Origin of the sequence: Bradyrhizobium sp. 199 (genome assembly GCF_023073355.1) — a bacterium.
In the GTDB taxonomy this organism is placed as follows: Bacteria; Pseudomonadota; Alphaproteobacteria; order Rhizobiales; family Xanthobacteraceae; genus Bradyrhizobium.
Genome location: NZ_JADPJI010000005.1, coordinates 1,520,248 through 1,577,918 on the forward strand (window position 1 = coordinate 1,520,248; position 57,671 = coordinate 1,577,918).

Consider the following 57,671-nt stretch of genomic DNA (forward strand, 5'->3'; position numbering starts at 1 on the left):
GATACCGACCATGTACAGGCTCTCGAAAGTCGCCTGGATGATCAGGTTGATGAGTTCAGGCGACATAGCCGAGATGCTCCGCAGGGAATTGATGTTGAGACAGAAAGGCCAGCGTCCGCGTCACCGCGTCCTCGCCGCTGGAAATACCGAGGGGAATGCCGAGAACGAGCGAGCCCACATGCTGGCCACCGATCTCGTCGATGCGGGCCGACAGCAGCGCCACGTCGAGACCGAGCTCGCGGGCGAGCCGCGCCACCAGGGTGTCACCGGCCCCTGCCCCGCGCACTTGAAGGCGGATCACGGCCTGCCCGCCGGCCGGCGGCGCCGCCACGATCCGGCTCGCCAGCGACACCGGCAGGCTGTCGCCGATCACTTCGGTCAGGAAGGACTGCGTGATCGGATGCTTAGGCTGGGTGAAGATGTCGGCGACATCGCCGCTTTCGACCACATGGCCGGCATCGAGCACGACCACTTCCTTGGCAAGCTGGCGCACCACGGACATTTCGTGGGTGATCAGCACGATGGTCACCCCAAGCTCGCGATTGATGTTCGCCAGCAGATCGAGGATCGCGCGCGTGGTCTGCGGATCGAGTGCGGAAGTCGCCTCATCCGACAGCAACACGCTCGGCCGTGTCGCCAGCGCGCGGGCGATGCCGACCCGCTGCTTCTGGCCGCCGGAGAGTTCGGACGGATAGCGGTCGTGCTTGTCCGCGATGCCGACGAGCGCGAGCAGCTCGGAGACTCGGGAGTTGATATCGGCCTTGGCCCAGCCGGCGATCTCCAGCGGCAGCGCGATGTTGTCGGCCGCCGTGCGCGACGACAGCAGGTTGAAATGCTGGAAGATCATGCCGATCGAGCGCTGCGCCAACCGCAAGTCGCGGCCTGCCAGAGCCGAGATGTTGCGGCCGTCGACCACGACTTGTCCGGTGGTCGGCTTCTCCAGGCCGTTGATCAGCCGCACCAGGCTCGACTTGCCGGCGCCGGAGCGGCCGATCACTCCGGTGATGGAACCACGGGGTATCGCGAAGTCGATGTCTTGCAGCGCGTTGACGCCGGGCTTGCCGCGGTAGGCCGGATAGGTCTTCGAGATCCCGGCGAAACGGACCATGGCGTCCGGTTCAGTCGCGAGCAGTGACATCGCTTCAGGCGGCGCGATGGGCTGTCCGACGGCGAGCGATTGGTGAGCGTTCATGGAGGCGGCCTTCATACACGATAGTTCTCCCGTCCTCCCGAAAAGGCAAACGAGAGCCGGGTCGCATCAGCGACTGGAGGTGGAACAGCGACAAACGCCTCAAGGGGCACGCGCTGCATCGCAGCACGCACCATCGCCTTTTCCAGTCTTTCTTGCAATGTCAGATATTTGCGGGGAGAGGGACGAAGATTCCCTGATCCCTCCCCTGAGAAGAATATTCCTTCGCAGGGTATGCCCCGCGCCCCGCTCATCCCATCCGCAACCAGGGCAACACGATCAGCAGGAGCCCGGCGAAATAGAGCAGCCCGAAGATCAGGCCAAAACCCCAGAACTGCGCCTTTCCGATATAGCCGCTGCCGAAATACATCGGTGCGGGGCCGGTCGCGTAAGGCGAGATCACGCCCATCAGCCCGAGCGAGTACATGCAGAGCATGGCGAGTGTCGTGACCGGCAAATCGGGGATGCCCGATCCGACCGCGAGCACGACCGGCAGCACGGCGGCCGCGTGCGAGGTGATGCTCGAGAAGAAATAGTGGATCCAGAAGAACAGCGCGACCAGCAGCAGCATCGCGGTCGACGGCGACAGCCCGGCGAGCGGTTTTGCGTATTCGGTTGCAAACCATTTGATGAAGCCGATCTCGTTGAGGCCAGATAGGCCAGCGTCAGCAGCGACGTGAAATAGAAGAACACCTCCCAGGCGCCCTTCTCGCTGACGATGTCGGCAAACTCGATCACGCCGGTCACCAGCATCAAGGAGATCACGATGAACACGACCGTGGTCGCGTTGACGAAGTTCGAGCCGAGCACGGGCACATGGATGTCCGGACTCGAGCCCGCGATCCACAGGAACATCGCGAGCACGATCAGGCCGAGCATGATCCACTCGTTGCGCGACATCGGGCCCATCTCGGCGAGTTCCTTCGTCGCCCATTCGGCGATCTCCGGGCTGCGTTTCACCTCGGGGCGGCAGACGGCGTAGCTGAGCAGCGGAACGAGCACCATCAGCAGAATGCCGAGCGGCGCGAAGCCGAGAAACCACTGGCCCCAGCTGACCTCGACCCCGACGGTCTTCTTGGCGATCGCCAGTGCCGCCGCGTTGGGCGCAAGCGCCGTGAAGAACAGCGAACTGGTGACGGCGGTCGCGGCAAACGCCGTCCACATCACATAGGTGCCGATCCTGCCGGCGGTCGGCCCCGGCTCGGAGCCATAGATGCGCGGGATGTTGCTGATGATGGGATAGACGATGCCACCACTGCGCGCGGTATTGGACGGCGTCGCGGGCGCGAGCAGGAAGTCGGACATCGCGACCGCATAGCCAAGGCCGAGCGTGTTGCTGCCGAGCCGCTGCACCAGCACCAGGGCAATGCGCCGGCCGAGCTGGCTCTTGCGATAGCCGATCGAGAACACGAAGGCGCCGACGATCAACCAGACCGTGCTCTCGGCAAAACCTGCCAGCATCCAGCGCAGCGACTTGGTCGGATCGGGATCGATATAGCCGCTGATGCCGGCGACGGTGAGCCCGATCAGGCCGACCGCGCCGACCGGCATCGATTCCAGAATGAGCCCGGTGATGACGGCCGCGAACACGGCGAAATAGTGCCACTGGTTGACGTTGAGCCCCGAGGGCACCGGCCACAGATAGATCACCAGCCACACCGCGAGCGGCGCGACCAACCTCCACCGAAATCCCTTTGCCTCCGGCGCCTGCGTGCTAACCGTCATGGGCTCTCCCCCTCGATCGTCGTCGCCGCTGCGGCCCGTGGGCCGAGCCCGCTCTTGTCCCATGCCGCGTATACGGACTGTCCACGACGCGATCAATGGTCGGACATCAATCTACCGTCCCTTGAAGCGCGGCTTGCGGCGGGCCAGGAACGCCTCGACGCCCTCCTTGTGATCCTCGCTGAAGCCTGCGAGCGCGAACTGGTCGATGTCCATGTGACTGGCGAGATCGTCCAGCGCATGCGCCAGCCGGTTGACGGTCAGTTTCGTCATGGCCACGGAGAGCGGCGGCTGCACAGCGACCTTTCGGGCGAGATCCATGGCGGCATCGAACGCATGGCCGGGATCGACGACGTGCTCCACCAGACCCCATTCATAGGCTTCCTCCGCAGAGATGCGCTGATCCGCCAGGATCACGGCCTGCTTGGTGCGGGCGGGACCGATCAGATGCAGCATGCGCGGGATGCTCTGCCAACTCATGTTCATGCCGAGCCCGATCTCGGGCACGCGCAGATGGGCATCGCTGCCCATGACACGGAAGTCGAGCGCAACGGCCAGCGCCACGCCACCGCCGACGCAGAAGCCCTCGATCGCAGCGATGGTGATCTGCTCCATCTCCTGCCAGGCGTGGGTGAGGCGTGGCCCGAGCTTGAGGTGCCGCCGCAGCGTGCCGAGATCCATGTCCTTGCGTGCGCGTCCCTCGGCATCCTTCAGATCGAAGCCGGCGCTGAATGCGCTCGCGCTGCCTGTCAGCACCACGACGGAGGTCGCAGCATCATCCTCGAAGCTGCGCGCCGTTGCGGTGAGCTGGCGCAGCGCCTCCGGCGACAGCGCATTGATGCCGTCGCCGCGGTCGAAACGCACCACCGCGATCCGGCCCTCGGGCCCGAGGCCCTTTTCGATCTTCACGTAGTCCGTCAATGCAAACCTCCCTGTTCTTGGTCTTGGTCCTAGTCTTGGGCGACTCACAAATGCCCGGTGCGCCGGTGCTCCGGCTCGCTGCCCTTGACCGGGAACCTGATCGTGGTCCCGATCGTGATCCAGTTGGCGTTCTCGCCGCTGATGTTGCGGCCGTAGATCACATCGACGGAGAATATCTCGTTCGGCCGGTAGCGGACACCCGTCTGCAACCGCGGTTGTACGACGCTCGCGATCTCGGACGAGCCGGCCTGGCCATACGCCTCGATCGTCCACTGCAAGGTGTCGGTGAACTTCCAGTCAAAGCCGATGCCATAGGTTAGGTAGTGGCGCTCGACGCTGCGATCCCAGAGCCAGCCGCCATTCACGTTGATGCGCATTGTCTCCGATAGGCGAAAGGTCGCGGGGATGACCGCAAAGGCGGATAGCGACTCCCCGGTCGCCACATCGAATGAGCCACCGCCATAGGCCGACAGTCCCCATTGCCCCACCCCGGTCGGGATGAAGTTCGTTTTGGCTTTGGGAGCTATCGTCGTGCTCCAGTCGCCATCGCTGCGGGCGCGGATCGTCTGAAGGCTCAGCTCTATCGGTCTGAAGGGGTCGACAACGCAGGATGGATTGGCGACCGCCGAAAAATCGGTGTTGAACGCAGTCGACATCCAGCTCTCGACCTTGCAGGAGCCGGTCTCGGAGATGTCGGCGGCATCGACCGCATAGGCGCCATTCGCAGCGCGCGCAGCATGCGCCGCGAATGTCACAAGAGCCGCGATTGCGGCGGTTATTCCGGTTCGTGCAGGCCAGCCCATGCCGGATGTTAGCAGAGTCTTCGCCTCGACAAGGCCCGGATTCTGGGACTATCCTCGCGCCATGAGCGAGCATCATCACGACCACGATCACGATCATTCCGAGCTGTCGGAGACCGAGCTGCGCGTGCGCGCCCTTGAGACTATCCTGACGGAAAAAGGCTATGTCGAGCCGGCTGCGCTCGACGCGATCATTCAGGCCTATGAGACCAAGATCGGCCCGCACAACGGCGCGCGCGTCGTCGCCAAGGCCTGGACCGATCCGGCCTTCAAGAAGGCCCTGCTGGAGGATGGCTCCAAGGCGATTGGCACGCTCGGTCATGTCAGCCGCGTCGGCGACCATCTCGTCGTGGTCGAGAACACGCCAGAGCGGCACAACATGGTCGTGTGCACGCTGTGCTCCTGCTACCCCTGGGAGATGCTCGGGCTGCCGCCGGTCTGGTACAAGGCCGCACCCTATCGCTCGCGGGCCGTGAAGGACCCGCGCGGCGTCCTCGCCGATTTCGACGTCACCTTGCCGAAGGACATGGAGATCCGGGTCTGGGACTCGACGGCAGAGACCCGCTTCCTGGTGCTGCCGATGCGCCCCGAAGGCACCGAAGGCTGGAGCGAAGAGCAACTCGCCGAGCTCGTCACCCGCGACTCCATGATCGGGACCGGCTTTCCCAGGACACCGGGAGGGCCCTCGTGAACGGCGTGCACGACATGGGCGGCATGGACGGGTTCGGCAAGGTCGAGCCCGAGCCGAACGAGCCGATGTTTCACGAGGAATGGGAATCCCGCGTGCTGGCGATGGTGCGCGCGATGGGCGCGGCCGGCGCTTTCAACATCGACACCTCGCGCTTTTATCGCGAAACGCTGCCGCCGCACGTGTACCTATCGAGCTCCTATTACAAGAAATGGTTTCTTGGGCTTGAGGAGATGCTGATCGAGAAGGGCTACCTCACGAGGGAGGAGGTCGCCGCCGGACATGCGATGCAGCCCGCCAAGGCGCTCAAGCATGGCAAATTCGATCTCGGCCAAGTCGAGCGCATCCTGGTGCGCGGCAAGTTCGCCCGCCCTGCCCCGGCTCCGGCGAAGTTCAACATTGGCAACCGCGTGCGCGCCAGGAACATCCACCCCACCACGCACACCCGCCTGCCGCGCTATGTGCGCGGCCATGTCGGTGTCGTCGAGCTGAACCACGGCTGCCACGTGTTTCCTGACACGGCGGCGATCGAACTCGGCGAGAGCCCGCAATGGCTTTACACCGTCGTGTTCGAGGGCCGCGATCTCTGGGGCGAGGATGGCGACCCTACGCTCAAGGTCTCGATCGACGCCTTCGAGCCCTATCTGGATCCTGCGTGATGAGCGCTAGCGCAGCTGCCGCCGCGACAGCGGCGATCCCGAGCATTCCGCGCGACGACGATGGCCCGGTGTTCCGCGCGCCCTGGGAAGCGCATGCCTTTGCGATGGCGTTGACGCTGCACGAGCGCGGCGTGTTCACCTGGCCCGAATGGGCAGCGAGCCTCGCCGCCGAGATCAAGCGCGCGCAGGCGGCTGGCGATCCCGACACGGGCGAAACTTATTACTTGCACTGGCTCGCCACGCTCGAAGGCCTGGTTGCGCGCAAAGGCGTTGCGTCGGCGGAGACGTTGCACCGCTATCGCGACGCCTGGGACCATGCGGCAGACAGGACGCCGCACGGTAAGCCGATTGAGCTGCGGCCGGAGGATTTTCGGTGACTTGCGCCACAAGCTCGTCATAGCGCAGCAAGGTGATGCCTTGCATTTCATTCTCGTGTCCCGGACACGCTGCAACGCGCAAGCGTTGCGGCGCAGAGCCGGGACGCAGATGGCGAACACGATACGTTACGGAAGCATGGGCCCCGGCTCTGCAGCGCACCGCTGAAAAAGCGCTGCGCTGCGTCCGGGGCACGAGTACGGCGAGGCCCTACCTCCCCGCCACGAACTCCCGCCACCCCTTCGCGCGCAGGCTGCACGCCGGGCACTCGCCACAGCCATAGCCCCAGTCATGCTGCGCGCCGCGTTCGCCGAGATAGCAGGTGTGCGACTGCTCGCGGATGAGATCGACCAGCCCCTCGCCGCCGAGGTCATGCGCGAGCTGCCAGGTCGCGGCCTTGTCGATCCACATCAGTGGTGTATGCAGTTCGAAGGATCTCGCCATGCCGAGCGAGAGCGCAGCCTGCATGGCGCGGATGGTGTCGTCGCGGCAGTCGGGATAGCCGGAATAGTCGGTCTCGCACATGCCGCCGACGATATGGGTGATGCCGCGCCGGTAGGCCAGCGCCGCGGCGAAGGTCAGGAACACCAGATTGCGGCCGGGTACGAAGGTGTTCGGCAGGCCGTCGGCGTCCATGGCGATTTCGACCTCGCGGGTCAGCGCTGTCTCGGAGACGTCGGCCAATGTGGGGATCGACAGCGTATGGCTCTCGCCGAGCCGCGCGGCCCAATCCGCATTCAGCGCTTTCAGTCCGGACAACAGCCGCGCGCGGCAGTCGAGCTCGATGGCGTGGCGCTGGCCGTAGTCGAAACCCAGCATCTCCACGCGCGCAAACCGGCTGAGTGCCCAGGCCAGGCAAGTGGCGGAATCCTGCCCGCCGGAGAACAGCACGAGGGCGGTTTCAGATCGAAGGTTGTCGTTCATGGGCTTGACCTAGTCCACTTCGGCGTCGCTATCAATCCAGCGGTCCGGTCCCCCTCGTTCGCGTGGGCGTCATCCTTTGCCGTCCACCGCTCGCTTTGGTAGTATCCGGATGTCGCCACAGGACATTCCAGGGTCATTTCTCGTGGGCTATTTTGAAGATCTGGCCAGCCGCAGTTTCAAGACCACGGAAGACGGGCGCCGATTGTTCTTTCCATGGGGCGTGTTTGGCCGCGGCTACGTCATTGCCTCGGAGGACGATTATCAACTCCTCCGAACGCAGATGAAGGCCTACACGGTGATTGCCAACGTGTGCGTGTGCGGGCTCGTGTTGTGTCAGACCTACACCGTTGCGGGTGCGGTAGTGGCGGCCGCGGTAATGATCGTCTTGATTGGATGGTACTGCGTCTGGATGTGGTTCGTGCTGCGCCGACTAGATGTTACCGATGAACAACTTGAACGACTGTCCTTGCGAAAAAGCCTAGATGCGCTCAAGCCGATCGGTCCGTGGACCGTACAAGACCCAGCGGACACGAGTTCGAGAAAGACCTGCGATTAGGCCGGTCGGCCGTTTGCGCCGAAACGCTCGCCAGGATAGCCTGCCGCTTGGTTGCAGCCAGGAATCTCGGCAGGATCCGGCATGGGGCGCGGGTATTTCAACCACGCAAGATGGGAGGAAGCTGTTCTTCCCGTGGGCTGCGGCTGCTGGTTACGTCATTGCCTCTGAGCATGACTATCAGCGGCTGCAGCAGCAGATCAAACTCTACAACAGAGTCTATCTTACCGTCGCGATTGCCTTGGCTATCGGCGTTGAATGGTTCACCACGATCAGCTCGATCATTGCGGCGTTTCTCAGCGACATGGTCTACAAGGCCTGGATGCGGCGCCTGCTGCCTCGCCTGAAGGTTTCCGACGAAAAGCTCACGCACCGGGAATGGTGGTCCGGCACGCTCAAGGCGCTCAAGCCGATAGGCCCCTGGACCGTACAAGACCCATCGGTCACGAGCCCGAGAACGGTCGCCGAATAGAGCCCAGGGCAATCGGTGGAAATCAACACGGTTGTCCCGCGTAACACTGGGATCGACGCGGTGCTTTTGGCATAAAGCCAAGGCCTCGAACATCCCGGTGCCCGCAATGCCCCCCTCCCGCGACATTTCCCGCCTGATCGAGATCATGGCGGCATTGCGCACGCCGGTGACCGGCTGCCCCTGGGACCTCGAGCAGAACTTTGCAACGATCGCGCCCTATACGATCGAGGAAGCCTACGAGGTGGTCGATGCGATCACCCGCGGCGATCTCGACGATCTCTGCGAGGAACTCGGCGATCTCCTGCTCCAGGTGGTGTTCCACGCCCAGATGGCCTCGGAGCAGAACGCCTTTTCGTTTGGTGACGTCGTCGAGGCGATCACCCGCAAGATGATCCGGCGCCATCCCCATGTCTTTGCCGACAAGGACGGCAATCTCGCCTCCTCCCACGTCAAGGAAGTCTGGGACCGCATCAAGGCCGAGGAGAAAGCCGAGCGCGCCGCACGTCGGCCGCGGGAGGATGTGCCGAGGCACAAATCGCTGCTGTCAGGCGTGAAGGCTGGCCAGCCCGCACTGACGCGCGCCATGGAGCTGCAGCGCAAGGCCTCCACCGTCGGCTTCGACTGGAACGACCCGCGCGCGGTGCTGGCAAAGATCCGCGAGGAAGCCGACGAGATCGAGGCCGCGCTCGACCGCAACGACAAGCAGGAGCTCGCAGAGGAGACTGGCGACCTCATGTTCGCTCTCGTCAACCTCGCCCGCCACGTCGACGCCGATCCGGAAGCTGCACTGCGTGCAACGAATGCAAAATTCGAACGGCGCTTTGCCTATATCGAGCGCGCGCTGCAAGCGCAGGGCCGCACGCTCGAGCAGGCGTCGCTGGCGGAAATGGATGCGCTTTGGAATGCCGCGAAGACGGCTACGTGATGCAGCGGCACGAAGTAAATATCAGCCGCTTTTCGGCTCAACTGCAATCAGTTGGTGGAGCCAATCGGCGAACGAGTTGGCGATGGGTTCAGGAGCCTGATCTGGACCTGCTTCGTGGTTCCAGAGAACAATGCGTTGCTCTCCTTCAACAACGGCACTGCTGTCGAGACAGTGCTGGTTGCCGAAGCCGTCATTGTAAAAAGTCACGAGGTGGGGCGGCAGCGGCGGATACATTTCGGTGCGCTCGCTCAGCGTCATTTCTTTGAGCCGGCGCCACAGCTCGATGTTTGAGCCCAGGCCATAAACCTCGTTCGCGCCAACGCTTAGCCAACCGTAGGTTTGCAGATAATCGGCAAAGCTTCCAATAAAGCGGACGCCCAGTTCGCGCTCGCAGTCAGAAATCTGTTCAGCTGTTGCCCCTGGACCGTGCTCGATCTCACACCGGAAGTCCTGCAAGATGTTGCGGATCACGCTGGCGGACATCCGATACTCCGCATTGTTAGATGTCCGCGGCCTACGCCGACAGACGCGGCACAGCATCAAACCTGGACACCACGATATCCCGCTTGGTCTCGTCCACCCGCACGGTCATGTCGAAGCGACCGTCGTGCAGCTCTTTGGCCAGCACCTCGGCATTGCGATGCAACCAGCTGATGCCGGCGCCGTCGGCGGCGTCGATGGAGAGATCCAGCGTGATGCGTTTTGCGGCGAGTCGCTCCTCGATCGCGGCCAGAAGTGCATCGACGCCCTCACCCGATACGGCCGAGACCAGCATTGCCGGATGATCCTCCGGCCTGCGCGCGGCAATGTTCAAGAGCTCTTCGCGCTGCTCGGCATCGTAGCGGTCGATCTTGTTCCAGACCTCTATGATGCGGCCGGAATCGTCGGGGTTGATGCCGAGCTGGCGCAGCACGGCATCGACGTCGCTCTGCTGCGCTTCGGCATCCTCGTGCGAGATGTCTCGCACATGCAGGATGACGTCGGCCTCCAGCACCTCTTCCAGCGTGGCACGGAAGGCGGCGACGAGCTGGGTCGGCAGGTTGGAGATGAAGCCGACGGTGTCCGACAGCATCGCCTTGCCACCATGCGGCAGGTCGAGCGCGCGCAGGGTTGGATCGAGCGTGGCGAACAGCATGTCGGCGGCCTGCACGTCGGCGCGCGTCAGACGGTTGAACAGCGTCGACTTGCCCGCATTGGTGTAACCGACCAGCGCGACCACGCGATACGGGACGCGCTGGCGACCCGCACGATGCAGACGCCGCGTCGCCTGCACCTTCTTCAGCTCGCCCTCGAGCTTGGAGATGCGCTCCTGGATCAGGCGGCGGTCGGCTTCGATCTGCGTTTCGCCCGGACCGCCCATGAATCCGAAACCGCCGCGCTGGCGCTCCAGATGGGTCCATGAGCGCACCAGGCGCGAACGCTGATAGTTGAGATGCGCGAGTTCGACCTGGAGCGAGCCCTCCTTGGTCTTGGCGCGGCGGCCGAAGATTTCGAGGATCAGCCCGGTACGGTCGAGCACCTTGGCCTGCAACTCCTTCTCCAGGTTGCGCTGCTGGACCGGCGCCAGCGCGCAGTCCATGACCACGAGCTCGACGTCGAGGCTCTTCGCCAGCGCGGTAATCTCTTCGACCTTGCCTTTGCCGATATAGGTCGCAGGACGGATCTGGCTGATCGGCGCTATGATCGCGTCGGCAACGACAAGGTCGATCGCGCGCGCGAGGCCCGCGGCTTCATCAAGCCGGGCCTCTGCGTCACGCAAGACGTGAGTTTCCGATTGCGCGTCGGCACCACCCGCGCGCACCCGCAAATAGGGACCGATGACAAGCACCCGCCCCGTCTGCTTAGCCCCTGCCGACCGCGGACGGTCGGCATCCCCGTCGAAATTCCGAGGTTCCAATCAGATCACTCTCAAGCCGGCTGATCCTCGCCGCCTTCGAACAACTGAATCGGTGCGCCCGGCATGATGGTCGAGATCGCGTGCTTGTAGACAAGCTGCGAATGACCGTCCCGCCGAAGCAGCAAACAGAAATTGTCGAACCAGGTCACGATGCCCTGGAGCTTCACTCCGTTGACCAGAAAGATCGTCAGTGGCGTCTTTGTTTTGCGAACGTGATTAAGGAAGGTGTCCTGAAGGTTTTGTGCGCGGTCTGCCGCCATTGTTTTTTTCTCGCTTTGAGTTTCTTTTTATTGCGCCGGTTGCGGCCCTCTTTGTGACACGGGGCCTCTCCCGGTTGCCGTTCCTCATGAGATCCCCCTCGGAAGGAACAGCCGTGCGATTAGAGGACAGGTGGACCTATTAGGCAAGCCGCTTCGCGGGGCAGGTCAGGCCGTATTGCCCCGAAAAACTACGGAAACCGATGACTTTCCTGGCCTATCCCCGAGGGGTAACCGCAGCCCGGCGGCGTTAGATTCTTGTTTGGACGCGTTTTCTTACGCGAACCGGTATCCACTTCGTTCGAAAACGCTCTAGCCGACGCCGAGCGCCTTCAGCTTCCGGTGCAGCGCGGAACGTTCCATGCCAACGAACTCGGCCGTTCGAGAAATATTTCCTGAAAAACGGCTGATCTGTGCAATCAAATAGTCGCGCTCGAACACCTCGCGCGCTTCGCGCAGCGGCAGGCCCATGATGTGCTCGCCATTGTTGCTGGTCGGCATCGCCGGCACCATGGAGCCGACGTCCTGCGGCAGCATGTCGGCCGTAATGATGACCTCGGGGCCGCCCCCAGCCAGAATCATGACTCTCTCAACGTTGTTGCGGAGCTGGCGCACATTGCCCGGCCAGACGTGCGATTGCAGCACCGCCATCGCGTCCTGCCCAATCTGCCGCTTGGGCAGACCGCTGCCGGCCGAAATCTGCTCCATGAAATAGTCGATCAGCTCCGGAATGTCCTCGCGCCGTTCCGACAGCGCCGGCACGCGGATCGGCACCACCGAGAGCCGATGATAGAGATCCTCGCGGAAATGGCCGGCCGCGATCTCCTCTTCGAGATTGCGCGCGGTCGACGAGATGATGCGCACATCGACCTGCACCCTGGCGGTGCCGCCGACGCGCTGGAACGACTGCTCCACCAGCACGCGCAAGATCTTGTTCTGGGTCTCGCGCGGCATGTCCGCGATCTCGTCGATGAACAGCGTGCCGCCATGGGCTTCCTCGAGCGCGCCGGGCTTGCGCGCCTGTTCGCCGTTGGACTGCTCGATGCCGAACAGCTCGTGCTCCATTCGCTCGGGCGTGATCGCCGCGGCGTTGATGACGACGAAGGGACCGTCGGCACGGCCCGAGGCCGTGTGCAGCGTGCGGGCGGCCAATTCCTTGCCGGCGCCGGCGGGGCCGACGATCAGGATGCGGCTGTTGGCCTTGGCCGCGCGCTCGATGGTCTGGCGCAGCTGGTTCATGCTGGGCGAACGGCCGACGAGTTGGCTGGCGCTCGGCGCGAGCTGCTTGAGCTCCTTGACCTCGCGCTTCAGCCGCGAGTTCTCCAGCGCTCTGGTCGCGACCAGGATCAGTCGATCGGCCTTGAACGGCTTCTCGATGAAGTCATAGGCCCCGCGCTTGATCGCCGCGACCGCAGTCTCGATGTTGCCGTGGCCGGAGATCATCACCACCGGCAGGTCGGCATTGTCCTTCTTGACCTGCTCCAGCAGTTGCAAGCCGTCGAGCTTGGAGCCCTGCAGCCAGATGTCGAGGAACACCAGATGCGGCCTGCGGTTGGCGATCTCGGCGAGTGCCGTATCGCTATCGCGTGCGGTCCGGGTCACGAAGCCCTCGTCCTCGAGAATGCCCGCAACGAGATCCCGAATATCGGCCTCATCATCGACAATCAGAATTTCACTTGCCATGGGTCGCGCCTGCCTTCTCAGCTACCTGTTGAGGCTTCGAATTTCGTTGATTCATTGGTCTTTTCAGCCGGGTCTTTGGTTTCGGCCGCCGGCTGTTTTGTTTCCTGCGCCTGATCCTTGACCGCAGCGCCGGCCTGCTCGGCTCCCTCGGCTTTGGCGGGTTGCCCGGTGACCGCAAAGCGCATCCGCATCCAGGCGCCGCGCTGGCCCTCGCGGAAGTCGGAAGCATCCTTCAGCTCGATGCGCCCGCCATGGTCTTCCAGGACGCGGCCGACGATGGCAAGACCGAGCCCGGTGCCTTTGGCGCGCGTGGTAACATACGGCTCGAGCAGACGCGAGCGCGCGACCTTGGGCAGGCCGATGCCGTTGTCGACCACGTCGATCAGCACGTCCTCGTCCTCGCGCGACACCACGACGTCGATGCGGCCTTTTCCGAGCTCCTCCGGCGGAACCTGCTCGATCGCCTCGGTGGCGTTCTTGACGATGTTCGTGACCGCCTGGGAGATCAGCCGCCGGTCGAACTGGGCCCGCAGCGGATCCTGCTTGAACTCGGCCTCGATATCGATCTCGGGATGGGCGACCTTCATCAGGAACACCGCCTGCCGCACGGTGTCGGCGACGTCCTCGCCTTCCATCACCGGCTTCGGCATCCGCGCGAAGCGCGAGAACTCGTCGACCATGCGGCGGATATCGTCGACCTGGCGCACGATGGTATCGGTGCACTGCTCGAAGATCTGCTTGTCCTTGGCCTCGGTGATGTCCTTGCCGAACTTGCGGCGGATGCGCTCGGCGGAGAGCTGGATCGGCGTCAGGGGGTTCTTGATCTCGTGGGCGATGCGGCGCGCCACGTCGCCCCAGGCCGAGGTGCGCTGTGCCGAGACCAGCTCGGTGATGTCGTCCAGCGTGATGATGTAGCTGTCGTGCGGCTGGTTCTTCTCAGCGCTGACGCGGACTGACAGATTGCGTTCCTGCCCGTCGCGCGTGATCGTGATCTGGCCCTGCACCAGACGCTGGGCCCCTTCCCGCGCCGCCTTCATCATCTCGTCGAGCTCGGGCAGCACGTCGGACAGCGGGTGGCCGAGTGTCTCCGCTTCGGAGTGCCCGATCAGCTTCTCGGCGGAGCGGTTGAGGATGCCGACACTGCCGGAGGCATCGACGCCGATGATGCCGGCGCTCGCCGAGGACAGCACGGCCTCGATGAAGCGGCGGCGGCTGTCGATCAGATCGCTGGCGTTGACGAGCTCGTCGCGCTGGCTGCGCAATTCCTGCGTCATCTTGTTGAAGGTCTCGCCTAGCTGGGCGAGATCGCCTTCCGACTGGTGCACCGGCACCTGGACATGGAGATCGCCGGTCGAGACCGTGTGGGCCGCATTCATCAGCCGCCGGATCGGCGAGACTAGCGAATTGGCGAAGTTGAGACCGATCAGCACCGAGGCCATCAGGATGGTCAGCGCGATCACCGCGAACATCAGCGCGAAGGCGACCTGGATGCCGAGGCGGCGCGACTCGATCTGGGCGTATTCGGCGACACTGACCTCGGTCTGCTTGAGCTGGTTAACAACGTTCGGATCAAGGGGGCGGGCGACGTAGAGGAAGGTGTCGCTGAAGGCGCGGAGGCGGATCACCGCGGCAACGTAGCTCGCGTCCGGCAGCACCGCGATCTCGGGTTCGTTCTCCTTGACGTTGCTGAGGAAGTCGGGCGCCGGCGGCGAATAAGCCAGTCGCATGCCGGTGTCGGCGGATTCCAGGATGTTGGTGTTCTTGTCGATGATCATCGCGCCCGGCAGATTGCGCGAGCCGGCGCTGCCGGTGAGCAACTCGCGGAACGAGCGGCGATCCTGGTCGTACAGCGGCCGGGCGTGCGCGATGTCGTTGGCCATGCCGAGAATGTCGCCGCGGATCAGCTGCGCATGGTCCTGCATGTAGGCCCGCGCAATGGTCAGCGAGTTCTGGATCACCTCCTTGGTCGGGCCGGAGAACAACCGGTCGAGACCGCGCTCGATGGTGACGTTGGCGACGACGGCGACGAGCACCGCCGGCAGCACCGCCACGATCGAGAACAGGCTGACGATCTGGACATGGAGGCGCGCCGCCGCCCTGCCCCGCCGCCGCGCCAGGATCAGCTGCCAGAGCTCACGGATGATGATGCCGACCAGCAGCAGGATCGTGGCCGCATTGATCAGATAGAACGAGCGGACGACCTCGGGCGTCGGCTCGATCGTGGTGAGGCCGGTCAGGACCAGGAAGGTCAGAAACGCCGAGCCCAGCGCCAGGGCCACGGCAATGGGCGCCAGCCAGCGCCGCGCCGACCAGCGCCGGGGCTCTTCTGCTGTGGCCGTGTCAAAGTGTGCGGCCGAGGTGTCTGCGCTGGTCATTCCGGGCAATGGTGGGTGCTAAAAAACGGTCCGCGACGGGGGCGGATACTGATGTATTCGTACCACATTGTTGCCGAATTGCGACAATTCCGCGGCGCCCTCGCCTCGGCGGCCCGGCGCATCCACAGGGCAATGCCGGATCAGCGGGAACGGAATACGGCTACATGGGCTTGATCTGGCATGGACAGGATATTTCTCGCGATAATGGCTTCGGCTGTACTGCTGCTGATTGTGGCCTCCGACCTGCTCGTCAATGGCGCGGGCCTGCAGGAGCCGGCTGAACTGGCCATGCTGCCGACATCAGCTCGCCTGGTCAGATAGGTGCGGCAGTGCGCCATGCGGCCAAATGCCGAGATCGTCCCCATTCAGCGGAACATTCAAGCCCGTCTCGGACTTCTGCTCACCGCGTCAGCCACAACGGCCAGCGCGATCCGGACAGGCTCAGCTCCGCTTTGGTAGGGGAGCTGAGCCACCGCCGCCCAAACGCGTTTAGCGGACGCGTTTAGGGTCTGCCGCGAGCGGTCTAAAGCGCGATGCGATCAGGATGAATCGCCATCGCGCTTTAGGTTGTTGTTTAAGCATGATCTATTCGGAAAACCGCTGCGCACTTTTCCGGATCATGCTTTAACCCCCGCTCCTGTAGACCTGGATATCGAGATCCCGGATCTTCTTGCGCAGCGTGTTGCGGTTGAGACCAAGCAGGTCGGCGGCGCGGATCTGGTTGCCGCGGGTGGCGGCGAGCGCGGCCGTGAGCAGCGGCACCTCGATCTCCTTGAGGATGCGATGGTAGAGGCCCGGCGGCGGCACGCCGTTCGGGAATCCCTGGAAGTGCGAAGACAGATATGCCTCCACTGCGCCGCCAAGATTCTCGACGCCGTGCTGGACTGCGGCACCCGGGCTGACCGTGGGCGGCGCCAGTTCGCCGTCGATGACGGAGCCTGTGATCACGTCCTGCGGGTAGAGTGCCGCAAGGCGACGCGCCAAATTCTCGAGCTCGCGCACGTTGCCGGGCCAGCGGTGCTGCTTCATCCGCTCCAGCGCCAGCGTGTCGAGCTTTTTCGGCGGAAGCCCGTCCTTCTCGGCGAGCGCGAAGAAATGACGGATGAGATCCGGCAGGTCCTCGATACGCTCGCGCAAAGGCGGCAGCCGCAGCGGCACGACGTTGAGGCGGAAGAACAGGTCTTCCCGGAATAGGCCCTGCTGGATCAGCACCCGCAGATCCTTGTTGGAGGCCGCGACGATACGCACGTCGGTCTTGATCGGCGTGCGGCCGCCGACGGTGGTGTATTCGCCCTGCTGCAGCACGCGCAGCAATCGCGTCTGTGCCTCCATCGGCATGTCGCCGATTTCGTCGAGAAATAGCGTGCCGCCCTCGGCCTGCTCGAACCGGCCGGAGGCGCGGGTGTTGGCGCCGGTGAAGGCGCCGCGCTCATGGCCAAACAGCTCGGATTCGATGAGGTCGCGCGGGATCGCGGCCATGTTGACCGCGACGAACGGGCCGTTGCGCCGCTTGCCGTAATCGTGCAGCGCGCGGGCCACCAGCTCCTTGCCGGTGCCGGATTCGCCCGTGATCATCACGGTGAGGTCGGTCTGCATCAGTCGCGCGAGCACGCGGTAGATTTCCTGCATCGCCGGCGAACGACCGACCAGCGGGATCGCCTCCATCTCGGCGTCCTCGTCCGGGGTCGAGACGCGCTCCTTCGGCTCGGCCAGCGCACGGCCGACGATGGCGATCAGCTCCTTGAGGTCGAAGGGTTTGGGCAGATATTCGTAGGCCCCGCGCTCGGAGGCGCGGATCGCCGTCATGAACGTGTTCTGCGCGCTCATGACGATGACCGGCAGATTCGGCCGCATCTTCTTGATCCGCGGCAACAGGTCGAAGGCGTTTTCGTCCGGCATCACCACGTCGGTGATGACGAGATCGCCTTCCCCCTGGCTGACCCAGCGCCACAGCGTTGCGGCATTGCCGGTGAGTCTGACCTCATAACCGGCCCGGGACAGTGCCTGGTTGAGTACGGTGCGGATGGCGGTATCGTCATCAGCTACGAGAATGCTACCTGCGGGCATCGTTGATCCTCATTTCGCCCCCTGTGACACAGGCGACGACTTCCCGGCAGAGTCGGCGCGACTGCTTTGATCGGCATGTTTCACCAATGTGGAAAACATCGGCATCAGCACGCGGAAGGTGGTCTTGCGCGGCTGAGATTCGCATTCGATGATGCCCCCGTGATCGCCGACGATCTTGGCCACCAGCGCAAGGCCCAGCCCCGAGCCGGTCTGCTTGGTGGTCACGAAGGGGTCGAACAGGTTGGGCAGAAGGTCGTCCGGCACGCCTGGTCCGTTGTCCTTCACGCAGAATTCGAGTGGCAAGGACACCCGGGATTTTTGACCGGGGACTGACAGGCGCACGCCGGGGCGGAACGCGGTGGTGAGCTGGATCTCGCCGTCGGGCACGTCGATCAGGGCTTCCGCGGCGTTCTTCACGAGATTAAGGAATACCTGGATCAGCTGGTCCTGGTTCGCCAGCACCGGCGGCAGCGAAGGATCGTAATCCTCGATGAAGCGGATGTTGCGGGCAAAGCCGGACTGCGCCAGCCGCTTCACGTGGTCGAGCACGGAATGGATGTTGACGGGGCCGCGCACCACGGGGCGCTCGTCGCCGAACACCTCCATGCGGTCGACCAGCGTCACGATGCGGTCGGCCTCGTCGCAGATCAGGCGCGTCAGCATGCGGTCCTCGGACGAGGCCTGCTGCTCCAGCAGCTGCGCCGCGCCGCGGATGCCGGAGAGTGGGTTCTTGATCTCATGCGCCAGCATCGCAGCCAGCGCGATCACCGAGCGTGCCGCGCTGCGATGGGTGAGCTGGCGGTCCATCTTGTCGGCGATGCTGCGCTCCTGCAGCATCACCACGATATGGCCCGGCCTCTCCGTGAGCGGCGCGACATGCAGATCGACCTGGCGGTCGCCTCCCATGCGCGGCGTACCGAGATCGACCTTGTATTCGTTCACCGGCGCGTTCGACGAGCGCACCTGGTCGATCAGCGCCAGCAACGGGCTGCCGAACGGCACCAGCTCTTTCAGAGACTGCCGCTTCAGGAACTGCGTCGAGATCTCGAAGAATGCTTCGGTCGCGATATTGGCGGCGACGATCTTGCCGTCCGGTCCGATCATGAGCACCGGATTAGGCAAGGCATCCAGGATCGCATCGCTGTCGTCCGGCCGGCGATGTTCAGCGGCTGAGCTCATGCAGCAGCGCTCCATGCGAAGTCGTCGAAGGCATCCTGCAGCGACTGGCGGACGAGGCGCGGATCCTCGGAGGTGAGGATCTTCTGGCGCCAGGATTTCAGCTTTTCGGCCGGCGCACGGCTCGCCTCTGCCGCGACGTCGAGCGCCCAGCCGAGGTGCTTGCGGGCATGCCTGAGGCCGATGCGGAAACCATAGAGCGCGCAGACACCCTCATAGAGCGTGCGGACATAATGCAGCTGGGTTTCGAGCGAGGGCGCCGCCTCCTCAGCCCCACCCTTCAGGCGGCGGCCGATCTGGCCCGGCAGCCAGGGCTGGCCCTGCGCGCCGCGGCCGATCATCACGGCATCGGCGCCGGAGGCCTCGAGGGCGGCGAGCGCCTTTTCGTAGGAGGTGATGTCGCCGTTGACGACGAGCGGAATGGCGATGGCTTCGCGCACGGCGCGGATTGCATCCCAATCGGCCTCGCCCTTGTAGAACTGGCTGCGGGTGCGGCCATGCACCGTCACGAGCTTGATTCCGGCGGCTTCCGCGCGCTGCGCCAGCTCCGGCGCGTTGCGCGTGCGATCGTCCCAGCCGAGCCGCATCTTCAGCGTTACCGGCACCTTCACCGCCGCCATTGTCGCATCGATCAGGCTGACGGCGTGGTCGAGGTCGCGCATCAAGGCCGAGCCGGACTGGCCCCCGGTGACGTGGCGGGCCGGACAGCCCATGTTGATGTCGATGATATCGGCGCCTTCGGCTTCGGCGATCCGGGCGCCCTCCGCCATCCAATGCCTCTCGCAACCGGCGAGTTGGACCACGTGCGGGCCGATTCCGGTGGCTTCGCAACGCAACCGGGACATCCGATGGCCGTTGGCGAGTTCGTCGCTGGCGGTCATTTCGGAGACGACGAGACCGGCCCCAAGCTCGGCTGTGAGCCGGCGGACGGGCGAGTCCGTTACCCCCGACATCGGCGCCAGGAAGACCGGGGTGGCGACATCAATATCGCCTATCTTCAACGGCTTAGAGCCGAATATTGCCGAACCGGTCACAGGCGTCTCGTCGACTGGGCAGCGCCTCATCGCGCCTGCCAGGATCTATCTTGCGCACAATTCTTGTGCAGTCAAGCGTCATGCCTACACTTTAGACAATTCTGCAGATCTTTCAAGTGCAGTGCAGCAAAATGCTGTTTCCAACAATCCGGGGAAACCCCTTTTTTTGCGGGCCTGCCGTGCTAGAGGCATGCGGCATCACCGCACCCCCGACTCTTCATCATCAACCGAGTATTCGAGTCCTATGGCGAAATCACAGCGCACCGCGGTCGTCCTCGTCGCAGCCGGGCGCGGACTGCGTGCGGGTGCCGGTGGGCCGAAGCAATATCGCGAGATCGGCGGCGTGCCCGTGATCTATCGCGCCATGGAAGCCTTCAGTCGCCACGACGATGTGTTTGCGGTGCAGCCGGTGGTGAACCCCGACGACAGCGCCATGTTCACGGCCGCGGTCGCGGGGCTCAAGCACGAACCGCCGACCCATGGCGGCGCGACGCGGCAGGCGTCCGTGCTTGCCGGTCTCGAAGCGCTCGCCAAGTACCAGCCCGATATCGTGCTGATCCATGACGCCGCGCGGCCCTTCGTCTCGGAAGGATTGATCTCGCGCGCGATCGAGGCGGCGAGCCGCACCGGCGCCGCGATCCCGGCCATTCCCGTCACCGACACCATCAAGCTCACAGGCGAGGACGGCCAAATCGAGGGCACGCCGGACCGCGCCCGGCTGCGGATCGCGCAGACGCCGCAATCCTTTCGTTTCGAAATCATCCTCGAGGCGCATCGTCGCGCGGCGAAGGACGGTCGCAGCGATTTCACCGACGATGCCGCGATTGCCGAATGGGCGGGATTGACCGTTGCAACCTTTGAAGGCGATGTTGCCAACATGAAGCTCACCACTCCCGAGGATTTCGTGCGCGAGGAAGCGCGCCTGGTCGCCCAGCTCGGCGATATCAGGACCGGCACCGGCTACGACGTGCACGCCTTCGGCGAAGGCGACCACCTCATGCTCTGCGGCGTCCGCGTGCCGCATACCAAAGGTTTTCTCGCCCATTCCGATGGCGATGTCGGCCTGCATGCGCTGGTCGACGCCATCCTCGGCGCGCTCGCCGACGGCGACATCGGCTCGCACTTTCCGCCGAGCGATGCGAAGTGGAAGGGCGCCTCCTCCGATCAATTCCTGAAATATGCCATCGAGCGCGTCACGGCGCGCGGCGGCCGCATCGCCAATCTCGAGGTCACCATGATCTGCGAGCGGCCGAAGATCGGCCCCTTGCGCGACACCATGCGCGCGCGCATTGCCGAGATTTCCGGCGTCGACATCTCGCGCATCGCGGTGAAGGCGACCACCAGCGAGCGGCTCGGATTCACCGGCCGTGAGGAAGGCATCGCGGCCACCGCGAGCGCCACCATCCGCCTGCCCTGGAGCGCGTAGGATCATGGGCGGCAGCGACGCACGCGCCCTCTCCCGCTCGCTGCTCGATCTGTGCCGGATGCGCAAGCTGACGATCGCGACCGCTGAGTCCTGCACCGGCGGCCTCGTCGCCGGCGCGCTGACCGACATCCCCGGCTCGTCTGATGTCATCGATCGCGGCTTCGTCACCTATTCCAACGACGCCAAGCGCGCGATGCTCGGGGTCGAGGCCGGCACGCTTGCCAATTTCGGCGCCGTCAGCAAGGAAACCGCGACCGCGATGGCAGTCGGTGCGCTGGAGCGTGCCGGCGTCGATCTCGCCGTCGCCATCACCGGCATTGCCGGTCCCGGCGGCGCAACGCCCGGCAAGCCGGTCGGTCTCGTGCACTTCGCAGCAGCCGCGCGCGACGGCCGGATCATCCACCGCGAGCAACGCTTCGGCGCGATCGGCCGCTCCGCCGTGCGCCAGCGCTCCGTCGTCGAGGCGCTGCGCATGCTGATGGACCTTGCGCGCGGCCCGCAAGCCCAGAGCAAGCCGCGCGCCACCGCAACCCGCCTGCGCCCGCGCGTGACCCGCTCGCCGCGCCGGCATGCTGTGAAGCGCAGGACGCCGCGCTCGCCGCGGGGCTAGGTCGCGTCACGCCGCGGCCAGCAGCGCACTCCCGTAGTCGAGCACCCGCTGCTTGACCGCATCAGAATCTGACGGAACAACAACAGCATCACCCCTGCGGAGAGATTGGAGAGCGTCCCTTGAAGCGCGAGGCCGATGGCAAGTGATGTCGCGCCCAGCACGGCCACAGCGATGCCGACCACCGCGTATAAGCCCTTGCGTCGCCCGACGGGCAAAACACGCTAGCCGTGGAGCAATGCACGGCCGCGAAAAGATTCGCCTTTGCCGTGGTGGACGCTGGCAGCACCGGCGCGAGAGGCATCGCAGGGCGGGCAACCGTGAGCGAGGAGCCTTCGCGCACACGACCGGTGCTGTTGGCGTACGGCAAAACCGTGTCGTCCTGACGCCCGGGGTCTGTGCGTCAAGTCTTGCGGTGATGTGGCGGCCCGACCGGGTGCGCACGTCAGCGATCTGCAAGGCGACGGGGGCAATAGTGCATCGCTCCCCGGGGAGAACTCGGCATAAGCCGTCAAACCACTGCGCAGGGAAGGCCGATTGTTTGGCTTCACCTGTATGCCGCTGTGCAAGCCTCTTGTAGCGCAACCTTCGCACAGTGGACCGCGGGTGCCCAGCCGGCATCCGGTCTTCCCTGCACCCTCTGACAAAGAGGGTGATGAGATCAAGCAAAGCTCGGGCGAGATGAGCCGCGAGACTGCAAACCTGTGTTTGCTTTTCAAAAGACAGGCAAACTTTGTCGAAATGCATAAGCGCATTTGCACGCTTCTTTTACGCGCTACGGCGTCGCAGCGCGTCCGGGACACGAGAGTTACAACAGCTACGTCGACGCCAGCTTCCGCCGCCCGTAGATCGCATCGGCACGCTTTTCGAACGCGGTCGAGAACCGCGCGAAGGCGGCATCGAACATCGAGCCCATCAGCAACGCCAGCATGCGGCTCCTGAACTCGTAGGACAGGAAGAAACCGACGTCGCAGACGCCATTGCCCTGCTCTTGGCCTTTGGGCTCGAACGTCCAGCGGTTTTCGAGATTGCTGAAGGGACCTTGCAGATACTCGACCAGGATTTTCAGATTTGCGCGATCCAGCGTCACCCGGCTGGTGAAGGACTCCTTGACCAGCTTGAACGACACCGTCATGTCGGCGACCAGCACCTCGGTGCCGTCGGGCTTGGCCATCCGCTGGCGCACCTTCAGCGCGCTGCACAGCGGCACGAACTCCGGATAGCGCTCGACATCGGCGACCAGATCGAACATCTCGGAGGCGCTGTGATTGACACGGCGCTTGCTCGAAAATTTGGGCATGGCGGTTCAGCGGCCAGTCGCGGCTCGCGCGGCCTTCAGTCTCGCAAAATCCTCGCCGGCATGATGCGACGAGCGGGTGAGCGGGCTCGCCGACACCATCAGGAAGCCTTTGGTGTAGGCGACCTTTTCGTAAGAGGCGAACTCGTCCGGCGGCACATAACGCATCACGGCGTGGTGCTTGCGGGTCGGCTGGAGATACTGGCCGATGGTCAGGAAATCGACCTCGGCCGAGCGCAGATCGTCCATCACCTGCTGCACCTCGTGGCGCTCCTCACCGAGGCCGACCATGATGCCGGACTTGGTGAAGATGCTGGGGTCGAGCTCCTTGACCCGCTGCAACAGCCGGATCGAATGGAAGTAGCGCGCGCCGGGCCGCACCGTGAGATAGCGCGACGGCACGGTCTCGAGATTGTGGTTGAAGACGTCGGGCTTGGCGGCAACGACGAGGTCGAGCGCGCCCTCCTTGCGCAGGAAGTCCGGCGTCAGGATCTCGATCGTGGTCGAGGGGCAAGCGGCGCGGATCGCGCGGATGGTCTCTGCGAAATGCTCCGCGCCACCGTCGGCGAGATCGTCGCGATCGACCGAAGTGATGACGACGTGGGCAAGGCCCAGCTTGGCGACGGCCTCGGCGACGTTCTGCGGCTCGGCCGCATCCAGCGCGTTGGGCATGCCGGTCTTGACATTGCAGAACGCGCAGGCACGCGTGCAGGTGTCACCCATGATCATGAAGGTGGCGTGCTTCTTGTCCCAGCACTCACCGATGTTCGGGCAGCCCGCCTCCTCACACACCGTGTGCAGGCCGTTCGCCCGCACGATGTTGCGGGTGTCGGCATAGCCGCGGGTATTGGGGGCACGCACGCGGATCCAGTCCGGCTTCGGCGGCGAAGCGGAATCGGGCCGGTTCACCTTTTCGGGGTGGCGCGGGCGCAGCGGGTTCGAGATGGTATCGACAATAACGACCATGGGGTGTCCGGTCTGTTCAGGTCCTACCTAGTCGGTCCGGCGGGGCATCGCAACCCGGCTCGCACCGCTTCAGGGAACATGGCAGATATGGGCAATATCCTGCTCTGTTCTCAAGCGATTCTCACCTCGAATGGCTCCAACCTCGAAGACGACACCTCCGCGGCTCGGCAAAGTCCTGAAGCGCAGCTTTTTCGACCGCGACGTCCGCGAGGTCGCGCCCGACCTGATCGGCGCCACCTTGCTGGTCGACGACGTCGGTGGCATCATCGTCGAGGTCGAGGCCTATCATCATACCGAACCCGCGGCGCACTCCTTCAACGGCCCGACGCCGCGGAACCAGGTGATGTTCGGCCCTCCCGGCTATGCCTATGTCTACCGTTCCTACGGCATCCATTGGTGCGTCAATTTCGTCTGCGAGGAGGAAGGCTCGGCGAGCGCCGTGCTGATCCGCGCGCTGGAGCCGACCCATGGCTTGGCCGCAATGCGCCGCCGCCGCCATCTCCAGGATTTGCATGCGCTGTGCTCGGGCCCTGGCAAGCTGACCGAAGCGCTCGGTATCACCATCGCGCACAACACCCTGCCGCTGGACCGGCCGCCGATCGCGCTGCATGCGCGGACAGAGGATTTCGAGGTCGCGACCGGCATCCGGATCGGCATCACCAAGGCGGTCGAGCTGCCCTGGCGCTACGGCGTCAGGGGATCGAAGTTTCTCAGCAAGCCGTTTCCGAGGTGATCGTCATTCCGGGATGGTCCGAAGGACCAGACCCGGGATCTCGAGATTCTCAGGTGCGCAATTGCGCACCAAAGTTCGATGCTGCGCATCGTCGCGGAATGGCGATAGGGTCAGGAGGCCTGCTTCAGCCGCTCCATGGCTTCGAGCAGCTTGGCCTTGCGCGCCAGCGCGGCCTCGCGCTTTTCGCGTTCCTCCTCGACGACCTCTTCGGCCGCGTTGGCGACGAATTTCTCGTTCGCCAGCTTGGACTCGGCGCGTTTGATGTCGGCGTCGGCCTTGCCGATTTCCTTGTCGAGACGCGTGCGCTCGGCGGCGACGTCGATCACGCCCTTGAGCGGCAGCGCGGCCACCTCGCCGCGCACGAGCAACTGGACCGCACCGTCGGGCGCGCGGTCGGCGAAGGAGACGTCCGACAGCCGGGCCATGCGCTTGATGACATCGGTCCAGCGCGGCGCACGCTCCCTCGTTTCAGTCGAGGCACTCGCAAGCACCAGCGCCGTCAGCGTCGCCGGCGGGATGTTCATCTCGGCGCGCACCGAACGGATCTGCGTGACGAGGTCGATCACCCAGCCGATCTCGGCTTCCGCCTTGGGATCGGTGAAGTCGGAATGGTCGAAGATCGGCAGCACCCAGGCCGGCGAGACCAGCGGATCGGTCGCCCCCGTGGTCGCAGCTAGCATCGCAAGCTGCTCCGGCGTCGGCGCGGCCGGCTTCAGCGGCCACGACGCCAGTGCGAGCAGGCCGTCGCGCTTCGCCGTGACTTCCCACAGCTCTTCGGTGATGAAGGGCATGAACGGGTGCAGCAGCTTCAGGATCTCGTCGCGGGCCCAGGCAACCATGGCGCGGGTCTCGTCCTTGGCGGGACTGTCCGGACCAAGCAGCACGGGCTTTGCGAGCTCGACATACCAGTCGCAATAGACGTTCCAGACGAAGCGATAGATCGCGCTTGCCGCGTCATTGAAGCGATAGGCTTCGATCGCCTCGGTCACCTCGCGCGTGGTGTGCGCGCTCTCATGCGCAATCCAGCGGTTCAGCGTCTCCTTCGCCTTCGCCGGTTCGAAACCGTCGGGCACGGCGCAGTGGTTCATTTCGGCGAAGCGGGACGCGTTCCAGAGCTTCGTCGCGAAATTGCGATAGCCCTCGACGCGGCTTGTCGCGAGCTTGATGTCGCGCCCCTGGGCCGCCATCGCGGCCAGCGTGAAGCGCAGCGCATCCGCGCCGTATTCGTCGATCAGGCTGAGCGGATCGATGACGTTGCCCTTCGACTTCGACATCTTGGCGCCCTTCTCGTCGCGGACGAGGGCGTGGATGTAGATGGTCGAGAACGGCACCTCCTTCATGAAGTGCAGGCCCATCATCATCATGCGGGCGACCCAGAAGAAGATGATGTCGAAGCCGGTCACCAGCGCGTTGGTCGGGTAGTAGCGCTGCACCTCGGGGGCGTCTTCGGGCCAGCCGAGCGTCGAGAACGGCCAAAGCGCCGAGGAGAACCAGGTGTCGAGCACGTCCTCGTCACGGGTGATGAAGCCTTCGCGCTTGTTGCGGTCGAGCGCCATCTCGCGGCCCTGCTCGGCCGTGATGACGTCCTGCTCGACATAATAGCCGAGCGCGTGGCTGACGGCCTCCTCCTCGGTCTCGGCGACGAACACCTTGCCGTCAGGGCCATACCAGGCGGGGATCTGGTGACCCCACCAAAGCTGGCGCGAGATGCACCAGGGCTGGATGTTCTCCATCCACTCGAAATAGGTCTTTTCCCAGTTCTTCGGCACGAAGGAGGTTTCACCCGAGCGCACCGCCGCGATCGCGGGTTTCGCGAGTGTTTTCGCATCGACGTACCACTGGTCGGTCAGATACGGCTCGATCACGCTGTTGGAGCGATCGCCATGCGGCACCATGTGGGTGTGCGGCTCGATCCGCTCGACGAAGCCGAACGATTCCAGCCGCTCGACGATGCGCTTGCGCGCAGCGAAGCGATCGACCCTGTGGAACTCCTCGGCGAATTGCGCGGCGCCTTCCGGCAGGTCGCGCAGATAATCCTCGTTGTCGAGGAGATCGAGACAGCCTTCCCTGTCGATCACGCTGATCCGGCGCAGGCCGTGGCGATTGCCGACCTCGAAGTCGTTGAAGTCGTGCGCCGGCGTGATCTTCACCGCGCCCGAGCCCTTTTCCGGATCGGAATAGTCGTCGGCGACGATCGCAATCTTGCGGCCGACCAGCGGCAGGATCACGTTCTTGCCGACGAGCTTCTGATAGCGCTCATCCTCGGGATGCACGGCAACGCCGGTGTCGCCGAGCATGGTCTCGGGGCGTGTGGTGGCGACGACGATGAAGCTCGAGGGATCCTCGGGATTGAAATTCTCGCCCTCGATCGGGTAGCGCAAATACCAGAGGTGGCCCTTCACCTCGGTCTGCTGCACTTCGAGATCGGAGATCGCGGTGAGCAGCTTGGTGTCCCAGTTCACCAGCCGCTTGTCCTTGTAGATCAGGCCGTCGCGATGCAGCTCGACGAACACCTTGACGACGGCTTTCGACAGGCCCTCGTCCATGGTGAAGCGTTCGCGCGACCAGTCGCAGGAGGCGCCGAGCCGCTTGAGCTGGTTGATGATGGTGTCGCCGCTCTCGGCTTTCCACTGCCACACCCGCTCCAGGAATTTCTCGCGGCCCATCTCGCGGCGGCCTGGCTGCTGTCGTTCCATCAGCTGCCGCTCGACCACCATCTGGGTCGCGATGCCGGCATGGTCGGTGCCGGGCTGCCACAGCACGTCGCGCCCGCGCATGCGCTCGAACCGGCACAGGATGTCCTGCAGCGTGTTGTTGAGGGCATGGCCCATGTGCAGCGAGCCCGTCACGTTCGGCGGCGGAATCACGATGGTGAACGGCGCGGCGTCGCGGCGGTCGGGGCGGCCGGCCTTGAAGGCAAGGCTGTCCTCCCACACCACGGACATGCGGGCTTCGATATCGGCGGGCTGGTAATTTTTCTCAATCATGGGGCTGTAGAAAGCCGCGTGTGCGGGTCAAGTCAACGGGAAGCTCAGCGGCAAAGGGCATTCGGCCCGGTCCGCAGGCCGAATATGCCACAGGAGCAGGGCTATATCGGGGCCGGACCGCCGTCTCAGCGGCCGCCGCGCGAGACCCGCTCGATTTCGGCCTTCACGATGCGTTCAACCAGGCCGGGCAAATTGTCGTCGAGCCAGGATTTCAGCATCGGACGCAGCATCTCCTTGACCAAATCCTCCAGCGTCCGTGCATTGCTGCTCAGCACCGTATGGGCCAGGGAGTTGAAGGCGGATTCGACCGCCGAGACCGTCGATTGCGCGAGCATCGGCTGCTGCGGCGGTAGCGGCGGGGCATCGTAGTCGACCGCCGCGTAGGACGATGGCGGCGTTGGACGCGGCGGAGGCGATTCGGCGAATTCAAGATCGTCGCGCGGCTCGACCTTGCGAAAGCTCGGCGGCGGCGGCGGCGTCGGATCCACCGCCATCTCGTCGGTCAATTCGAGCACGTCGGGTTCAGGCTCCGGCTCGGGCTCCGGCTCCGGCTCAGGCGCGCGGACCTCGGGCGCAGGCGTTGCCGCATCGAGCCCCGCCAGCAGCGCGTCGATGTCGTCCTGGTTGTTGGACGCATCCGCCGCAGGCGCGGCTGGCGGCGGCGCTGGAGCGGGCTTTGCAGCCGGCGGCGGCGCGGGTTTCTCGGCGACAGGCTTGGCGGCGGGTGCGACCTTGGAGGGCGGGATGTCGTTCATCGCCTGCGGCTTTGGCGCAGCCGCGGCGGGCGCCGGTGCCGGCTTCGCAGCTTCAGCCGGCGGCGGCTTGGCCTCGTCGTCGGCAATGATGCGCCGGATCGAGGCCAGAATCTCCTCCATCGAGGGTTCTGTGACCTTTGCAGGCTGCGTCATCTCCGACTCCACATCATCAACGCCCTCGCATGCGCTGTTTTACACCAAGCAGGGCAGGATTGGCCGGTTCCGCAGCGAGCGCCCCGACATTTTCGTCGCAGCAGCCCGACTTGTCCCCAGATCACGGCTCAACGTGCAGCGGTGCGCCCCTGCCCCCGGCACTCAACCCTTACGCATACGGCATCAACGCGGGGCGAATCGACCCGCACTGTCTTGGCAAGGCTATGTCAGGGATTTTGATGATTGCAAGCAAAGCACCGATCGGCCTTCGCTGTTCGCGAGGCCGACCGGATGACTACGGGGAATCAGCGCCCGTCAGGCGTACGCACGCCGGCCCAGCTGTCGCGGACCTGATGGTAGTGAACGCTGGGATCATAAACCGTGGTCGGAAGGCCGAGGACCTGCGGCGCCAGACGGCCGACGGCAGCAAGGACGTTATAGGATGCAACGACCCGATCGTGCTGCGCGGTCACCAGCGCCACGCGCGCATTGACCAGCGCCTGCTGCGCGTTGAGCACGTCAAGAGTGGTGCGTTGACCGGCCTTGGCTTCTTCGCGCACGCCGTTCAGCGCGATCTCGGACGCTGTCACCTGCGCCTGCGCCGACTGCACCTGCGCCTTGCCGGCCTGCAACGAACCCCACCATTGCACGATGGTCGCGCGGGCCTGATCCCGGGTCGTTTCGAGGTTGAGGCGCTGCTGCGCCAGGTTTTCCTTGGATTGGCGGATCAGCGCATATTCACCGCCGCCCTGATAGATCGGCACCGAGAGCTGCGCGAGCGCGGATGCGTTGAACGCGCGATACTGGATCAGCGATTGTTCGTAGGCCTGGCTCACGTTCGCCTGCAGCGAGACTGTCGGCAGCAGAGCGCCTTCGGCGACCTTAACCTGCAGGAAATTGACGTCGATGCCGAACATGGCGGCCGTGACGTTCGGATGCTCGACGAGACCGAGCTCGACTGCGGCGGCGAGCGTTGCGGGCAGGAAACGATCAACAGGCGAGCCGGGGGCGAGGTTCGTCGGCTCGTTGCCGATGATGCGGCGGAAGTTCGCGCGCGTCGTGGTGAGATTCGCTTCCGCGGTAAGGGCCTGCGTCCGGCCGGCCGCGAGCTGTGCTTCCGATTGCGCAACGTCGGTGCGGGTCACTTCGCCGACGTTGAAACGATCACGGGTCTGCTTGAGCGTCTGTTCAAGCACGCGCACGTTGCTGCGCTGAACTTCGAGCGTCGCCGAGTCGCGCAGATAATCCATGTAGGTCGTGGCGGCCTGGAGCAGCACGCTTTGATCGAGGCTGCGCAGGGCTTCACGGGAGCCGGAGACCTGACTCTCGGCGGCGCGCGTCCGGTTGGCAGTCTGGTTGCCGTTATAGAGCGTCTGGGAAGCAGTCAAACCCACGCTTCGGGGAACGGTTGTACCGTTGACCGGATCACTGGTGGAGGCACTCTTGAAGTCCGAGTACTGGTAACCACCGCTCGCCGTCAGCGAGACCTTCGGACGGTAGCCCGACAGCGCCTGTGGCACGTTTTCGTCAGTCGAGCGCACCTGAGCGCGCTGTGCGTTGAGCTGCGGATTGTTCTGATAGGCGCGCACCAGCGCGGACTCGATCGTATCCGCCAAGGCAGGCACCGGCCCGGCTAGCGACAGCAGCAGGACCGAAACTGCAGCTCCGGTGAAGAGCTTCACCCCATGCATCCCAAAAATTCCGTTCATTCTAACGCCCGGCTCGTGCCCGCGAGCTGGGTACCGTCTTCGAGTGGAGTCGCTGCCCCGCCGCAACATAGGACGCGGTCAAGCGCGACGGAACCACCTGAGAGTAGTTCTCGGTGGAAACTCTTCACGTGCAGCATCCCGGCCACACTTCTGATTCAGAACGGGATTTTAAAAGGGCTTGGCGCCGTCAGAAGACGAAGGCGCCAGCCCGTGCGAGGCCGGGAAGGACTGGGGCGGCGGCGTCGAACAGGGTTCGATGGCCGAATTCACCGTGGGTACGGGTCACGATCACGGCCCGCGGCGGCCTGGATTCGGCGGACACTCCCACCAGACGCCCGCCCTCCTTGAGCTGCCCGAGCAGCGCCTCCGGCGTCACCTCGGCAGCGCCATTGAGGATAATCACGTCGTAGGGAGCGGCGGAAGGATCGCCTTCGGTGCAGGCTGCGGCCTTGCAGGTGACGTTGCCAAGCCCCAGGGCAGCGAGGGCATCCTTGGCCTTCGCGGCCAGGTCCGAATCGCATTCCGTTGCGGTGACCTGGCGCGCCAGCTTGGCTGTCAGCGCGGCGAGGTATCCCGTGGCACAACCGACCACCAGAACGTTGTCACCCTCGCCGATTTCGGCGGCCTGAAGCAGCTTGCCGGTCAGCTGCGGCTTGATCAGGAAGCGCTTGGCTGCGCCGCCCTCACTCACGTCGAGGTCGATATCGAGATAGGCCAGCGCCTGCCGGCCGGCCGGCACGAAGGTCTCGCGCGGAACCGTGAGCATGGCATCGAGAACACGACGGTCGGTGACGTCGCTTGTGCGCACCTGGCCATCGACCATTTTGAGGCGCGCGGTCGAGAAACCGGACATTTGCGGACCCTGCAATGCGGCAATGCCGCGAACCAAAGTTGGCGGCATCTTTGGAACATGGCCGGCCAAAACGCAACACGCGCTTAGCCCTGTGGGGCCAACGCTTTGCGGTTAGGGCTTTTGGGACTAAGGCTTCCGCATCTTACGGCATCAGGGGCGGAACGGATTATTCGATCGCCACCGCGAGGCGACCGATCAGAGCCGCGACCTCGTCCAGCCGCGCCGAGTCAAGGGTCTCGACCGCTCGTGCCAGACAGGCGAGGCATTCGTCATCGCTGAGCTCGGGAATGTCGGCCGGCAGAATCGAGGGGGCCATGTGGTCGACCTGGATGTCTGGCATGGGAATCAGCTCCGTAAAAATCCGGCAGTCGCGAAGCTCGATTTCAATTGAGTCGATTTGGCGCCGCGCGCATGGCACGACGGCGCCCATGCACACGTCTGCTTGAATGCGATTCCAGCCAGGGATGGGACGCACTGTTCAGAAACCAATGCAACGAGGTCGTGCGCCGCATGAAGGTTCGACCACAACTCGTTGAATCTGCGGCAGGATTTGGCTCCCCGGGCTGGATTCGAACCAGCGACCATCCGATTAACAGTCGGATGCTCTACCGCTGAGCTACCGAGGAAAAGGCGAACCAGTCGTTCGCGCGCGGCTGCGTATAACAAAGCCGCTTGCGCTTGCAAAGGACCAATTCGTCATCATCCGAACGTACTTGAGGAAGGGCTAAGCGGCCCCTCCTCCGGATGAGGTCAGCCGGCCGTTATTCGGCGAGAAACGAGGTCGTCTTGGTGTCGGGGTCGTAGCGCAGCCGAGGCGCGGTCATCTTGCAGAGATTGACGTTCTTCCATAGCACCGCCTCGTCGTAGCTCTGCCAATCGACGCGGATGTTCCAGACACAGCCCTCGTCGTCCTCGTCGAACTGGACATAGGTGCTGGTCTGGTTCTGCGGCACCTCGTCGAGCTCATTTCCCACTCGTCCAGGCCATCATCCGGCGCGTTGAAGCCCAGGAATTTGATGGCATAGCCGGTCTCGTTCACGATGGTAACGTTGCGGGCGTCATAGATCGGCGGCGTTTGTCTTCTCCGGCGCGGGAGCAGGGATGGCGGCGCCATTGCTCTTCCCGGTCACGGCGCCGACCAGGGTCTGAATGGGATCGTCACCAGGCGCAAAGCCGCTCTGGCGCAGGATCTCGTCGATCATCGGACGCAGCGCGTGCACCTTGAGCAGCTCGCCGGCGAGTCCTTCGCCGAAGCCGACATTGCCTCCGCCGGCGCCATTGCCCCCGAACGCCCCGCCGGTGTGGAGGATGCGGACGTCCTTGAGGTTGCCGATGGGCTTGACCATCTCGGCCAGCGCCGCCGGCATCGTCTCGATCCGCTTCTTGGCGATCTCGAAGTCAATGACGTTGCTGCCGAGCTTGTTCTGCGCCTCGTTCTTCATCGTGATGACGGCGGCCTCGGCCTCACCGATGTTGCGGACGCCGACGGCCTTGATCTTGTTGGACTCGGCTTCGGCGGTGGCCAGCGTCTTCACAGCCTCGGCGCGGTCGAGCGAAGCCTTCTTTTCGGCCTCAGCCGCCACGATCAGCTCGGTCGATTTACGTTCGGCCTCGGTACGCGCGGCCAGCACCTGGGTCAGACGGGCACGATCGGCGACCTCGACGGCGCGCGCGGTGACGACCTTTTCCTCCGCGGAGACAGCGAGCGCTTCGGCAGTCTTGGCTTCGGTGACGGCTTCCGAGGTCTGCTTGCTTTTGGCCGCGATCTGGATCTCATTTTCCTGCGTGGCGATCTGGATCTCGCGCTGAGCGTCGGTTTTCCGCTTGTTGATCGCCAGATCCGACTCGATCACCGCGGTTTCCTTGACCTGCTTGGCGCCCGCCTCTTTCTCGGCGACCGCGCGGTCAGTGTCGATGCGGGCATTTTCCTCGGTAAGGCGCGCGGTCTGCGTGGCGGTCGCGACCTCGGCCCGGGTGCTCGCGGTCTTGTTGGCGATGTCGCGCTCCTGCGACAGCTCGGCCTCCTTCTTGGTCCGCTCGATGCCGAGGGTTTGCTGGCGCGCCTCGAGGTCCTTTTGAGCGATCGCGACCTCGTTGTCGCGCACGATGGCATTGCGGTCGCGCCGCCGGGTCTCGGTGACGGTCTTCAGTTGGGTCAGGCCTTCGGCGTCGAAGAAGTTTTCCGGGTTGAAGAACTTGACGTCGGTCTGGTCGAGCTTTGTGAGCGACACGGACTCAAGCTCGAGGCCGTTCGATTTGACGTCGGACTCGACTGTCGCCTGCACATGTTTGACGAAGTCCGAGCGCTTCTCCTGAAGTTCGAGGATGCTCATGGTCGCCGCCACCGAGCGCAGGCCGTCGACGAACTTCGCCTCGACCTGGTTGCGCAGGGCTTCGGCGTCATTGGTCAGTGCACCCAGCGTCTGGCTCGCAAGGGCGATACTCTCATCGTCGGGACGGACCCGCACATAGAACTCGGCCACTATGTCGACGCGCAGGCGGTCCTTGGTGATCAGGGACTCCCGCTCCTTGCGTTCCACCGTGAGCCGCAGCGTCTTCAGATTGACGCTGGCATAGGAGTGGAAGATCGGCAGGATCATGGCGCCGCCGTCGAGCACGACCTTCTTGCCGCCGAGCCCGGTGCGCACGAAGGCTTCGTCGCGCGTGGCGCGCTTGTAGAGGATGGTGAAGACGATCCCGAGGACGACGATCAGCGCGACGCCGATCATGGCCGGGACTGCGATGTCGAACATGACTTTCTCCAATGAATGAACTGCTAGCTGCTTAGAGTTGGCTTGGACGGCTTAAGTTCATCGTCGGCCTTCACTGCGACGAAGCGGGTGCCGTCGCGGTCGACCAGCAGGACCGTGGTTCCCTGCGGCAGGGGTGATGACGACGGCGCGGCGACCGCCCAGACGAAATGGCGGTTACCGTGGATATCGGCGACGCTGACCCGGCCGGGCGGCCCCTGGTCGAGCGGGCCGATGACGACCTCACCGATGCGGCCGACGAGATCCCCTAAGCCGACGGCGTAGCTCTCATCCCTGGGAATGACCCGCGCGATGGCCCTGCTGCCAGCGCGAACCAGCGGAACCGACACCGCGACCGCCCCGACCGAGGCGACCGTCGCCGGCAAGGGACCGGCCACCATCCGCGCGATATCCTGGATCAGGAAGCCGGTGATGGAGAAGGCGCCGAGCAGCAGCAGCAGGAAGATCAGCAGCGGCACGCCGCCGACATTGATCCAGGAAATGGCGTTGATCACGCCATTGTCGCTGGGATGGCCAAAGTCGATGTTGGTACCGAGCATCTCGCTGAGGGAGGCCCCGACCAGCATTGAGACTACCTCGATCGAGCCGACGATGAGGATCATGGCCGCCGCGATCGCGAACGGCCTGACCTCCGGCGCGATGACGTGTTCGAGCAAAGCGCTCATGTCACGCGCTCAGGAGCGAGATTTCAGCCGCGCCAGCCTCGCCGCAATTTCCTTGTCGCGATGAAGCGCGCTGAGCTCGTCGATGTCGCTCGAATATGGGATGCCCGGCGGCACGCCGGTGGCGCGCGCCACCGCCCTGCCCGCCCGCAGCGCCTTCGCCGCCGCAGAGCTGCCGCCCTGTTTGCGGGGCGACGTCGAGGCCTGGTGGCTTGCGGCCGCCTCACTCTTTTCGAGATCGGCGCGGCGCTGCTCGGCGTCCTGGAGTGCCGACAGGACGGCGCGCAACGAGGTGACGCATTGTTCAATCTTCTCGTTGTTCTCGTCGATGGCGCGGGACAGCGCCTCGAACTGCGCCTCCAGATCCATCTGCCGCGCGATTCCGGCGCGGGCGAGGTCGTCGCGCCCGTCAGTGATCGCCCCATCGATCTTGGGCGAGAGATCGGTCATCTCGCGCTCGATCTCGGTGCGGCGCGCGTTGAGGCGGTATTCCTCGGCACGGGCTGCAGCGAGCGCGTCGCGCGCCTCGCTCTCGGCGCGCTCGATCTCGCGGATGGCCTGTCCGACCACCCCAAGCTTGTTCTTTTCTTCCGCCTGCTCGATTGCGTCATAGGCGATCCCGGCGATCAGGCGTCCGACCCGCGACAGGAAATTTTCGGGAGCGGCAGCGATGGTATCCATGGCGTTCTCCTCCTCTGGCAGACTGTTCGGCGTGACACCGTAGTGAACTTCAAAACCATCATCGGTGCGGATCAGGCGCGCCGGCACGCTGTGCCCCCAGCCGTCCGCATAGCCGGCATAGTCGAACGGCACGCTGAAGCGCCCTTGCACGGTCGCAATCGAAATGGTGGCCGGGCCCTTGATCTTGGCGAGCTTGTCGTCGAGCGGCAGACGACGGCCCTGCGCCGCGCGATACTCGGCACGGTCGCGCAGGCCCAGCGTCACTAGGCGTGACGGCAGCGCGGTCTGTTTGCGGATCGGGTCATAGGCGTGGGCATGCAACAGCACGACATTGGAACCGACATTGTGGCTCCGGGCGACCTCATCGAGGATCTCCATCATGCGGTCATAAGCCCTGAACGTCGCCTCCAGCGCGGCCTTGGCGGCCGGATCAGGGGCAAGCCTGTAACGAAGCGCGGATGGCGCGTTTCGAGGCGACTGGTTCATAGAAAGCACTAAAGCACCTTTTTGGTACTTTAGAAAGCGGAGATCCCATCACGTTTCACTGATCCTTGTGCACTCTATCCATTTGTCGCCGGGGTCGGGGCGTGCGTTCAAGCCCGGGCGATCACCCCTAGATCACCGCCAGTCAAGACTTCTTGCACGCGCGGGTTGCAATTTGAGACGAAATGCAGGGAGCGTTCGGCAAGACCTACTCTTTGCGTTCGCGCGTCTCGGCCAAGCTGCAATGCCAGAGGCGGTGCAGCGCAGAGCCGGGATCCGGTAGGCCCCACGGATCACTGCAACATTGGCGCCACTCTGCAGCGCATTACTTCGTGCTGCGCAGCGTCCGGGGCACGCGACTGAGTTAGACGGGGTCGCCGCCGAAGGACTCTGAATTTCTTCCAGCAGGTGTCCAAGTCTCGCTTCGCGTTTACATGCGAGTAGCAGTTAATCCACAGGCCGTCCGCAGCATATCCACACGGCCGGTATCGCGAATTTGCCAAGTGGCGCGAGCCACTTGCTGCGCACAAATACACAGGGCGTTCAGCCGCCGGCCTGATCGAACACGCTGCGGCAGGCCTCGCTCAGGCTCGAGCGGTTGCGCCGCAGGCACGCCGTGATGGCACGGACGTTGGGGATTTCGCCGGCGCAGAGCCGGTAGACGTCAGGGGTGCAGGCGCGGCGCTGTTCGGCCGTCCCCTGCGCCTGAGCCGCGGAGGCGAACAGCGTCAGGAACAGCCCGAGCGTCGAGGCGCGCCGCGCCCGGCTCTTCACACCCGCACACCGCAAGAACCTCGCCTTCATGACCAGTCTCCTGTCTGCCCGCCCGCACCGGCCTGCATTGGCCGGCGTGCAAAGGGGTAGGAGAAATAACCTGCTGGAGATGTGATCTCATTCACACTGCCCGTGCAGCCGAGGAACCTACGCTTTCCAAGGGGATTTTTTAGACATCGCTAACCAATTGGGACCCGATCGCGCGGATCGTTAAAATGCGAACGATCCAATCAATGGGGTAACAAACCGGCTTTGCGACATTGTGCCATCCGCGTTCTGCGAGGGTGCGATGAGAAGCGAAGCCGAATTCAATTTGCTGCTAGATGCCGTCCGGGACGCCATGGTCATTGAAGATTTTGCTGCCGCGCCCGAGAAGGAGTTCGTGCTCCGCTCGTGGAGTTTTGACGCGACGCCCAATGCGGCCAATGACAACGAGGGCGCCTGGCCCCTCCTGCCGTTTCCCGACGGCTGGTACGCGACCTGCTGAAGGCTGCTTTCGCCGTGAACCGAAGCGCCCGCCTCGCGGGCGTTTTTAGTTGAGGCCCTATCGGAAATGGGCGCAGTAACGATCAGGTCTTGACGCGATTCTCACCATCCTGCGGCGCCCGGTCGGGTGCGGCCGATGGAAAGATGCTGTCATAGATCGCGCGGGCCTCACGGATGAGGCGAGCCCGCTCCAGCTCGGTTTTCGGGACAAATCGGACGATGTCACCCACGGGTGCTCCTGCGCTCGGCTGCATCTCTTCGCAGATGCGAACTCTATGCCAGCGGGGCCTTATCGGGCGTTTCTGTCCGGCCGCGGGCAAATCCGGGTGTGCACGCGCGCGCGAACACCCGCGGCGGGAGACAATTTGATGAAATATCAGATAGTTGTGATGGAGGCCACGTCGGGACTCGAACCCGAGTAAACGGTTTTGCAGACCGGCGCGTAACCACTCCGCCACGTGGCCCCGTAAGGGCGGAGCAATATAGGGGATACAGGGTTTAGGCAACCGCCTTCGTCCGACTTTCCCGACGACTTTCAGCGGCTTGAAGTACTAGGCCTTGGCCCCGCCCTGCCCGCCGAGATACCGGCCCAGAATCTCCTCGGTCGTGCCGGCCGCCGTGATCTTGCCCTGCTCCAGCAGGATCGCCCGGTTGCATGTGCTCTTGATCAGGTCGACGTCGTGCGAGGCGAGCACCAGGATGCCGGCGCGAGCGACGATCTCGTCCAGCCGCTGCCGCGCCTTGTTGCGGAATTGCTGGTCGCCGACGCCTATCCATTCGTCGAGCAGCACGATCTCGCCCTCGACCGCGGTTGCGACCGCGAAGATCAGGCGCAGCATCATGCCGCTGGAATAGGTGCGCAGCGGCAGGTCGAGGCGGTCGCCGAGTTCGGTGAACTCGGCGATCTCCGCGCGCCGCGCATCGATCTCGGCCCGCCGGGCGCCGATGACGAGACCGCGCCGCATGATGTTCTCGTAGCCGGTCGCTTCCTCGTCGAAGCCGGCCGACAGATCGAACAGCGACAGGCAACGGCCGAGCACGTCGATGCTCCCCGCCGTCGGATGATAGATGCCGGCGAGAACCCGCAGCAGCGTGGTCTTGCCGGCGCCATTGGCACCGATGATGGCGAGGCGGTCGCCGGCACGGATGTCGAGGCTGACACCGTTCAACGCCGTGATGAGGTGCGAGACCGCCGCCTTCCGCCGCAGCGTCACGGCGCTGACGAACCGGCTGCGCAGCGAACGGTCGCGAAACGATAGCACCGGAAACGTGACCGAGACGTCGCGAAGCACGATGTGGGCCGTGACGGTCATGCGCGCGTCACAGCCAATACGCCACGCGACGGCGGTATTTTGCGTAGCAGCCGAGGCCGGTGACGGCCACGACGATCGCATAGACCGCCCCCAGCAGCCATTGCCCCGCATCGGTAGGCTGCGACAAGAGCGGCCGGCGCACGAGATCGAGCAGCGTCGCAAACGGATTGACCCACGTCAGCCAGTGAAAGGCGGTGCCGCGCGCGCTGTCTTCGGTCCAGATGATCGGCGTGAGGAAGAAGATGAATTGCAGGCCGCTGACGATCGCCGAACCAATGTCGCGAAAACGCGCGCAGAGCATGCCGAGCGCAACCGCGCCACCGAGCAGCACGAGAAACAGGATCGCAAAGCCGGGCACCACGAGCAGCATGTTCCAGTGCAGCGGCCAGGGCATCACGACGTAGAGCACCGCGACGATCACCAGGTGATGCGCGAAGATGAGGAGGTTGCGCGCGATCATCTGCAGGACATGAACGATCAGCGGCGCCGGCACGGCCTTGATGAGATGACCGGACGCCACGAAGATATTCGAGCCCTCCTGGAGCGTCGTGGCGATCAGGGTCCAGACGATCAGGCCAACCGCGAAGGACGGCAGGAAGGCGGCGATGTCCTGCTTGAACAATGCCGCATAGACCGTACCGACGCTTGCGATCGTCGCAGCGAGCGTCAGCGTGATCCAGAGCGGGCCGATCACGGTCCGCCGGTAGCGCAGCGAAATGTCCATCAGCGCGAGCGTGCCCCAGCGATCGGGCCGCGCCGCCTGTGTCAGAATTTCCTTCGTCGCGAGCTGAATTCGACTGCCCCTTCGGTTGCGGCTTTCCGATGTCGCAACTGGAAAGCGGATCGCGAGCCATCTCGGCCGATGGTCTTTAAATGCCCGCGCTTGGCCGTGCAATCAACCTGCAGATGAAGTGGGCCGAAGTCACGCCCGTTTGCGCCGGCGGAAGTCGCGCCGGCCCTTCGGGGCAGGTTTAGGCGCCAATTCCGGCATCTCGGCCTGGACCTCGCGGTAGCGTGTCAACAGCCGTTCAAAACTCGCATGCAGCGTGTCCGCGATGTCAGGACGCCGCTCGAGCCCGGCGACAATCGTCGCTGCGGCCTCGATGGTCGAGAGCCCGTCGCTGCGCGGCTCGCGGCGCAGGCGCCCATAGCGCGAGGGGTGCGCCGGATTGAGGATCACGCGCTGGCACTTGAGCATCCAGGGATTGCGCCACCACAGCGCCTTGGCCTGGCTCCAGGTGCCGTCGAGCAGCACGACGCCTTCAAGCTTGCCGAGGATCGCGCGCTGGTTGTCCGCAACCCCGCCCTTGCGGTTGAGCGCGACGATCTCGCCCTCTGCTTCGAGATCGGCGGCACGCGCCGAGCCGAGATAGAGCACGGCCCAGCGCGCGGCATTCTCGACCGGTCGTCCCAGCGCCTTGGACAGGCTCGGCCAGGACAGGCCGACCCGCACCACGGCATCGGCGAAATGCCTGGCCAGCAGGCGCGCGGTGCCGAGCGCCCTGTCCTGCTCCTGCGGATGCTGGAGGATCAGGAGCGACAGCCGGCTTTCAATCGGCGTGACGCTGTCGCAGATGCACAGCGGCATCGGCTTCTGGCAATGCGGGCATTCGGGGATCGGGTCGGCGGCAGCCGTATCGGGCGGGTTCGACATGGTCGCCGCTATACGCTTGATGCGGCGCTTCAACAACCTATTCCGCGGGCGCAGCCAGCGGGCGCGGCGCGGACCGCCGCCGCAGGCGGTCGATCAGCAGGTAGATCACGGGCGTGGTGTAGAGCGTCAGGATCTGCGAAACGAACAAGCCGCCGATGATGGTGATGCCGAGCGGGCGGCGCAGCTCCGTGCCGGGCCCGGTTGCCACCACCAGTGGAATGCCGGCGAACAGCGCCGCCATGGTCGTCATCAGGATCGGGCGGAAGCGCGCCTGGCAGGCCTCGAAGATCGCCTCCGCCGAGGACAGGCCGCGCTGGCGCTCGGCGTCGAGCGCGAAATCGACCATCATGATGCCGTTCTTCTTGACGATGCCGATCAAGAGGATGATGCCGACGAAGGCGATCACGGTCAGCGGCGTGTTGGTGAGCTGCAGGGCGAGCAGCGCACCGAGCCCGGCCGAGGGCAGCGTCGAGATGATTGTGAGCGGATGGGCGAGGCTCTCATAGAGCACCCCGAGCACGATATACATCGCCACCAGCGCGCCGAGGATCAGAAGCGGTTGGCGGCCGCTGGTCTTGGCGAAGTCGCCGGCATTGCCGTCGAAGCTGCCGCGGATGCCCTCGGGCATGTGCAGCTCCTCGACCGCCCGCTGGATGTTTTGCGTCGCCGCCTGAAGCTGTACGTCCGGCAGCAGGTTGAACGACACCGTCGTCGAGGGGAATGACTGCGAGTGATAAACCGCGAGCGCGGCGAGGCCGCGCGTTGCGTGCACCACGGCCGACAGCGGCACCTGCGCATCGCCCGCACCCGCGACGAAGATGCGTTCGAGGTTGGAGGGATCGACCTGGAATTTCGGATCGATCTCCAGCACGGTCATGTACTGGTTGCGCTGGGTGTAGATGATCGAGATTTGCCGCTGCGAAAAGGCATTGTTCAGCGCGTTGTCGATGTCCTGAACCCTGACGCCGAGCGCCGAGGCCTTCTGGCGATCGATCGACAAGGTCAGCTGAAGCCCGCCAGGGTCACGGTCGCTGGAAATGTCGGTGATCCCCTCGACGCTCTCCATGCGCTTGGCGACGATCGGCGCCCATTTCTGCAGCAGACTGAGGTCGGTGCTGGTCAGCGTGTACTGGTAGTCGGAATCGCTCTGCCGTCCGCCGGCACGGACGTCCTGGGCGGCAAACATGAAGAGGCGGATGCCGGGCACGGGGTACAACGCGCGCCTGAGACGGTCGATCACGACCTGCGTCGAGACGTGGTCGCGCTCCTCCGGCGGCTTCAGGCTGATATACATGATGCCGCGGTTCGAGGTCGCTCCCCCCGGCCCGCCGCCGGCGCCCACGGTCGAGCCGATGCCGGCGACGGCCGGATCCTGCATCACGATGTCGGCGAGCCGCTGCTGGAGGCCGAGCATCGACTGGAACGAGATGTCGGCCGAGGCGCGCGTGGCCCCGATGACGAAGCCGGAATCATCGGTGGGGAAATAACCCTTGGGAACCTTGATGTAGAGCGTGACGGTGAGGCCGATCGTGGCGAAGAACACCAGCAGCGTCGCCAGCGGATAGTCCAGCACGGTGCGCAAGGTTCGGGTGTAGAACGCGATGATGCGCGACAGCGAGCCCTCGATGATGCGGTCGAACAGGGTCGCCGTGCCGGACGTGGTCTGCCGGATGTAATGGGCGCAGATCATCGGCGTCACCGTGAGCGACACCAGCGTCGAAACCAGGATCGCGAAGGTCAGCGTCAGCGAGAATTCGCGCAAGAGGCGGCCGACGATGCCGTCCATGAAGATCAGTGGCGTGAACGCCGCGACCAGTGACAGGCTGATCGAGACCACGGTGAAGCCGATCTGCTTCGCGCCCTCCTGCGCCGCCTGGAACGGCCGCATACCGTGCTCGAGATTGCGATACATGTTCTCGATCATGACGATGGCGTCGTCGACCACGAAGCCGACGGAAATCGCAAGCGCCATCAGCGAGAGATTGTCGATCGAGAAGCCCGCGACCCACATGCCGGCGCAGGTGCCGGCCAGCGCCAGCGGCACCGAGATGCCGGCCGCGATCGTCGGCGTCAGCCTGCGCAGGAACACGAACACCACGACCATCACCAGGATCGCAGTCGCCAGCAATGTCCATTGCATGTCGAGCACGCTGGCGCGGATCGTGCCTGTGCGGTCGACCAGGGTCGAAATCTCGACGCCCGCCGGAATCCACTGCTTCAGCTCGGGGATCAGCGCCTTCACCCTGTCGACGGTGTCGATGACGTTGGCATCGCCCTGCTTGACGATCTGGATCAGCACCGCCGGCTGCTTGTTGAACCAGGCGATCGAACGGGCGTTGCGGACGGAATCCTCGATGTCGGCGACGTCGGAGAGCCGCACGAAATTACCCTTGGAGCTCTTGATGAGGATGTCGCGGAACTCTTTCGCGGTGCGCATCTGCTTGTTCAGCGATAGCGTCTCGCTCTGCCGCTCGCCGTTGAAGATGCCGACCGGACCGAGTGGATTGGCATTGATGATCGCAGTTCGCACGTCGTCGGTGGCGATGCCGGCGTTGGACAGCGCGACGGGGTTGAGCTGGACCCGCACGGCCGGCTGGTCGGCGCCGGAGATCATGACATTGCCGACCCCCGGCACTTGCGAGATGCGTTGCGCCAGCACGCTGTCGGCGACGTCGTAAATTGCGGCCGAAGAGATCGTCTTGGAGGTCAGCGCCAGCACGAAGACGGGCGCGCCGGCCGTGTTGGCCTTGCGGAAGCGCGGCAGCGTCGGCAGGTCGCTCGGCAGGTCGACCATCGCGGCATTGATCGCCGCCTGCACGTCACGGGCGGCCTTGTCGATGTTGCGGCCGATGTCGAACTGGAGCTGGATGCTGGTCGAGCCGAGCGTCGAGGTCGAAGTAATCTGGTTGATGCCCGATATCTCGCCGAGCCGCCGCTCCAATGGCGAGGCCACCGTCGCCGCCATCACGGCCGGGTCGGCGCCGGGCCGGCTTGCCGAGACGAAGATGGCGGGGAAGTCGACGTTCGGGACCGAGGCGACGGGAAGGAACTGGTAGGCGACCACACCCAGCAGGAACAACCCGATCGACAGCAGCGTGGTCGCGACCGGGCGGCGGATGAAGGGCTCCGAGATCGATGCCATCACTGCATCCCCTCGGTCGCGCCCGCAACGGGCGGGCCGCCGGATTCGGCCGGCGGCAGCGCCTGCTCGAGGCGGCGATTGATGCGGTCGAGCGCGAGGTAGATCACGGGCGTCGTGTAGAGCGTCAGCAGCTGGCTCAGCAGCAGGCCGCCGATGATGGAGACGCCGAGCGGGAAACGCAGCTCGGCGCCGGTGCCGCTCTCGATCGCCAGCGGCAGCGCGCCGAACAGTGCCGCCAGCGTCGTCATCATGATCGGGCGGAAGCGCAACAGGCAGGCCTGCACGATCGCCTCGTGCGGCGACATCCCCTGCCCGCGCTCTGCCTCGAGCGCGAAGTCGATCATCATGATCGCGTTCTTCTTGACGATGCCCATTAACAGGATGATGCCGATCAGGCCGATCACCGACAGGTCCTGCCCGCACAGCACCAACGCCAGGATCGCCCCGACACCGGCCGAGGGCAGCGTCGACAGGATCGTGATCGGGTGGATGTAGCTCTCGTAGAGAACCCCTAGCACGATGTAGATCGTGATCACGGCCGCGAGCAGCAGCCAGGGCTGGCCGGCGAGCGCCTTGGCGAACTCGGCGGCATCGCCGGCATAGACGCCGACGATGCTGCCCGGCATGCCGATCCGGGTCTCGATCGCCTTCACGGCGTCGACGGCATCGCCGAGCGCGGCGCGCGGCGCGAGGTTGAAGCTGAGCGATACCGAGGGGAATTGCGCCTGGTGCGAGATCGCGAGTGGCGCGGTGGTGCGCTTCAGCGTGGCCACAGCGGACAGCGGCACTTGGGCGTTCGGCGCGCCGGCGGTGGCGCTCGCAGCGCCCGGCAGATAGAGCTTCGAGAGGATCGAGGGATCGCGCTGGTACATCGGCAGCGCCTCCAGCACCACGCGGTACTGGTTGGCCTGGCCGTAGATGGTCGAGATCTGCCGCTGTGCGAAGGCGTCGTTGAGCGTATCGGTGATGGCCTGGAGACTGACGCCGAGCTGGCCCGCGCGGGTGCGATCGACGTCGAGCTGCGCCCGCAGACCACCCTCCTGCGCCTCGGAGGAGACGTCGCGGAACAGGGGATCGCGCCGCATCTCCGTGACCAGCTTGCGCGCCCATTCCGACACCAGCGTCGCATCGGTGCCGGTCAGCGTGTACTGGTATTGCGAGCGGCTCGACTGGGTCGAGATCTGCACGTCCTGCACTGGCTGGAAATAGACGGTCATGCCGGGGATGCCTGATACCCGCTCCTTCAGCCGGGTGATCACCGCGCTCACGTCGTCGCGCCGCTCGCCGCGCGGCCTCAAGCTCATAACAAGACGCCCAACATTGGTGGTCGGATTGACCGAGCCTGCGCCAATGACCGAGACCACGCCGGTCACATCCGGGTCGGCCTTGATGGCGTCGGCAGCCTCGCCCTGTCGCTTCTGCATCTCCGCGAACGACACGTCGGGCCCGGCTTCCGTCACCGCCGTGATCGAGGCGGTGTCCTGCAGCGGCAGGAAGCCTTTGGGGGCAACAACGTAAAGCACGAGGGTCGCAACCAGCGTAGCAAAAGTCACGACCAGCGTGGCGCGCTGACGTTCCAGCACCCACAGCAGCGTCCGATGATACGCCTCGACGGTGCGGTCGATGAAGCGGCTGATCGCGGCCAATCCCGGCACCGCCAGCTCCTCATGGGCGTGCTTGAGCAGCCGCGAGCACATCATCGGCGTCAGCGTCAGCGAGACCACGGCGGAGGTGACGACGGCGATCGTCAAGGTCAGCGCGAACTCGCGGAACATGCGACCGACGAGGCCGGACATGAACAGCAGCGGGATGAACACCGCGATCAGCGACACCGTCAGCGAGATCACGGTGAATCCGATCTCGCTGGCCCCCTTCAGCGAGGCCTCCATCGGTCCGTCGCCGTTCTCCATGTGGCGGACGATGTTCTCGATCATGACGATGGCGTCGTCGACGACGAAGCCGGTCCCGATCGTGAGCGCCATCAGCGACAGATTGTCGAGGCTGAAGCCGGCGAAATACATGATCCCGAAGCTCGTGATCAGCGACAGCGGCAACGCCACGCCCGCGATCAGCGTGGCCCGCAGCGAGCGCAGGAACAACAGCACCACCAGCGTCACCAGCACGACGCTGAGGATCAGCGTGAACTGCACGTCGTGGACCGAGGCGCGAATGGTGACGGTGCGGTCGGAGACGATGGTGAGGTTCACGCCGGCCGGGATCGCACGCTGCACCTTGGGGATTTCCGCGCGGATCTGGCTGACGACGTCGATCACGTTGGCGCCGGGCTGGCGCTGGATGTCGATGATGACGGCCGGCGTGCCCTGATACCAGCCGCCGGTGCGGTCGTTCTCGAGGCCATCGACGATCTGCGCGACGTCGGCGATGGTGACGGGCGAGCCGTTGCGATAGGCGATGATGACGGGTTTGTAGGCGTCGGCCGCGGCGATCTGGTCGTTAGCGGCGATGATGTAGGATTGCTGCGCGCCGTCGAGCGAGCCTTTCGGCCCCGAGACATTGGCACTGGCAATTGCGGTGCGCAGATCTTCCATGGCGATGCCGTAGGCGGCGAGTCGCGCCAGATCGGCCTGGATACGCACGGCCGGCTTCAGCCCGCCGAGCACGGAGACGCGTCCGACGCCGGAGATCTGGCTCAGCCGTTGCGCCAGAAGCGTGTCGGCGATGTCGCTCATCGCGCGCAGCGAGATGGTGTCGGAACGCAGCGCCAGCGTCATCACCGGCGCGTCCGCCGGATTCACCTTGGCGTAGGTCGGGGGATACGGCAGCGTCTTGGGCAGCACGCCGGCCGCCGCGTTGATCGCTGCCTGCACATCCTGGGTCGCGCCGTCGATGTCGCGGTTGAGATCGAACTGCAGCGAGATCTGGCTGACGCCGAACGAACTCGTCGAGTTCATCGCCGACAGCGACGGGATCTGGCCGAGCTGCCGCTCCAGCGGTGCGGTGATCAGCGAGGCGATCACGTCGGGGCTGGCGCCCGGAAGCTGCGTCGTCACCTGCACGGTTGGGAAATCGACCTGCGGCAGCGCCGAGACCGGCAGCGCGAAATAGCCGAGCAGCCCGCCGATCAAGAGCGCGATGCCGAGCAGCGAGGTTGCGATCGGCCGTCGGATGAAGGGTTCGGAAACACCCATGGGATCTGCCTGCCGCTTCAAGCGGCTGTTGTCGGTATCATGGCTGCTTGGCCCCAGATCCCGATGCCCCTGGCCCCGGAGCCGGCCCGGTCTGTCCCTTCTGGTCGCCTTCGCTGCCGCTCCGCTTGGCGCGGAACTCGCCGTCCTTGCCTTGTCCGTCCTTCTGACCTTCCTTGGCGCCATCCTTCTTCTGAGCGTCCGGCCCGCGCGAACGCTTGCGCGGCGCGAGATCCGCTGACGGGGTCTGGTCGTCGCGGCCGATGATCACCTTGGAGCCGTCGGACAGATTGGCAAAGCCCGTTGTGACGACCTTGTCGCCCGGTGCCAGGCCGCTCGCGATGACGGCGTCATGCTCGTTCTGCTGGGTTACCGTCACGGGCTTGGCCGAGACGACATTGTCCTCGCCGATGACATAGCTGAAAGTCCCGATCGGACCGCGCTGCACGGCCGATGTCGGCACCACCAGCGCCTGCGTCAACGTCTCGACCTTGAGGCGGACATTGACGAACTGGCCCGGCCAGAGCTGGTAGTTGGCGTTGGGGAATTCGGCCTTGAGCTTGAGCGTGCCGGTGGTCTGGTCGACCTGATTGTCGATGCCAGTGAGCTTGCCGGTGTCGATCACGGTGATGCCGTCATTGCCGAACACGTCGACCGCGAGCGCGCCTTTCGCCGCGGCAGCATTGACGCGCATGATCTGTTGCTGCGGCAGGCTGAACCACACCGCGATCGGCCGCAGTTGCGTGATCACCACCAGACCCGTGGTGTCCGAGGCGTGGATGATGTTGCCCTGGTCGACCTGGCGCAGGCCGGCGCGGCCCGAGAGCGGCGCCACGATCTTGGTGTAGCTCAGCGTCGCCCCCGCGTTGTCGATCGCGGCCTGATCGGCCTTGACCAGCGCCTCGGTCTGCGCGACCAGCGCACGCTGGGTATCCGCCTGCTGCTTGGAGCCGGCATTGGAGGCGGCCAATTGCTCGTAGCGCGTCAGGTCGATGCGCTGGTTGGCGAGCTGGGCCTGATCCTGCGCCTTCTTGGCGACCGCCTGATCGTATTGCGCCTGATAGATTGCTGGATCAATCTCGCCGAGCACGTCACCCTTCTTGACGTCCTGTCCCTCGGTGAAGTTGACGGCGATGAGCTTGCCGTCGACCTGCGAGCGCACGGTCACGGTGTTGAGCGCGCGGATCGCGCCGACGCCGTCCAGATAGACCGGAACGTCCTGGACCCGCGGGCTCGCCGCCAACACGGGCACCGGCAGATCGGGCCGCTGGTTGCGGTTGTTGGCCTGTTGCTGATGTGTGGCGATCCAGCCGAGATAACCGAGCCCGCCGAGGATAGCGAGCGTGATCAAGGTCACGACGAAGCCGCGACCGCGCGATTTTTTCGTCGTCCCCTGTTCCGCGCCCTGCTTGGCATCCGGCTTAAAGAGCATTGACCGGTTTCTCCATTCGCGGCTCCCAGCCGCCGCCGAGGGCCTGATACAGGCTGACGAAAGCGAGCAGGCGGGCCAGTTGCGCCTGTGACAGCGCGTCTTCCGCCTGGAACAGGGTCAGTTGGGTGTTGAGCGCGGTCACGATGTCGGCGGTGCCGGCGCGCAATTGCTGTTCGGAGAGATCGAAGGCGCGGCGCGAGGCGGCAACGACTTCACGCTGCAATTGCAACCTGATCGTGGTCTGCTTGATCGAGAACAGCGCGTTGTCGACGTCGGAAAAGGCCTGGATGATGGTCTTGCGGTAGGTCTGGAGTAGCTCGTCCTGCCGCGCCTTGGCGAACTCGAAATTGCCGAGGATTCTGCCGCCGTCAAAGATCGGCTGCGTCGCGCTGCCGACGAGCTGGAAGAAGGCCGCATGCGGCTGGAACAGCGAGACCAGCGCCGCGCTCTGATAGCCGCCATTGCCGGTGAGCTGGATGGTCGGAAAGAACTGCGCGCGGGCGTTGCCGATGTTGGCGGTCGCAGACGCAAGCTGCGCCTCCTGCCGGCGGATGTCCGGCCGCTGCGTCAGCAGCTCGGATGGCAGGCCGGGCGTCACGCGCGGGATCGCGACCCGGTCGAGAGAGCCGCCGAGCACGCGAACGCTCTCCGGCGGGCGCGAGACCAGCACGGCGAGCGCGTTGACGTTCTGGTCCAGCGTCTGGCGCAGCGGTGGCACCAGGGCCTTCTGGTTGGCGAGCACGCTCTCCTGCTGAGCGACGTCGAGATCCGTGCCGGTGCCGGCCTTGCGCCGCTCCCTGACGGCGTCGAGGATGCGCTGCGCGCTGGCGATGTTGCGCTGTGACGTCCTGATGCGGTCCTGCGAAGCCAGCACCTGGAAATAGGCGTTGGCCACGGCCGCCAGCGTCGTCAGCGCGACGGTGTCGCGATCGAAGCGGTTGGCGTTGGCGGTCTCCTCGGCCGTCTGCAGCGCATCGCGGTTCTGGCCCCAGAAGTCGAGCTGGTAGCTCGCGCTCAGCGAGGCCTGGTAATTGACGACCTCACGTCCGCCATTGGTGAGCCCCGAGGCTGACGAGCCGGATGTGCGCGAATACGTCTCCTGCCCGGTGCCTGACAGGCTCGGCAGCAGAGCCGCGCCCGCCTGGCGCGCCTGGGCGTCAGCCTGGACGATGCGCGAGGCGGCGGCGGCGATGTCGAGGTTGACGGTCTGCGCCTCTTCCATCAGCTGCGTCAGCTCCGTGGAGCGGAAGCCACGCCACCAATCCAATGACGGCGGGGTATCGCCCTTGCCCGCGTATTTGTACTGCGTGGGAACGTCGAGGGCGGGATCGGGAAGGTCCTGGGTCAGCACGCACGCGCCCGAGCCGGCGGCGAGGCACAATACCGCAAGCCAGCGCGCCGCGCGCAGCGTCCGGGATGCAGAACCTTCGGCCCGCCGCATGGCGATCGCCGGAACATCCTGTGTCACATCCACCCCCCGCCGGGCAGATCTAGCCGCCGCACAACCGGATCAACCGAATCGGGGCGGGACAATCGGGGGGTTTTGGACAACTCGTTCACAACGGTGATGCTTCCTGCGGAACTTCGACATTGATACTAGCCGGGCGCTGAACCGCGGGACAGTCCCGCCGTCGCGAGATGGCTGGGCCAACACGCCTGAAGCGGAGCGATGAAAATGCAAAAGGTGACTGTCTCGCAGATACTTCTCTCGTTCCGAAAACGTTGGGAACGTGAGCAAGCTTACCAAGATTTCATGTGATATTGCTGCCACACCGGCATCGGGGCTTGTCGATCCGGTCACATTACGCCCCGCGCGGCCTCGGCTTGGTCGCGCCCTCACTGTCCACGTTACCTGATGTCGTTCCGACCCGCCTTTGGAAAAAGGCGGTCGTGACCTGGCTGGTGACGACCATCATCTTCCGTGCGCTGGCGGAGTTCAGTCGTTTCCTCCTATTGATATCCCGCCGCGCAGCCAAGCGTATCATCGCCGGTCGCGCCGCTCGATAATGTCCCTGTTTCGACAGGCGTTTCAGCCGCTTTCGCCGCAGCGCAAAAGCCTTCCCCTTTGCCCTCCCAAGCACTAGGTTCTGGCCAACCAGATCAACCCCTTGGTAGCGATTTCCCTGACATGACCATTCGAAATGACGTTGTCGAAGCCATCGGCAACACCCCGCTGATCAAGCTGAAGCGCGCCTCGGAACTGACCGGCTGCACCATTCTAGGCAAGGCCGAGTTCATGAACCCGGGCCAGTCGGTCAAGGACCGCGCCGGCAAATGGATGATCCTGGAGGCCGAGAAGCGCGGCGAGCTCAAACCCGGCGGTCTCGTCGTGGAAGCGACTGCCGGCAACACCGGCATCGGGCTTGCGGTCGTGGCGAGCGCGCGCGGCTATCGCACGCTGATCGTGATCCCGGAAACGCAGAGCCAGGAGAAGAAGGATTTCTTGAAGCTGTGCGGCGCCGAGCTGATCGAGGTGCCGGCCCTGCCCTATGCTAACCCCAACAACTACCAGCATGTCGGCAAGCGGCTCGCCGACGAGCTGCGCAAGACCGAGCCCAACGGCGTGCTGTTCGCAGACCAGTGGAACAACCTCGACAATGCCAAGGCGCACTACGAGTCCACGGGGCCCGAGATCTGGGAGCAGACCGGCGGCAAGGTCGACGGCTTCGTCTGCTCGGTCGGCAGTGGCGGCACGCTCGCCGGCACCAGCCGCTATCTGAAGGAGAAGAACAAGAACGTGCGGATCGCCTGCGCCGACCCGCACGGCGCCGGCATGTACGAATATTTCAGGACCGGCGATGCCAAGGCGACGACCGGCGGCTCGATCACCGAGGGCATCGGCCTCAATCGCGCGACCGCGATCGTCGAAACCGCGAAGGTCGACGACGCCTATCTCATTCCGGATGCCGAAGCCGTCAGCGCCATCTACGAACTGCTCCAGCACGAAGGCCTGTGCCTCGGCGGCTCGACCGGCATCAACATCGTGGGCGCGATGCGCCTCGCCAAACAGCTCGGGCCCGGCAAGACGATTGTCAGCGTGCTGTGCGATTCCGGCAGCCGCTATCAGTCGAAGCTGTTCAACGCGGATTTCATGCGCGCCAAGAACCTGCCGGTGCCGGAGTGGCTGGAGAAGCGCAGCAACATCAAGCCGCCGTTCGCCTGATCGTCACAGGCGCCCTCAGGTCGGGGACCCGCGTCCACAAGATCGGCGCGGTCTGGCCGGTTTATGCGACCTCGCCGCGTTCCGCGGCCGCGGCACAATGGTCGCGCCAGAACTGGCGATAACCCTTCTCGACCCAGCGCGTGTAAATCTCGACATTGCCGGCGGGCGAGGCTGCGATCCGTGCCGGCAGATCTGCGCGCAATTTCGCAAGATAAGCGGGCTGCGCCGCGTATTTGCAAGCGATCGCGGCATAACCCTCGTCATCCTCCGCGACCCAGTCATTGAGACCGACGGCAGTCACGATGGAGCCGCCGGCCCGCGACGAGGCGCCGTGGCCGAGCTTGGCAACGACCGGGACGCCCGCATAGAGGGATTCCCAGGTGCTGACGCCGCCGTTTTGCGGGAAAGTATCGAGCGATATATCGACGTTCGCAAAGGCCCGCAGATGCTTGACGCGCTCGGACGAGCCGAGGCAGGTGATGTTCTCCTCGGCGATGCCGTGCGCCATGAAACGGGCCAGAAGACCGCCCCGCACCAGCGGATCGTCGAGCAGCGTATGCTTGATGATGATCTTCGATCCGGTCACCTCGCCCATCACCTTCGCCCACACACGGATGGCCTCATCCGAGATCTTGGAGATGCGATTGAAGACGCCGAAGGTCACATGGCCGTTGCGGAGCATCGGAAGCTCCGAAGAGGGCACATCGAGGATAGGATCCATCGTGATCAGGCACGGCAGGTCATGAACCTTTTCGGCCAGCAGATGGCGGGCCGATTCCGGAATGAAGATCGGATCCGCGAGCACGTAATCCATGGCCTGAAGGCCCGTGCCCGTGGCATGTCCAAAACCCGTGACCTGGATCGGAGCCGGCTTGCGGGCGAAGACAGGGAGCCTGTTGCCGGTGGTATGCCCGGACACGTCGATCAGGATATCGACCTTGTCGGCCTCAATACGATCGGCCAGCTCGTCGTCCGAAAGTTGCGAGGCGTCCACCCAGACGTCCGCCAACGACTTGAACCTGGCGGTCATCTCGTCTCGCGTCGGCGAGCACGAATAGCAGACGATCTCGAATTGGGCGCGATCATGATGGCGCAGCACCGGTAGCAGTCCGAACGCCGCGGAGTGGTACCAGAACTCGGCGGATACGTAACCGACCACGATCCGCCTGTCGGGATCGAACTGCCGGGGTGCGAGCTTTTTTTGCGGCAATCTGGCGCCGATCGCATCCCCCCAGGATTTGCGCGCCGCCTGCTGGACCGCGAAATCGGCCTCGGAGAGAAAGTCGAGGAAGTAGATCTTCCGCGCGATCAGGTCCGGCTCGTCCGGCGCAATCGCCAGCGCGGCGTCGAGATGCTCGATCGCGGCCGCGATCTCTCCCTGGTTTGCAAAACAGGAACTCAGCAGCGCGAGCGCGATCGCCGAGCGCGGATTTTCCTCGAGCAACGCCGTGCAGGCCAGGATCGCCTGCGCGGTATTCCCCATGCTCAGCGCGACTTCCGCCTTCCCCCGCAAGGCCACTTCGAGCTTGGGCGAAAGCGCAAGTGCTGCATCAAAATTCGCCGCCGCCTGTTCCGGCCGCGACAGCGCAAAATTGAGCCGGCCGCGGTGCGCGAGGACCTTCGCCGATCCGGGCCTGATCGCGAGCGCCGCTGCGAGTGCAGCTTCCGCCTCATCGTAGTGCTTGAGCTCGATGCCGACCACGCCTTTGCCGACGAGGGCTTCGGCGTGACGCGGCTGAAACAGCAGAGCGCGCTCAAAGCTTTGCACGGCGCGGTCGAACCGGCCCAGCGCCAGCTCGGCCAAGCCACGATTGCAGAGCGCATCGGCGTGGTCGGGTTTCAGGGCGATGGCGCGGTCATACAGCTCGATCGCCTGTTCGGGCAGGTTCGTCTGGAGCAAGGTGTTGCCTAGGCCGACCAGGGCCGGCGGAAAATTCGGCTTCAGCGCGATCGCCTTCTCCTGACAGGCGCGCGCTGCATCATATCTCTGCAGGGCGAAGTACATGGTCGCAAGATTGCTGTGAGCCTCGTGCGAACGCGGATCGATCGCGATCGCGCGTTCGAGCAGCTGTTGCGCCTCCTCCAGGCGCCCGCCCTGCTGCACACTCAGGCCGAGCAGGTGCGTCGCGTCGAAATGGTCCGGAACAGCTTGCAGGATCTGACGGCAGAGTGACTGGGTCTCGGCATATCTGCCCTGGCCATAGGCGCTCGCCGCGGCCGAGATGACCGCGTCCGCCTGCTTCTTCATTTTCTTCTGCAATCGCGCGTTCTGGAATGCGCGCGCGCCGGCACTGCTCTGCAAGGTGTCTCTCCGGAAGATGGCCCGTGGCGAGTCTAACTGATTCGCGCGTCAGGCCGGCCGCTCGGAGGACCTCCGGGACATCCCGGGGCTCACCGCCGGATTTGGCCGCAATGGCCTGGTGCGCCTGCCCGGCCTATGCAGTGTCGCCGCCTTCCGCGGCGGCAGCGCAATAGTCGCGCCAGAACTGGCGATAACCCGCTTCGAGCTCGCGCGTGTAGATTTCGACATTGCCGGCGGGCGAGGCTGCGATCTGAGCCGGCAAACCCGCGCGCAACTTCGCCAGATATTTGGGCTGCGAGGCAAACCTTCGGGCGATCTCGACATAGCCAGCATCATCCTCGGCGATCCAGTCGCCGAGACTGACGGCGGTCACGATGGAGGCGCCGGCACGCGAGGAGGCTCCGTTACCGAGCTTGGCAACGACGGGAACGCCCTTGTAGAGGGATTCCCAGGTGCTGATACCGCCATTTTGCGGGAATGTGTCGAGCGAGATATCAATCTGGTCAAACGCCCTCAGATGATCGTCGCGCGAGGTGGTGCCAAGGCACGTAATGTCCTCCTCCGCAATGCCCTGCGCGATGAAGCGTGCGATCAGGCTATCGCGCAGCAGCTGATCATCGAGCAGACCATGTTTGAGGATGATCTTCGATCCCGGCACCTCACGCATGATGGCCGACCACACGCGGATCGCATCATCCGAGATCTTGTAGATGCGGTTGAACACGCCGAAGGTGACGTAGCCATTGCGGAGCATCGGCAGCTCTGAGGGCTGCAGATTGGTGACGGGCTCCATCGTGATCAGGCAGGGCAGATCGTGGATCTTCTCGGGAAACAAGTGCCGGACCGATGGTGGAATGAAGATGGGATCCGCGAGCACATAGTCCATGGTCGACATGCCGGTGCCCGTGGCGTGACCGAAGCCCGTGGCCTGGATCGGCGCCGGCTTCCGCGCGAAGCATTGCAACCTGTTGCCTGTGGTATGGCCCGACACGTCGATCAGGATGTCGACGTTGTCGGCCTGAATACGATCGGCGAGTTCGTCGTCCGAAAGCCCCCAGGCATCAACCCAGACGTCCGCCATCGATTTGAACTTGGCGGTGTACTCGTCTGATCCCGGCCAGCAGTAGTAGCAGATGATCTCAAATTTGGTGTGATCATGGTTGCGCAGGACCGGCAACAGGGTGAGACCCGCAGAGTGTTGGCGGAATTCGGCGGCGACATAGCCGACCACGATCCGCTTCTCCGGATCGAGCTCCCGCTTGGGCAGCGTCCTTTTGGGAATCTTCGAGCCGATCGCATCCCACCAGGATTTTCGCACGGCCTGCTGGACCACGAAATCGGCCTCGGCGCGGTAGTCTTGCAGAAATATCTTTCCTCTGATCGCATCCCCATAGTCCGGTCGGAGCGCCAGCGCCCGATCGAGGTATGCGATCGCGGTGTCCATGTCGCCCTGGTTCGAATAAGCGAAGCCCATCAGCGCCATTCCCATCTCGGAGCGCGGATTTCGCTCGATCAGGGTCGTCGCGGCCGCCATCGCCTGCGCGGTTCTTCCCATGACGAGGCAGGTCTGAGCCTTGCCCCGGAGCGCCAGCTCGAGCTTGGGCGAGATCGCAAGCGCCGCCTCGAAATCCGCAAGCGCGGGCTCCAGGCGTTGCAGTTCGTAACTGAGCCGCCCGCGCTGGGCCAGGATCCTCGGGGCGCCGGGCTTGATCGCCAGCGCCGTGGCAAACTTGGCGGCCGCCTCGTCGTAGTGCCGGAGTTCCATGCTGACCATGCCGCTGCCGACGATGGCCTCGGCGTGACGCGGCTGAAACAGCAAGGCGCGATCGAAGCTCTCCTTCGCGCGCATGACCCGTCCAAGCACGATCTCGACCATGCCACGATTGCAGAACGCATCGGCATAATCCGGCTTCACCTTGATGGCTCGCTCGTGCAGCACGAGCGCCTGCTCGTACTGCCCCATATGCATCAGCGTGTTGCCGAGGTTGGTCAGCGCCACCGCGAAATTCGGCTTCAGCGCGATCGCCCTCTCCTGGCAACGCCGCGCCTCGTCGTAATTGCCGAGGTCGAAATGCACGGTCGCGAGGTTGTTATGGGCATCGTGCAGGCGCGGATCGAGCGCAATCACGCGCTCCAGCAGCTCTTTCGCCTCCTCAAGGCGCCGGCCGTCGTGGGCGCACATGCCGAGCAGGTGTGTGGCATCGACATGATCCGGAAGGGCCTTCAGGATCTCACGGCACAGCGCCTCGGTCTCGGCATATCGGCCCTGACCATAGGCGTTCGCCGCCGCGGCGATGACGGCGTCGGCCTGCTTGATCAATTTCTTCTGCAATCGCGCATTCTGAAATGCGCGCGCGCCGCCGCCGCTGCTCTGCAAGGTGTCTCTCCGGAGGATGCCCTGAGCAGAGTCTAACTGATTCGCGAGCCTGACCGTCCGGTCAGCTCCATCTGGGACTCCCCGGGATTTCCCGGGGTATCACCGCAGGATCTGGCTCAGGAACAGTTTTGTGCGCGCGTGCTGAGGCGCCGCAAAAAATTCATTCGGGGTGTTGGCCTCGATGATCTGGCCGGCGTCCATGAACACCACGCGATTGGCGACCTCGCGGGCAAAGCCCATTTCGTGGGTGACGACCAGCATGGTCATGCCCTCCTCGGCGAGGTCCACCATGGTGTCCAGCACCTCCTTGACCATCTCGGGGTCGAGCGCCGAGGTGGGCTCGTCGAACAGCATGACCTTGGGGTTCATCGTCAGGGCGCGCGCGATTGCGACGCGCTGCTGCTGGCCACCGGACATCTGCCCCGGAAACTTGTTGGCCTGATGCGGAATCTTAACCCGCTCCAGGAACTTCATCGCGGCCTCCTCGGCGTCCTTCTTCGGGAGGTTGCGCACCCAGATCGGTGCGAGCGTGCAATTGTCCAGCACGGTGAGATGGGGGAACAGATTGAAGCTCTGGAACACCATGCCGACTTCGCGGCGCACTGCGTCGACGTGCTTGAGGTTGGGCCCGAGCTCGATGCCGTCAACGACGATCTCGCCCTCCTGGAATTCCTCGAGAGCGTTGATGCAGCGGATCAATGTCGACTTGCCCGATCCCGAAGGCCCGCAGATCACGATGCGCTCGCCCTTCTCGACCGCGAGGTCGATGTCGCGCAGCACGTGAAAGTCGCCGTACCATTTGTTGAGGCCGGAAATCCTGACGATGGGGTCAGACATGATGGGCTCGATCAGTTGCGGCGGTGGGCGTTGAGACGATGCTCGACGAACAGCGAATAGCGCGACATGCCGAAGCAGAACATGAAGTAGATGATCCCGGCGAAGGCGAAGCCGGTGAACGCGGTCGAAGGCGTCGACCATTTCGGATCGGAGAACGAGGCTCGCAGCGAGCCCAGTAGATCGAACAGCGCCACGATCGAGACCAGCGAGGTGTCCTTGAACAGCGAGATGAAGCTGTTGACGAGGTTCGGAATGACGTGACGCAGCGCCTGCGGCAGCACGATCAGCGAGGTCGTCTTCCACCAGGATAGGCCCAGGGCCGCGGCCGCCTCGCCCTGCCCGCGCGGGATCGCAGCGAGCCCGCCGCGGACGTTCTCGGCCTGGTAGGCGCCCGTGAACAGCGCAATGCCGATCAGCGCGCGAACGAGACCGTCGACGGTGAAATTGCCGGGCAGGAACAGCGGCAGCATGTAGGTGGCGAAGAACAGCACGGTGATCAGCGGCACGCCGCGCCAGAACTCGATGAAGGCGATCGAAAAGATCCGGATCAGCGGAATGGTGGAGCGGCGGCCGAGCGCCAGCGCGATGCCGATCGGCAGCGAGGTGACGATGCCCGTGACGGAGACCACCAGCGTCACCAGCAGGCCGCCCCACAGATTTGTCGCCACAACGGGCAATCCGCCGTGATCGAGCCCCATCAGCTTGATGACGATGGCCATGGCAATGAAGGTGACGAGGCTCGATACCAGAGCCCGCCCGCCGGTGCGAACGCCGCCGCCGAGAACGAAGGCGATCAGCGAGACGATCGCAGCCGTGATGGCGAAATCGGTCCAGACCGATTGGCCCGTTGCCTGGAGTTGGTCACGCAGCCAGGTCAGCGGAACGATCAGCCAATAGATCGCGGTGCCGACCAGCACGATGAAATTGCCGACAATCCAGAAGAGCGGGGCGATGGCCGAGGTCTTGCTGAGAGTGAGCAGGGCCTGTCCCGCATTGACGATGCTCTCGTCGAACAGCTGCAGCAGGTCAGCCGTCCAGCTCAAGCCAAAGCCCTTGATGCCGCCGCCGTGCAGCAGGAAAAACGCGACCACTGGAAACGCAATGAAGAACAGGCTTGCATTCAGACCCTTCGCCGGCAACCGAGGCACCAGCATCGGCACCAGCAGCACCACCGCCAGGACGAATGTGAGATTGACTCGCCAGCGCTCGGCCTCGGGATAGAAACCGTAGATCAATTGCGGCAGC

Annotated in this window: 49 protein-coding genes, 2 tRNA genes and 1 pseudogene (2 of these 52 only partly in view); 12 read left to right on the forward strand and 40 right to left on the reverse strand. The window is 64.5% G+C overall.

The genetic code is table 11. The features are described from left to right. The 5 genes and pseudogenes from IVB28_RS15795 to IVB28_RS15815 all read right to left on the reverse strand — a co-directional run. Positions 1 to 66, reverse strand: partial view of a methionine ABC transporter permease gene (locus IVB28_RS15795; protein WP_247527379.1) — the 5' portion only. It extends 600 nt beyond the left edge of the window; only the first 66 of its 666 coding nucleotides appear in the window; its start codon is at positions 64 to 66; its stop codon lies off the left edge, out of view. After that, entirely contained in the window at positions 56 to 1,207 is a 1,152-nt protein-coding gene (locus IVB28_RS15800; protein ID WP_247527381.1) for a methionine ABC transporter ATP-binding protein, read from the reverse strand. The genes IVB28_RS15795 and IVB28_RS15800 overlap by 11 nt, the downstream gene beginning before the upstream one ends. 232 nt (positions 1,208 to 1,439) lie before the next feature. Further along, a pseudogene (locus tag IVB28_RS15805) lies at positions 1,440 to 2,914 on the reverse strand (DASS family sodium-coupled anion symporter). Positions 2,915 to 3,025: 111 nt separating this feature from the next. Continuing rightward, positions 3,026 to 3,832: an enoyl-CoA hydratase/isomerase family protein gene (locus IVB28_RS15810; protein ID WP_247527383.1), complete on the reverse strand. Its 807-nt coding sequence runs from the start codon at positions 3,830 to 3,832 to the stop codon at positions 3,026 to 3,028. A gap of 44 nt (positions 3,833 to 3,876) precedes the next feature. After that, entirely contained in the window at positions 3,877 to 4,635 is a 759-nt protein-coding gene (locus IVB28_RS15815; protein WP_249797737.1) for a hypothetical protein, read from the reverse strand. 61 nt (positions 4,636 to 4,696) lie between these two features. On the opposite strand from IVB28_RS15815, the gene nthA reads away from it, so the two are divergent. Genes nthA through IVB28_RS15830 form a run of 3 tightly spaced genes read left to right on the forward strand, consistent with a single transcriptional unit; the run spans position 4,697 to position 6,356 of the window. Further along, positions 4,697 to 5,323: a nitrile hydratase subunit alpha gene (nthA, locus tag IVB28_RS15820; RefSeq protein WP_247527387.1), complete on the forward strand. Its 627-nt coding sequence runs from the start codon at positions 4,697 to 4,699 to the stop codon at positions 5,321 to 5,323. After that, positions 5,320 to 5,979, forward strand: a complete 660-nt coding sequence (gene nthB, locus IVB28_RS15825; protein WP_247527389.1) for a nitrile hydratase subunit beta — start codon at positions 5,320 to 5,322, stop codon at positions 5,977 to 5,979. Before nthA ends, nthB begins: the two co-directional genes overlap by 4 nt. Continuing rightward, positions 5,979 to 6,356 carry a nitrile hydratase accessory protein gene (locus IVB28_RS15830; protein WP_247527391.1) on the forward strand — a complete coding sequence of 126 codons (378 nt, stop codon included), beginning with the start codon at positions 5,979 to 5,981 and terminating at the stop codon, positions 6,354 to 6,356. Before nthB ends, IVB28_RS15830 begins: the two co-directional genes overlap by 1 nt. A 208-nt stretch (positions 6,357 to 6,564) precedes the next feature. Here the strand turns inward: IVB28_RS15830 and queC are convergent, their stop codons facing one another. Continuing rightward, entirely contained in the window at positions 6,565 to 7,278 is a 714-nt protein-coding gene (gene queC, locus IVB28_RS15835) for a 7-cyano-7-deazaguanine synthase QueC (RefSeq protein WP_247527392.1), read from the reverse strand. A 109-nt stretch (positions 7,279 to 7,387) separates the two neighbouring features. On the opposite strand from queC, the gene IVB28_RS15840 reads away from it, so the two are divergent. The 3 genes from IVB28_RS15840 to mazG all read left to right on the forward strand — a co-directional run bounded on the left by IVB28_RS15840 (position 7,388) and on the right by mazG (position 9,228). Then, entirely contained in the window at positions 7,388 to 7,834 is a 447-nt protein-coding gene (locus tag IVB28_RS15840) for a hypothetical protein (protein WP_247527393.1), read from the forward strand. Positions 7,835 to 7,847: 13 nt separating this feature from the next. Further along, positions 7,848 to 8,303 (forward strand): hypothetical protein, encoded by a 456-nt coding sequence (locus IVB28_RS15845; RefSeq protein WP_247527394.1) that lies wholly within the window; start codon positions 7,848 to 7,850, stop codon positions 8,301 to 8,303. Positions 8,304 to 8,409: 106 nt separating this feature from the next. Further along, complete coding sequence (gene mazG / locus IVB28_RS15850; protein WP_247527395.1) at positions 8,410 to 9,228, forward strand: nucleoside triphosphate pyrophosphohydrolase; 819 nt, start codon at positions 8,410 to 8,412, stop codon at positions 9,226 to 9,228. Positions 9,229 to 9,249: 21 nt separating this feature from the next. Here mazG and IVB28_RS15855 read toward each other — a convergent pair whose 3' ends face one another. From IVB28_RS15855 to IVB28_RS15875, 5 genes are all read right to left on the reverse strand, one after another. Further along, complete coding sequence (locus IVB28_RS15855; protein WP_247527396.1) at positions 9,250 to 9,711, reverse strand: SMI1/KNR4 family protein; 462 nt, start codon at positions 9,709 to 9,711, stop codon at positions 9,250 to 9,252. Between the two features lie 31 nt (positions 9,712 to 9,742). Continuing rightward, the gene (gene hflX, locus IVB28_RS15860) at positions 9,743 to 11,125 is read right to left on the reverse strand and encodes a GTPase HflX (protein ID WP_247527398.1); all 1,383 of its coding nucleotides are present in this window, start codon (positions 11,123 to 11,125) and stop codon (positions 9,743 to 9,745) included. An 11-nt stretch (positions 11,126 to 11,136) separates the two neighbouring features. After that, on the reverse strand, positions 11,137 to 11,385 hold the full coding sequence (hfq, locus tag IVB28_RS15865) for an RNA chaperone Hfq (RefSeq protein ID WP_007591126.1): 249 nt from the start codon (positions 11,383 to 11,385) through the stop codon (positions 11,137 to 11,139). Positions 11,386 to 11,694: 309 nt separating this feature from the next. After that, entirely contained in the window at positions 11,695 to 13,065 is a 1,371-nt protein-coding gene (locus IVB28_RS15870; RefSeq protein WP_247527399.1) for a sigma-54 dependent transcriptional regulator, read from the reverse strand. Positions 13,066 to 13,082: 17 nt separating this feature from the next. Beyond that, entirely contained in the window at positions 13,083 to 15,440 is a 2,358-nt protein-coding gene (locus IVB28_RS15875; protein WP_247527400.1) for a PAS domain-containing sensor histidine kinase, read from the reverse strand. A gap of 180 nt (positions 15,441 to 15,620) precedes the next feature. Here IVB28_RS15875 and IVB28_RS15880 point away from each other — a divergent pair, with 180 nt between their 5' ends. Beyond that, the gene (locus IVB28_RS15880) at positions 15,621 to 15,761 is read left to right on the forward strand and encodes a hypothetical protein (protein WP_247527402.1); all 141 of its coding nucleotides are present in this window, start codon (positions 15,621 to 15,623) and stop codon (positions 15,759 to 15,761) included. 303 nt (positions 15,762 to 16,064) lie between these two features. Here IVB28_RS15880 and ntrC read toward each other — a convergent pair whose 3' ends face one another. Genes ntrC through dusB form a run of 3 tightly spaced genes read right to left on the reverse strand, consistent with a single transcriptional unit; the run spans position 16,065 to position 19,684 of the window. After that, positions 16,065 to 17,507 (reverse strand): nitrogen regulation protein NR(I), encoded by a 1,443-nt coding sequence (ntrC, locus tag IVB28_RS15885; protein WP_247527403.1) that lies wholly within the window; start codon positions 17,505 to 17,507, stop codon positions 16,065 to 16,067. Between the two features lie 9 nt (positions 17,508 to 17,516). Further along, positions 17,517 to 18,686, reverse strand: coding sequence for a nitrogen regulation protein NR(II) (locus tag IVB28_RS15890; RefSeq protein WP_247527404.1), 1,170 nt, complete (start codon positions 18,684 to 18,686; stop codon positions 17,517 to 17,519). Beyond that, entirely contained in the window at positions 18,683 to 19,684 is a 1,002-nt protein-coding gene (gene dusB, locus IVB28_RS15895; protein WP_247528560.1) for a tRNA dihydrouridine synthase DusB, read from the reverse strand. The genes IVB28_RS15890 and dusB overlap by 4 nt, the downstream gene beginning before the upstream one ends. Before the next feature lie 277 nt (positions 19,685 to 19,961). Here dusB and IVB28_RS15900 point away from each other — a divergent pair, with 277 nt between their 5' ends. After that, on the forward strand, positions 19,962 to 21,143 hold the full coding sequence (locus IVB28_RS15900) for a bifunctional 2-C-methyl-D-erythritol 4-phosphate cytidylyltransferase/2-C-methyl-D-erythritol 2,4-cyclodiphosphate synthase (protein WP_247527405.1): 1,182 nt from the start codon (positions 19,962 to 19,964) through the stop codon (positions 21,141 to 21,143). Positions 21,144 to 21,147: 4 nt separating this feature from the next. Continuing rightward, positions 21,148 to 21,753: a CinA family protein gene (locus IVB28_RS15905; RefSeq protein ID WP_247527406.1), complete on the forward strand. Its 606-nt coding sequence runs from the start codon at positions 21,148 to 21,150 to the stop codon at positions 21,751 to 21,753. An 814-nt stretch (positions 21,754 to 22,567) separates the two neighbouring features. Here IVB28_RS15905 and IVB28_RS15915 read toward each other — a convergent pair. Together IVB28_RS15915 and lipA are read right to left on the reverse strand one after the other, a co-directional pair. Further along, on the reverse strand, positions 22,568 to 23,050 hold the full coding sequence (locus IVB28_RS15915) for a type II toxin-antitoxin system RatA family toxin (RefSeq protein ID WP_247527407.1): 483 nt from the start codon (positions 23,048 to 23,050) through the stop codon (positions 22,568 to 22,570). A gap of 6 nt (positions 23,051 to 23,056) precedes the next feature. Further along, positions 23,057 to 24,013: a lipoyl synthase gene (gene lipA / locus IVB28_RS15920; RefSeq protein WP_247527408.1), complete on the reverse strand. Its 957-nt coding sequence runs from the start codon at positions 24,011 to 24,013 to the stop codon at positions 23,057 to 23,059. A gap of 130 nt (positions 24,014 to 24,143) precedes the next feature. Between lipA and IVB28_RS15925 the strand changes: the two genes are divergently transcribed. After that, positions 24,144 to 24,746, forward strand: a complete 603-nt coding sequence (locus IVB28_RS15925) for a DNA-3-methyladenine glycosylase (protein ID WP_247527409.1) — start codon at positions 24,144 to 24,146, stop codon at positions 24,744 to 24,746. Between the two features lie 110 nt (positions 24,747 to 24,856). Here IVB28_RS15925 and IVB28_RS15930 read toward each other — a convergent pair whose 3' ends face one another. The 11 genes from IVB28_RS15930 to IVB28_RS15980 form a co-directional block, all read right to left on the reverse strand. Further along, complete coding sequence (locus IVB28_RS15930; RefSeq protein WP_247527410.1) at positions 24,857 to 27,733, reverse strand: valine--tRNA ligase; 2,877 nt, start codon at positions 27,731 to 27,733, stop codon at positions 24,857 to 24,859. 125 nt (positions 27,734 to 27,858) lie between these two features. Beyond that, positions 27,859 to 28,641, reverse strand: a complete 783-nt coding sequence (locus tag IVB28_RS15935; RefSeq protein WP_247527411.1) for a DUF2497 domain-containing protein — start codon at positions 28,639 to 28,641, stop codon at positions 27,859 to 27,861. A 305-nt stretch (positions 28,642 to 28,946) separates the two neighbouring features. Beyond that, a complete protein-coding gene (locus IVB28_RS15940) occupies positions 28,947 to 30,332 on the reverse strand; it encodes a TolC family outer membrane protein (protein ID WP_247528561.1) in 1,386 nt (461 codons plus the stop codon). 205 nt (positions 30,333 to 30,537) lie between these two features. After that, positions 30,538 to 31,203, reverse strand: coding sequence for a protein-L-isoaspartate O-methyltransferase (locus tag IVB28_RS15945; RefSeq protein WP_247527412.1), 666 nt, complete (start codon positions 31,201 to 31,203; stop codon positions 30,538 to 30,540). Between the two features lie 166 nt (positions 31,204 to 31,369). Beyond that, positions 31,370 to 31,633 (reverse strand): hypothetical protein, encoded by a 264-nt coding sequence (locus tag IVB28_RS15950; protein WP_247528619.1) that lies wholly within the window; start codon positions 31,631 to 31,633, stop codon positions 31,370 to 31,372. Between the two features lie 121 nt (positions 31,634 to 31,754). Further along, positions 31,755 to 31,829, reverse strand: a tRNA-Asn gene (locus IVB28_RS15955). 135 nt (positions 31,830 to 31,964) lie between these two features. After that, positions 31,965 to 32,177, reverse strand: coding sequence for a hypothetical protein (locus tag IVB28_RS15960; RefSeq protein WP_247527413.1), 213 nt, complete (start codon positions 32,175 to 32,177; stop codon positions 31,965 to 31,967). A gap of 84 nt (positions 32,178 to 32,261) precedes the next feature. Next, the gene (locus IVB28_RS15965; RefSeq protein WP_247527414.1) at positions 32,262 to 33,956 is read right to left on the reverse strand and encodes a flotillin domain-containing protein; all 1,695 of its coding nucleotides are present in this window, start codon (positions 33,954 to 33,956) and stop codon (positions 32,262 to 32,264) included. 23 nt (positions 33,957 to 33,979) lie between these two features. Then, complete coding sequence (locus IVB28_RS15970; RefSeq protein WP_247527415.1) at positions 33,980 to 34,639, reverse strand: OB-fold-containig protein; 660 nt, start codon at positions 34,637 to 34,639, stop codon at positions 33,980 to 33,982. Positions 34,640 to 34,648: 9 nt separating this feature from the next. Then, entirely contained in the window at positions 34,649 to 35,812 is a 1,164-nt protein-coding gene (locus tag IVB28_RS15975; RefSeq protein WP_247527416.1) for a PspA/IM30 family protein, read from the reverse strand. Between the two features lie 531 nt (positions 35,813 to 36,343). Beyond that, positions 36,344 to 36,604: a hypothetical protein gene (locus IVB28_RS15980; RefSeq protein ID WP_247527418.1), complete on the reverse strand. Its 261-nt coding sequence runs from the start codon at positions 36,602 to 36,604 to the stop codon at positions 36,344 to 36,346. 259 nt (positions 36,605 to 36,863) lie between these two features. Here IVB28_RS15980 and IVB28_RS15985 point away from each other — a divergent pair, with 259 nt between their 5' ends. Continuing rightward, entirely contained in the window at positions 36,864 to 37,061 is a 198-nt protein-coding gene (locus tag IVB28_RS15985) for a hypothetical protein (RefSeq protein ID WP_247527420.1), read from the forward strand. 82 nt (positions 37,062 to 37,143) lie between these two features. Here the strand turns inward: IVB28_RS15985 and IVB28_RS15990 are convergent, their stop codons facing one another. From IVB28_RS15990 to IVB28_RS16030, 9 genes are all read right to left on the reverse strand, one after another. Continuing rightward, a complete protein-coding gene (locus tag IVB28_RS15990; protein ID WP_247527421.1) occupies positions 37,144 to 37,290 on the reverse strand; it encodes a hypothetical protein in 147 nt (48 codons plus the stop codon). A gap of 160 nt (positions 37,291 to 37,450) precedes the next feature. Continuing rightward, positions 37,451 to 37,524 (reverse strand) — tRNA-Cys (locus tag IVB28_RS15995). Between the two features lie 87 nt (positions 37,525 to 37,611). After that, the gene (locus IVB28_RS16000) at positions 37,612 to 38,373 is read right to left on the reverse strand and encodes an ABC transporter ATP-binding protein (RefSeq protein ID WP_247527422.1); all 762 of its coding nucleotides are present in this window, start codon (positions 38,371 to 38,373) and stop codon (positions 37,612 to 37,614) included. A 7-nt stretch (positions 38,374 to 38,380) separates the two neighbouring features. Beyond that, positions 38,381 to 39,097 (reverse strand): ABC transporter permease, encoded by a 717-nt coding sequence (locus IVB28_RS16005; RefSeq protein ID WP_247527423.1) that lies wholly within the window; start codon positions 39,095 to 39,097, stop codon positions 38,381 to 38,383. A 198-nt stretch (positions 39,098 to 39,295) separates the two neighbouring features. Further along, positions 39,296 to 40,027, reverse strand: coding sequence for a tRNA-uridine aminocarboxypropyltransferase (locus IVB28_RS16010; protein ID WP_247528562.1), 732 nt, complete (start codon positions 40,025 to 40,027; stop codon positions 39,296 to 39,298). A gap of 37 nt (positions 40,028 to 40,064) precedes the next feature. Further along, entirely contained in the window at positions 40,065 to 43,169 is a 3,105-nt protein-coding gene (locus IVB28_RS16015; protein ID WP_247527424.1) for an efflux RND transporter permease subunit, read from the reverse strand. Further along, complete coding sequence (locus IVB28_RS16020) at positions 43,169 to 46,318, reverse strand: efflux RND transporter permease subunit (RefSeq protein WP_247527425.1); 3,150 nt, start codon at positions 46,316 to 46,318, stop codon at positions 43,169 to 43,171. Before IVB28_RS16020 ends, IVB28_RS16015 begins: the two co-directional genes overlap by 1 nt. A 37-nt stretch (positions 46,319 to 46,355) precedes the next feature. Then, positions 46,356 to 47,747 (reverse strand): efflux RND transporter periplasmic adaptor subunit, encoded by a 1,392-nt coding sequence (locus IVB28_RS16025; protein WP_247527426.1) that lies wholly within the window; start codon positions 47,745 to 47,747, stop codon positions 46,356 to 46,358. Then, entirely contained in the window at positions 47,737 to 49,188 is a 1,452-nt protein-coding gene (locus IVB28_RS16030; RefSeq protein WP_247528563.1) for an efflux transporter outer membrane subunit, read from the reverse strand. The genes IVB28_RS16025 and IVB28_RS16030 overlap by 11 nt, the downstream gene beginning before the upstream one ends. A 687-nt stretch (positions 49,189 to 49,875) precedes the next feature. On the opposite strand from IVB28_RS16030, the gene IVB28_RS16035 reads away from it, so the two are divergent. Beyond that, positions 49,876 to 50,910 (forward strand): cysteine synthase A, encoded by a 1,035-nt coding sequence (locus IVB28_RS16035; RefSeq protein WP_247527427.1) that lies wholly within the window; start codon positions 49,876 to 49,878, stop codon positions 50,908 to 50,910. Positions 50,911 to 50,971: 61 nt separating this feature from the next. Here IVB28_RS16035 and IVB28_RS16040 read toward each other — a convergent pair whose 3' ends face one another. The 4 genes from IVB28_RS16040 to IVB28_RS16055 form a co-directional block, all read right to left on the reverse strand. After that, entirely contained in the window at positions 50,972 to 53,212 is a 2,241-nt protein-coding gene (locus IVB28_RS16040) for a glycosyltransferase family 41 protein (RefSeq protein ID WP_247527428.1), read from the reverse strand. A 133-nt stretch (positions 53,213 to 53,345) separates the two neighbouring features. After that, positions 53,346 to 55,589, reverse strand: a complete 2,244-nt coding sequence (locus tag IVB28_RS16045; protein ID WP_247527429.1) for a tetratricopeptide repeat protein — start codon at positions 55,587 to 55,589, stop codon at positions 53,346 to 53,348. A 99-nt stretch (positions 55,590 to 55,688) separates the two neighbouring features. Continuing rightward, complete coding sequence (locus IVB28_RS16050; RefSeq protein ID WP_249797739.1) at positions 55,689 to 56,426, reverse strand: amino acid ABC transporter ATP-binding protein; 738 nt, start codon at positions 56,424 to 56,426, stop codon at positions 55,689 to 55,691. Between the two features lie 11 nt (positions 56,427 to 56,437). Further along, positions 56,438 to 57,671: the 3' portion of an amino acid ABC transporter permease gene (locus tag IVB28_RS16055; protein ID WP_247527431.1), read on the reverse strand. Its footprint extends 287 nt past the window's final position; 1,234 of the gene's 1,521 nt are visible here — the last part of the coding sequence; the start codon falls outside the window, past its right edge; its stop codon occupies positions 56,438 to 56,440.

What these genes read in the sequence shown, in the direction of transcription:
- IVB28_RS15800 (WP_247527381.1), bottom strand. Translation starts at nt 1,207, where the DNA reads ATGAAGGCCGCCTCCATGAACGCTCACCAATCGCTCGCCGTCGGACAG.
- IVB28_RS15815 (WP_249797737.1), bottom strand. Translation starts at nt 4,635, where the DNA reads ATGGGCTGGCCTGCACGAACCGGAATAACCGCCGCAATCGCGGCTCTT.
- nthA (WP_247527387.1), top strand. Translation starts at nt 4,697, where the DNA reads ATGAGCGAGCATCATCACGACCACGATCACGATCATTCCGAGCTGTCG.
- IVB28_RS15830 (WP_247527391.1), top strand. Translation starts at nt 5,979, where the DNA reads ATGAGCGCTAGCGCAGCTGCCGCCGCGACAGCGGCGATCCCGAGCATT.
- queC (WP_247527392.1), bottom strand. Translation starts at nt 7,278, where the DNA reads ATGAACGACAACCTTCGATCTGAAACCGCCCTCGTGCTGTTCTCCGGC.
- IVB28_RS15840 (WP_247527393.1), top strand. Translation starts at nt 7,388, where the DNA reads ATGTCGCCACAGGACATTCCAGGGTCATTTCTCGTGGGCTATTTTGAA.
- mazG (WP_247527395.1), top strand. Translation starts at nt 8,410, where the DNA reads ATGCCCCCCTCCCGCGACATTTCCCGCCTGATCGAGATCATGGCGGCA.
- IVB28_RS15855 (WP_247527396.1), bottom strand. Translation starts at nt 9,711, where the DNA reads ATGTCCGCCAGCGTGATCCGCAACATCTTGCAGGACTTCCGGTGTGAG.
- hfq (WP_007591126.1), bottom strand. Translation starts at nt 11,385, where the DNA reads ATGGCGGCAGACCGCGCACAAAACCTTCAGGACACCTTCCTTAATCAC.
- IVB28_RS15870 (WP_247527399.1), bottom strand. Translation starts at nt 13,065, where the DNA reads ATGGCAAGTGAAATTCTGATTGTCGATGATGAGGCCGATATTCGGGAT.
- IVB28_RS15875 (WP_247527400.1), bottom strand. Translation starts at nt 15,440, where the DNA reads ATGACCAGCGCAGACACCTCGGCCGCACACTTTGACACGGCCACAGCA.
- IVB28_RS15880 (WP_247527402.1), top strand. Translation starts at nt 15,621, where the DNA reads ATGGACAGGATATTTCTCGCGATAATGGCTTCGGCTGTACTGCTGCTG.
- ntrC (WP_247527403.1), bottom strand. Translation starts at nt 17,507, where the DNA reads ATGCCCGCAGGTAGCATTCTCGTAGCTGATGACGATACCGCCATCCGC.
- IVB28_RS15890 (WP_247527404.1), bottom strand. Translation starts at nt 18,686, where the DNA reads ATGAGCTCAGCCGCTGAACATCGCCGGCCGGACGACAGCGATGCGATC.
- IVB28_RS15900 (WP_247527405.1), top strand. Translation starts at nt 19,962, where the DNA reads ATGGCGAAATCACAGCGCACCGCGGTCGTCCTCGTCGCAGCCGGGCGC.
- IVB28_RS15905 (WP_247527406.1), top strand. Translation starts at nt 21,148, where the DNA reads ATGGGCGGCAGCGACGCACGCGCCCTCTCCCGCTCGCTGCTCGATCTG.
- IVB28_RS15915 (WP_247527407.1), bottom strand. Translation starts at nt 23,050, where the DNA reads ATGCCCAAATTTTCGAGCAAGCGCCGTGTCAATCACAGCGCCTCCGAG.
- lipA (WP_247527408.1), bottom strand. Translation starts at nt 24,013, where the DNA reads ATGGTCGTTATTGTCGATACCATCTCGAACCCGCTGCGCCCGCGCCAC.
- IVB28_RS15925 (WP_247527409.1), top strand. Translation starts at nt 24,144, where the DNA reads ATGGCTCCAACCTCGAAGACGACACCTCCGCGGCTCGGCAAAGTCCTG.
- IVB28_RS15930 (WP_247527410.1), bottom strand. Translation starts at nt 27,733, where the DNA reads ATGATTGAGAAAAATTACCAGCCCGCCGATATCGAAGCCCGCATGTCC.
- IVB28_RS15935 (WP_247527411.1), bottom strand. Translation starts at nt 28,641, where the DNA reads ATGACGCAGCCTGCAAAGGTCACAGAACCCTCGATGGAGGAGATTCTG.
- IVB28_RS15940 (WP_247528561.1), bottom strand. Translation starts at nt 30,332, where the DNA reads ATGCATGGGGTGAAGCTCTTCACCGGAGCTGCAGTTTCGGTCCTGCTG.
- IVB28_RS15945 (WP_247527412.1), bottom strand. Translation starts at nt 31,203, where the DNA reads ATGTCCGGTTTCTCGACCGCGCGCCTCAAAATGGTCGATGGCCAGGTG.
- IVB28_RS15950 (WP_247528619.1), bottom strand. Translation starts at nt 31,633, where the DNA reads ATGGGCGCCGTCGTGCCATGCGCGCGGCGCCAAATCGACTCAATTGAA.
- IVB28_RS15965 (WP_247527414.1), bottom strand. Translation starts at nt 33,956, where the DNA reads ATGTTCGACATCGCAGTCCCGGCCATGATCGGCGTCGCGCTGATCGTC.
- IVB28_RS15970 (WP_247527415.1), bottom strand. Translation starts at nt 34,639, where the DNA reads ATGAGCGCTTTGCTCGAACACGTCATCGCGCCGGAGGTCAGGCCGTTC.
- IVB28_RS15980 (WP_247527418.1), bottom strand. Translation starts at nt 36,604, where the DNA reads ATGAAGGCGAGGTTCTTGCGGTGTGCGGGTGTGAAGAGCCGGGCGCGG.
- IVB28_RS15985 (WP_247527420.1), top strand. Translation starts at nt 36,864, where the DNA reads ATGAGAAGCGAAGCCGAATTCAATTTGCTGCTAGATGCCGTCCGGGAC.
- IVB28_RS16000 (WP_247527422.1), bottom strand. Translation starts at nt 38,373, where the DNA reads ATGACCGTCACGGCCCACATCGTGCTTCGCGACGTCTCGGTCACGTTT.
- IVB28_RS16005 (WP_247527423.1), bottom strand. Translation starts at nt 39,097, where the DNA reads ATGGACATTTCGCTGCGCTACCGGCGGACCGTGATCGGCCCGCTCTGG.
- IVB28_RS16010 (WP_247528562.1), bottom strand. Translation starts at nt 40,027, where the DNA reads ATGTCGAACCCGCCCGATACGGCTGCCGCCGACCCGATCCCCGAATGC.
- IVB28_RS16015 (WP_247527424.1), bottom strand. Translation starts at nt 43,169, where the DNA reads ATGGCATCGATCTCGGAGCCCTTCATCCGCCGCCCGGTCGCGACCACG.
- IVB28_RS16020 (WP_247527425.1), bottom strand. Translation starts at nt 46,318, where the DNA reads ATGGGTGTTTCCGAACCCTTCATCCGACGGCCGATCGCAACCTCGCTG.
- IVB28_RS16025 (WP_247527426.1), bottom strand. Translation starts at nt 47,747, where the DNA reads ATGCTCTTTAAGCCGGATGCCAAGCAGGGCGCGGAACAGGGGACGACG.
- IVB28_RS16030 (WP_247528563.1), bottom strand. Translation starts at nt 49,188, where the DNA reads ATGCGGCGGGCCGAAGGTTCTGCATCCCGGACGCTGCGCGCGGCGCGC.
- IVB28_RS16035 (WP_247527427.1), top strand. Translation starts at nt 49,876, where the DNA reads ATGACCATTCGAAATGACGTTGTCGAAGCCATCGGCAACACCCCGCTG.
- IVB28_RS16050 (WP_249797739.1), bottom strand. Translation starts at nt 56,426, where the DNA reads ATGTCTGACCCCATCGTCAGGATTTCCGGCCTCAACAAATGGTACGGC.